The sequence below is a fragment of the Niastella soli genome, assembly GCF_017742245.1.
Taxonomy (GTDB): domain Bacteria; phylum Bacteroidota; class Bacteroidia; order Chitinophagales; family Chitinophagaceae; genus Niastella; species Niastella soli.
In genome coordinates this window covers 173,015-230,685 of record NZ_JAGHKO010000001.1, presented here as the reverse complement: position 1 = coordinate 230,685, position 57,671 = coordinate 173,015, and the positions used below count along the sequence as shown (strand labels likewise).

Below are 57,671 nucleotides of genomic sequence, written 5' to 3'. Positions count from 1 at the left end.
TATTTCTACCAGCTTTCATGTGTTCCCGCAAGGCGGACATAACATTGCCCTGCGTAACAATCCGGGTTCCACACAACAATGGACAGCTTTATGTGAAGCATGGTTAGAAGAGATGGGATTCGTGAAGTATAATGAAAAATGAGAAAGGGGAGAATCTCAGAACATAGAACTCAGAACAAAGAACTAATAGGTATAGAATGAAAAAATTAGGTGTTTTACTGATGTTGCTTGTAACCGTAACAGCCGTATTCTCGCAACAACAAACATATCCGAAGTATTTAACAGTAGCGCAGGATGGTAGTGGCAATTATAAAACCATTCAGGAGGCGGTAAATGCCATGCGCGATTTTTCTCAGGAGCGTGTAACCATTTTTATTAAGAAAGGAGTGTATCATGAAAAACTGGTCATTCCTTCCTGGAAAACAAACATTGCATTACTAGGGGAAAGTCGCGATAGCACTATTATCACCAACGACGATTTTAGTGGTAAACCGCTGCCGCATGGCAAGGATACCGCAACCGGACGCGATAAATACAGCACGTTCAATTCTTATACAGTAATAGTAAAAGGGAATGACTTCAGGGCTGAGAACCTCACTATTCAAAATACGGCAGGTCGGGTAGGGCAGGCGGTGGCCTTGCATGCTGAAAGTGATCGTTGCGAAATTTTGAATTGCCGGTTACTGGGCAACCAGGATACGCTGTATGTGGGCATCGATAGCAGCCGTCAGTATTATAAAGATTGTTATATTGAAGGGACTACAGATTTTATATTTGGCCCGGCCACCGTGGTATTTCAAAATTGTACTATCAAAAGCCTGATGAATTCTTATATAACGGCCGCATCCACCACCATGCGCCAGGCCTATGGATTTGTATTTTTTGATTGTACGCTCATTGCAGATACGGCAGCGAAAAAAGTATTGTTGGGCCGTCCCTGGCGTCCACATGCCAGAACTGTTTACCTCCATACAAAAATGGGTGAGCATATTGCCGCTGCGGGTTGGGACAACTGGCGTAATCCGGAGAATGAAAAAACAGCCTACTATGCAGAATACAAAAGCGCTGGCCCGGGCGCCAATGCAACAGGCCGCGTTGGCTGGTCGCACCAATTAACTAAAAAGGAAGCTAAACAATATACACTGAAAAATATCTTTGGTAACTGGATGCCGGAGACTGAAGGTAAGAAGTAGGAGGTAGGAGGTAGGAAGTAAGAGGTAGGATGTAGGAAGTTGATCAGTTGACGAGGAAGAAATACAGGAGGCACAAAGAAGGAGGGTTGACGAGTTAGCCTTGGCGAGCGAACGAAGTGAGCATTAGCTGTCGATCCGCCAACTGTGAGAGAGAAAACGGATGTACCAATTGCCGCGTCGTGGGTTTTCTATTTCACGTTTCACGTTTGACGTTTCACGACTGGCTTCTGCCATTTGCCAGCCTGCCTTTTCACCATTGCCTACTGCCCATTGCCTTTTGCAACATTGAAGACTCAAGAAACACCATATAAATGAAGAAACTAATTACACTAGGACTATCCCTCCTAAGTTTGAACACCTTCGCTCAACAGCCCTATGTATCAAAAGTATGGGTGGCGGATAATAAGAATGGGACTTATAAGAACCCGGTTTTGTATGCCGATTATTCAGATCCCGATGCATGCCGCGTTGGCGACGATTATTATTTGATCGCCTCCAGTTTTGATGGTGTTCCAGGGTTACCTATTCTCCATTCAAAAGACCTGGTAAACTGGACCCTTATTGGTCATGCATTAAAACGCCAGCCACCTTTTGATCATTTTTCAAAGACCCAACATGGCAATGGAGTATGGGCACCAGCCATCCGCTATCACAATGGTGAATTTTACATTTATTACCCCGATCCTGATTTCGGCATCTATGTAGTGAAGTCAAAAAACATCAATGGTCCCTGGACAGAACCTATTATGGTAGAAGCGGGTAAAGGATTGATAGATCCCTGTCCGCTGTGGGATAATGACGGAAAAGTATACCTGGTACATGCCTTTGCAGGCAGCCGCGCCGGGATAAAAAGTATAGTGGTGGTAAAACGGCTCGACGCTACCGGTACTAAAGTGCTGGATGGCGGCGTAATGGTTTTTGATGGCCACGATCAGGACCCCACGCTTGAAGGTCCCAAGTTTTATAAACGCAATGGCTATTATTACATCTTTGCACCGGCCGGCGGTGTGGGAACCGGATGGCAATTGGCACTGCGATCAAAAAACGTATATGGCCCTTATGAAAGAAAAGTGGTGATGGACCAGGGCAGTACAACTATCAATGGCCCGCACCAGGGTGCCTGGGTAACAACCCAAACCGGTGAAGACTGGTTCCTGCACTTCCAGGACCTGGAAGCATATGGACGTGTCGTTCACCTGCAACCGATGAAATGGGTAAATGACTGGCCGGTGATGGGGGTTGACAAAGATGGCGATGGAAAAGGAGAACCGGTGACCACCTATAAAAAACCAAATGTTGGTAAAACCTACCCGGTGCAAACACCGGTGGAGTCTGACGAATTTAATAGCACTACAATAGGATTGCAATGGCAATGGCAGGCCAACCCCAAACCCTTTTGGGCTTTTCCCGGTAATGGCTACATGCGGTTGTTCTCCGGCATGGTCCCCGATTCAGCCAAAAACATGTGGTTTGTGCCCAATGTGCTGATGCAGAAATTTCCAGCCCCGGAATTTACGGCAACAGTTAAGCTGGATTTTAAACCCCGGCTCGCCGGAGAAAAGACCGGTTTGATAGTGATGGGATCTGATTATGCATTTGTTGGGCTTACCAAAAAGGAAGATGGCATTTATCTTTCCTATGTGGTATGTAACAAAGCTGAAGGTGGCAAGCCTGAACAGGAAAAGGTGATTGGAAAAATTTCCGGCTCCACTACCTATTTACGCGTACAAATAAGCAAAGGCGCCAAATGCAGTTTCTCGTATAGTGAAGATGGAAAGCAGTATATGGCTGCTGGTGAGGTGTTTTCCGCTGTGCCTGGCAGATGGATCGGTGCCAAGGTGGGACTGTTCTGCACCCGAACCACCGTTACTAATGATGCTGGTTTTGCAGATATAGATTGGTTTAGAGTCGAATAATATAATATGTAAACGTAAGGTGGGTCGCCCTTAAAGGGCGGCTCACCTTTGCATCAAAATAAAAGGTGAGCCACTCTGAAAGAGTGACCCACCTGCTCTTTCATTATATGTAAAAAATGCCTACATTTAACCCCGATTGATTGCTTATTGAAAAAGTATGACCATTGTCCTGCCACATATTCAACAAGGTATACATGCCGGAAACGAACAATGCCTGGCAGAGTTATACAAATTATTCAGTAAACGGTTGCATCACTTTGCCCGGGTGATCACCCGCTCGCCTGAGCTGGCTGAAGAAATTGTGGAGGATGTGTTTGTGAAATTATGGAGCAATCGTCATCGGATAAACGAAGTAGAAAATCTCACAGTATATTTATATGTAGCGGTAAAGAACAGGGCATTGAATGCCATTTCTCAAAAAGCGTCCGAACTCATCAGGGCGCCCTTCGATGACCTGGATATTGAAACCGGTCAAATAGCCACCGATCCTTATAATTTGCTGATCACTGCTGAAATGATGAAACGCATGCATCAGGCAGTAGAAAATTTACCTCCCCGTTGTAAAATGATCTTCAAACTGGTGCGCGAAGACGGCCTCAAACACCGCGAAGTAGCCGAGATCCTCAATATTTCACTCAATACAGTTGACGTACAAATGGCCATTGCGATTAAGAAAATATGTACAGAATTGCAGGTCAATAGGGCTACGAAAGAGTTCAATATACCAAAACAGGCTGAGCGTTAGGTTGTGAATGGTATTTCTAATTTAGATCTCCCTGAATGGATTCGGAATGGGAGTGAGGAAGTTATGGTATAAGCTGATTAGCAACGGATTAGGATAGCCGATTTTCTTCTGGTGACTATAATTAATTGAAGAGCAGTTGTTTAATAGCACTCTAACTCATTTTTTTTCGGGATTTCTTCGGATCTCTCTAGGGGAAACACCCGGTTTTCTTTAGGAAAAGCAAAACAAAAGCCGAACAAGATCCTTGTCAGATTTAGTGCAGATCCCAGGAAAATAGGGTATTTATATATTAAATAACCCACCGAAATGCTACCAGAATGCCATCCGAATCCCATAGCCTATGGCATTCGGATGGGATTCGGATGGCATTCCTATGGGATTCTGACCGGGGAAATGGCTTGTTGTAGTATATCTGGCGAGGATCTGACCAGGATAATCGAGCGTCTCAACCTAAGAACTCAATAACCTACAAACTCAAGAACTTGCATTCTCTGTCAACGCGGTAACCCTATCCCCTTGCTCCCCTCAAAAAAAAGTTCAAAATCCCTTAATGGTGTTTCCAAAAATGCCTGTCCTTCTATATAACAATGGCGCAAATGGAAACACCCGAAAGAATTTGGTTTTTATTGTCTCGCAATTTGAGCGGAGATGCCACAGAACAGGATAAGGAAGAACTGAACGACCTGATACAACAGTACCCTGAACTGATGCAGCAGTACGACATGCTGCACCAGCTATGGTCTGTAAATGCGCCTGCAAGCGAAGAACCCGTCACCAGCGACAAACTCAATCGCATATTACTACTGGCCGAAGCGGAGACCGCAGTGGGAGAAACTACAACCCCGGTAATCCGGATTAAAAAACAACGCCGGTTGTATTGGGCCGTGGCTGCCATCCTGGTACTGGCCGCAAGCGCCTGGTTGCTTGTTACCTGGAATAATAAACGACAGGCCCTCGCGGCTAATGAAGTGGTAGCGCCCAAAGGCAGTAAAACCCGCACCATTTTACCCGATGGTTCTACCGTGTGGTTAAACGCTGGCTCCCGGATTGTATATGCCAATTTTAATGGGCCCGAACGGGAAATAACCCTCGAAGGGGAAGCTTATTTTGATGTGGTATCGGTGATCTCACCTGCCACCCATCAGAAAAAACCATTCATTGTGCATGCCGGTACTATTGACATCAGGGTGTTGGGTACGGCTTTTAACGTTAAATCGTATCCGGAAGAAAGAACCATTGAGACCACCCTTATCAGAGGCCTGGTGAAAATAACCCGCAAGGGCGATACAAAGGGAGAACCAGTGTTCCTGCATCCCAATGAAAAAATTGTTTTACCCACCAGCAGTACCGATGGGGGAAATACCAATGAACCAGCCATTGCTACTAATCAGTCTGCTATCAAACAAATAATTCATATCGACAGTACCATAAAAGAAAGTGAACATATAGAGACCGCCTGGGTTTACAACCGGCTCGAATTTCGTGGCGATAATTTCGAGCAACTGGCCCAGAAGCTGGAAAGATGGTACAATATCAAAGTATATTTTGAAGACCCCGCCGCCCGTCAGTTGGTGTTCAATGGGTCCCTTCAAAATGAAACAGTTGAGCAGGCTTTTACCGCATTAAAAGAGGCGGTCCCCTTCAACGTTAGGATAGTTAACAATGAGGTATTTATAAAATCGACGAAATAAAATATGGATTCAACGTAACCAAAAAAACGGAGAATGTTGGCAGCATTCTCCGCGCATTACAGGTTAGTTCTGATGTGTTTTCTCCACAACCCGCTGGCAGGCGGGAGGGGAAGTGATTTTTTAACCCATAATAATACTAATGTATGAAAAGTTTTAGAACGGGCATAAAAAGCCCGTTGCTTTCCAATGCGCTGCTTGTTATGAAAATAACTACTTTCTTATTACTTGTTGGTGTGCTGCAGGTGTCGGCCCGGGGATTTGGTCAGGATAAACTGAACCTCCGGTATAAAAATGCTGAAATAGCCGGTATCCTCGTAAATATCGAGAAGCAATCCAACTATCGGTTCCTGTACAATAATCAATTGTCGGCCATCAGACAAAAAGTGACCATCAACCTGGAGAATGTCGATATTCGTCAGGCGCTCGACAATTTGTTTTCCCAAACCATACTTACTTACCGGTTCATGGCCAATGGCCTCATTGTGATCAATGAGAATGCCACGAGTCAGACCGCTGAGAAAAAGATAACGGGAAAGATCACTGACCCAAACGGCGCGCCGCTCTCAGGCGTAACCGTAACTATAAAAGGATCAACAAAAGCCACCACCACCAATGAGCAGGGGGTGTTCACCCTTACTGCCGATGACAATGATGTACTGGTATTTTCCTATGTAGGTTATGAATCACAGGAAATGAAAGTAGGCGACAAAACGCAGATCAGCCTGTCGCTGGTTTCTGCCGCTTCAAGCCTGGAGAACATCGTGGTGATCGGTTATGGTACGGTAAAGAAAAGAGACCTTACCGGTGCGGTAGTATCGCTTAAAGGCGATGAAGTAAAAAAAGTACCCGCAGGTAACGTAATGGAAAGTGTGCAGGGTAAAGTGGCGGGGGTAGATATTACCCGCACCAGCGGCGGTGCCGGTTCAAACGTGAATGTAACTGTACGGGGTAACCGGTCGATCCTCGCGCAAAATACACCCCTGTTTATTGTAGATGGGATCCAATATGCGAACTTTCAGGATATTAACCCCAACGATATTCAGTCGATGGAAGTATTGAAAGATGCTTCTTCCACAGCTATCTATGGTTCACGCGGCGCCAATGGTGTGATCATAATTACCACCAAAAGAGGCGCCAGTGGAAAAGTAAGAGTGGGCGCCAATGCTTATTATGGAGTGAATAAAGAAACAGGTTATCCTGTTCCCATGAACGGTCCGCAGTTTGCCGAATTAAAACGTCAGGGTGCCCGCACAGCCGGTACCTGGAAATCTTCGGCAGATGATGCCGGCCTGTTTAAGGCAGATCTGACAGCTGCAACAGACGGAACTTCAACCTACTGGCCAGGCCTTTTATTAAAAGATGGCTCCCAGCAGGATTATGGAGTGAACGTAGCTGCCGGCAGTGATAAAACAAAAGTGTTCTTCTCATTCGATTATTTTAAAGAAAAAGGATTACTGAACAATGATTTCTCAGGTCGTTATACCTTACGCCTCAACGTCGATCAAACGGTTATTGGAACGTTTAAAGTAGGATTGCAAAGCCAGTTAACTTATTATGATGAGAACAGACGTACCGATAACGTATTGACCGTAGCCAACAAGGTAATACCTTACTATGTTCCATATGCGGCAGATGGTTCATTGATCAGACTGCCGGGTAACGCCAACCAGGTAAATCCGTTGCTGGAAGAACAACCAGGAGCGTATATCAATGAATTCAACACTACGCGGCTTTTGTCTTCTGCTTATGCAGAATGGAAACCATTCAGCAACCTTACCTTGCGTTCAAACCTGGGCATCACCACCGGTAGTTCCCGCAATGGTTTGTTCATGGGCGAAAATACCATTACCCGTTTTAATTCAACCGGGTCGTTTGCAAAAGTTACCAATGCCACGCAGGCCGATCTTATTTGGGAAAATATTATTTCCTGGAATAAGAAATTCGGTGATCATACCCTGGATGTCACAGCTGTTACAAGTTATATTTCAAGCAAAGTGGATAGCTCTTATGCGCAGGGAACAGGGCAGCTTATCCCGGGCCAGGGCTGGCATGCTTTGTTGAATAACCCATTGAACCTGGGTATTTGGAGTAATTACATTGGTAACAACCTCGTATCAGGCGCCTTCAGGGTGAACTATGGTTTCAAAGGAAAATACCTGTTAACGTTAACGGGCCGTGCCGATGGTTCCTCTGTGTTATTGAAAGAGAACCGTTGGTCGTTCTTCCCTTCTGCGGCAGTGGCCTGGCGCATAATCGATGAAAATTTTATGCAGGAGCAGGGTTTGTTCAGCGATCTGAAGTTGCGCGCCAGTTATGGCATAGCAGGTAATGCAGCTGTTAAACCCTATTCAACCACCACAGGTTTAATACTCATACCCTATTCATTCAATGATATCAGTATGCTGGCCTATGGGTTTGACCCGCAAAATGGTAACCGTAACTTGAAATGGGAACTGACCGGTACACAGAACATCGGATTAGATTTCGGGTTGTTCAAGAACCGGATCACCGCCAGTGTAGATTATTACGATTCAAAAACCCGAGACCTGTTGTTGCTGCGCCCACTGCCAAGTACATCGGGCCATACCAGGGTAGTAGAGAATGTGGGTAAAACCCGTAACAATGGGGTAGAAGTTTCACTGCGCACCGTGAATGTGCAAAACAAAGACCTTACCTGGTCAAGCGCTATTACTTATACCCGTAATAAAGAACGCATTACTGACCTGCTGAATGGCAAGAATGATGTGGCTGGCGGTCTGTTCATCGGTTCCCCGGTAAGATCGTTCTATGACTATAAAAAAGAAGGCATCTGGCAAACAGAAGATTCTGCACTGGCCAGAAGTTTTGGTTATAAACCCGGCGACATTCGTGTAGCTGACCTGAGTGGTGATAAAGGTTCGCCCGATGGTAAACTCGATGCCACCTATGATAGAACCGTAGTAGGTTCAGCCGTTCCTAACTATACGCTCGGTTTTAGCAATGATGTCAGTTACAAAAACTTTGACCTGAATGTATATGTATTCGCCCGGATAGGTCAAACCTTTGTATCGGATTATGCCAACAAGTTTGAGCCTAACGCCATTGAAAATGGCGCCAATGTTAATTACTGGACACCCGAAAACCCATCGAACGATTATCCTCGTCCGAACGCAAATATCTCAAGAGCTTCCCTGCCGTTTGCTACAACTCTTGGCTACAAGGATGGCTCTTTTGTAAAGATCAGGAACATAACCCTGGGGTACACGCTTCCAAAAACAGTAAGTCAGAAATTCCATGTCAACAATTTACGCTGGTATGTAAGCGCCAAAAACTACTTCACGTTTGCCAAACAAAAGGATTACGATCCGGAAGGCGAAGGTTCGTTTGAACGGCCATTGACCAAGCTGTTGGTTACCGGCTTAAATATTGAATTCTAAACTTTATTCATTCTAGATATAATTAAAATGAAAAACAGTATAAATAAAGTCATGGGTTTTGTGCTGACGGGATCGCTGATTTTTACGGCATGCGATAAAAAGCTATCAGAATATAACCCCACCGGCTTAACACCCGATGCTACTTATACAACTGCCAAAGGTTTTGAGACCCTGGTAAATGCAGCTTATACCTATACCCGTTTCTGGTATGGAAAAGAAGAAGGATATAGTTTATCAGAAATGGGTACCGACATCTGGACGAATGGTACAGGCGATGTGTTCCCTCAATTATCCCGGTACGATAACCTGCAGGGCAGTAACACCGCGGCATTGACCCTGGAATGGGACAACTTTTATGCAGCCATCTATTTATGTAATACCGGTATTTCCAAAATTGGCGAGATCCCGGATTATACCGCTAAACAAAAATTACAACGCGAAGCAGAGTTGCGCTTTATGCGTGCTTTCTACTACTGGCATATTGTAGAGACCTGGGGTGGTGTACACTTTACTACCGAGGCTACGGCGCCCGGGGTAATTGAATCAACCGCCAACAAAACACCGGTTGAGACATTCTACACCCAGATATTTGAAGACCTGAATTATGCCGTAAAGAATTTACCGGCTACCACCACTGACTATGGCCGGCCTACGGTTACTATTCCCGTGGCCAAAGCATTTTTAGCCCGGATGTACTTAACCCGTGGCATGAATACAGAGGCGGCTGCCATGGCGAATGAATTGATTAAGAATCCTGATTATATGTTGTTGCCCAAATTCGCCGATCTGTGGAGCATGAGCAATTTGAAGAACAAGGAAGTGATCTGGTCCATTGACTATTCAACCAACCTGGCCAATAACGACCTCTCCTCATCAGCCTATCCAAGTGGCCATAGCCGTGGAAGCAACAACGGCCATATGTTATTCACCCAGGTGTACGACCAGGTAAATACCAGCCTGTTGGTGCGTGATATTCCCAATGGCCGTCCCTTTAACCGGTATATGCCCACCAAAACCTTGTTGGACCTGTTCAATGAAACGGACGATTCCCGGTACCTGGCTTCTTTTCAGGTTGCATGGTTATGTAATAAGGAAGCCCGTACGGCCGGAAACTCTTTCAACACAAAAGATACTTTCGATTTCAAGCTGGGCGATACCGTTTGCTACACTTCAAAGAGCACGCTTACGGCCGCTTCAATGAATGGCAAACACTATACTACTTATGATATTTCCCGGGTGTATAATGCTGCTGGCGTTCCAACAAACAGAAAGTTTTATATCTCGCTGAAGAAGTTCCTGGACCCAACCCGTGGTTCATTCAACGAGGCCCAAAGCGCCCGTGATGTCTTTGTGATCAGGCTGGCCGAAATGTACCTGATTGCCGCAGAGGCCAATTTCAACCTTGGCAAGCCCGATGTGGCTGCCGGTTTGCTGAACACCCTGCGTACCCGGGCAGCCATTCCAGGCCATGAAGCCGCCATGCAGATCACGCCGGCCCAGGTTACCCTCGATTTCATCCTCGATGAGCGGGCCCGGGAGCTGTGCGGCGAACAACTGCGCTGGTTCGACCTGAAACGGACAAATAAATTAATCGACCGGGTTACCAGACTAAACCCCGATGCCGCCCAATACATAAAGGGCTATCATACGGTGCGGCCTATTCCGCAATCACAGATAGATGCGGTTACTAATAAGAGCGAATTTGCCCAAAATCAGGGCTATCAATAACAGTACAGGAGTTAAAGATTCGGTTTTACTACAGGAGGTTTCTTTCATAATTTTGCTGGCAGTCGCGTAAAGGGGTATGGTTCTGGGTAATTTACGTTGATTGCCAGCATTTTATTTCTGGCTGGTATGTTATCGTTGCCGGTAACGTTTGCGTAAATAAAATTCTCTATTCGTTTCGGTGGGTTTAAATATCTGTGTACACTTGCCCTTGAAAAACAGGTATTAACGGGTTACAGGTTGTCGCGCCTGAGCGCGGTGACCTGTACCTTATTATCTCGAACGATTGTCTTGCAAAGCGCTGAAAGCATATTTTACCTTTTCCAGATACAAAAACTACTGCAAGCGAACGCGCAAATCGTTAAATCATCGGGTTGGTTCCTCGGGGCTCAATACCTTTGCATTTTAAAATTTATTGAAGTAAACATCGTGTAATGAACAATTGGTTTAAAGCAGCAGCAGTACTTGGTTTAATGGTTTGTTCATCCGGTTTATCGGCCCAACAATTACCGGTCATCCAGCAAACCAGTTTCAAAAAAGATTCTTCTTATATTACCAAATTTGGAGCCATTGCCGATGGTCAAACGTTAAATACGCAGGCCATTAATGCTGCTATTGATGCCTGTAATAAAAAAGGCGGTGGCGTTGTCGTTATCCCAGCCGGTCTTTGGCTTACCGGTCCCGTCGTATTAAAAAGCAATGTAAACCTGCACCTGAAAAAAGGAGCGCTGTTACAATTCACAAAAGATTTTAACCAGTACCAACTGGTAGAAGGCAACTGGGAAGGCATCCCTCAAATGCGTAACCAGAGCCCCGTATCGGCTACCAATGCCACCAATATTGCCATTACCGGTTTCGGTGTTATCGACGGCGGCGGCGAAGCCTGGCGCCAGGTAAGAAAAGAAAAGCTCACCGAAAGCCAATGGAAAAAATGGATCTCAGCAGGTGGTGTGGTAAGTGCAGATGGCAACTCCTGGTACCCCTCTGAACAGTGGTTACAAGCTACTAAAATGAAGAACGCCGGTGAAATAACCCCAGACAAATCACCAGAATTCTATAAAAGCATAAAAGATTATCTGCGTCCCAACCTGATAGTGATCACCAAATGTAAAAAGGTATTACTGGAAGGCGTAACTTTTCAAAACTCCGCCGCCTGGTGTTTGCACCCGCTCATGAGTGAAGACCTCACCGTAAAAAATGTTACCGTAAAGAACCCCTGGTTTGCACAAAATGGCGATGGCATTGATGTAGAAAGCTGTAACCGGGTATTGATCGAAAACAGTTCATTTGATGTAGGCGACGATGGCCTTTGTATGAAGAGTGGTCGTGATGAAGCCGGCAGAAAAAGAGGCATGCCCACCGAGAATGTAATTATCCGCGATTGCAAAGTATATCATGCACACGGCGGTTTTGTAATTGGCAGCGAAATGAGCGGCGGTGCCCGTAATATCTGGGTCAATAACTGTACGTTCATTGGTACTGATATCGGCCTGCGTTTTAAAACAACCCGCGGCCGGGGTGGTATTGTTGAAAATATCTACATCAACGATATCACTATGATCGATATTCCTGGCGAGGCCATCCTGTTCGATATGTACTATATGTCGGTTGATCCCGTAGCCCTGGCAGGTGAAAAACGCGAACTGCCCAAAGTAGAAACATTGCCGGTAACAGACGCAACTCCCCAGTTCAAGAACTTTGTAGTAAAGAATGTGGTTTGCAATGGCGCGGCCAAAGGCATCTTTATCCGTGGCATTCCTGAAATGCATGTGAAAAATGTTCACCTCGAAAACATGAAACTGCAGGCTGATAAAGGCATAGATTGCCAGGAAGCTTCGGGTATTACCTTTAAGAATATCTCGATCCTGAGCAAGGAAACCAATCCGGTGGTAGACATCATTAACAGCGACCACCTCACTTTTGATAAACTGACCTATTCCAAAAATTCTGAATTGTTGTTCCGCGTAGCGGGCGACAGAACCAGGAATATCAACATTCAGAACACCGATGCCTCAAAGGCCAGGGAGAAAATTCAATTTGAATTCGGAGCATCTGAGCAAAATGTAAGTACAAAATAAATACCCTTACAGGTTACCTGTTATCCCGATCAGCGGGATTTCACAAAGGGCTTGCAACCTGTAACCTAAAACTTGCAACTTGGAACTTGGAACAAAAAAAACAACCATGAAGATTTCTCACGCATTGATTGTCATAGGTACGGCATGCTCTTTAACAGCTTCCGCCCAGCAGGGGACAGCTGTTACCGGAGTAACTACTTCAGGAAAACAGAACTGGTCACAGGGAATGGCAGCTTCGGTAATGGGGTGGTGGAATGATTCCCTGGCGCAAAAACCCGCCCATTGGAGCTATGATATGGGTGTTGTATTAAAAGGTATGGAAGCACTGTGGAAAGCGACCGGCGACGCTACCTATTTTAAATACATCCAAAAAAGCATGGATGTCTGGGTGAATGAAGATGGTACTGTCAGAGGCTACGATCCCACTGAATTTAATATCGATAACGTAAATGATGGCAAACTGCTGCTGACCTTATACCGGGCAACTGAAAAGGTGAAATATAAAAAAGCTGCCGATCTATTACGCAGCCAGTTACAAAACCACCCCCGTACAAAAGAAGGCAGCTTCTGGCATAAAAAAGTTTACCCCTGGCAGGTATGGCTCGATGGTTTGTATATGGGCCAGCCCTTTTATGCTGAATATGCCATGTTGTTTGGAGAAGACACCGCATTTAATGATATCACCCGCCAGTTTGCAGCCATAGAGCGGCATACCCGCGACTCCAGGACCGGTCTGTTGTACCATGGCTGGGACGAGTCGAAAGAACAAAAATGGGCCAACAAACAAACCGGTAACTCCCCTCATTTCTGGGGCCGTGCACTGGGCTGGTATGGAATGGCCCTGGTTGATGCACTGGATTATTTCCCGGCCAATCACCCCGGCCGCGATACCCTCATTGGTATTTTGAACCGCTTTACAAAAGCCGTTACCAAAGTACAGGATGCCAAAACCGGTCTTTGGTACGATGTGGTGGATATGCCCACTACCCCCAAAAACTACCTGGAAGCTTCTGCCTCCAGCATGCTGGTGTACACCATAGCAAAAGGTATTCGTAAAGGGTACCTGCCTGCAAACTATTGGTCAAACGCCAAAAGAGGTTATGAGGGCATTTTAAAAGCCTTTGTTGATAAAAACGCCAAGGGCGAGGTGCAGTTAAAAGGCACGGTAAAAGTATCGGGTTTGGGTGGCAACCCTTATCGCGATGGCAGCTTTGAATACTATATGAGCGAACCCGTTATCGTGAACGACTGGAAAGGAATAGGCGCCTATTTACTGGCTGGTGCCGAAATGGAAAACCTGCCTGCCGACATGCCGGGTAAAGGAAAAACGGTAACAGTAGACTATTACTTCAACCACGAAGACAAAAAAGAACTGAATGGGTTTAAATACCCCACCCATTATACCTGGAACGAGATGAGCAACAACGGTTTCAGCTTGCTGGGCGATATCTTCAGCAGCTACGGCGCCAAACTCAGTACGCTGGAAGCTGCGCCTACAGCCGCCAACCTGGCCAAAACCGATGTATACATCATTTGCGATCCGGATGGGTTGAAAGACAATAAGAACCCCAATTATGTGAATGAAGAGCATGTGAAGGCGCTCACCGCCTGGGTACAAAAAGGGGGCGTGCTGGTCTTAATGGCCAATGACAGCGCCAATTGCGACCTGGCCCATTTCAACAAACTCGCCAACGCATTCGGCATAAACTTCAGCACCCGGGGCCGCAACTTTGTACAGGGCAACCAGTACGAAACAGGGGCAGTGCCCATTCCCGCTGGTAACGAAGTGTTCAAACAAACCAAAAAGGTGTACCTGAAGGAAATAAGCATCCTGGAAACAAAGGCCCCCGCCAAACCATTGGTTAAAGTTGATAATGATATAGTGATGGCCACTGCCAAATTAGGCAAGGGAACTGTATTCGCCGTAGGCGATCCCTGGCTGTACAATGAGTATACTGATGGCCGAAAAATACCCGCAGAATACGAAAATGCCAAGGCTGCTTATGAATTGGCCAAATGGCTGTTACTGCAGGGAGTAAAGAAATAATACATTACCGGCTGGTTGTCATCATACTGAAAGGGACAAAATGGGCCGGTACAAGGAAAGTGCAGGATAGAATTTAGAAGAAATCTGTGCATTTTTATGGATGGTCGAATTACCGCCGCGCCCAAACAGTGGGGCGGTCCATTAAACAACAAATAAAGAATTACAAAATTTAAAGCGTAGAGTATGATCCTTTCGAGGTACAACCTGAAAAATATCAGTGCGCAGGATATAGAAGCACCTGCAGATTCAGTTTTTGATCTTCCTGAAAAAGTATTGCAGTTTGGAACTGGCGTATTATTGCGCGGGTTGCCTGATTATTTCATTGACAAAGCCAACCGCCAGGGCGTTTTCAACGGCCGGGTAGTAGTGGTGAAATCAACTGACAGCGATTCTTCTGCATTTGATAAACAGGATGGATTATATACTCTATGCGTGCGCGGTTTGGAAGGTGGTAAAAAAGTTGAAGAGAACATCATCAATTCTTCCATCAGCCGGGTGCTGAGTGCAAAGGACGAGTGGAGCGAGATCCTGCAATGCGCTCACAACCCCAACATGCAGATCATTATTTCCAATACTACCGAGGTAGGTATTCAACTGGTACAGGACGATATCCATCGCCTGCCGCCCGTTAGCTTCCCCGGTAAACTGCTGGCGTTTTTGTTAGAGCGCTACAAAGCATTCGACGGCAGCCGCCAGAGCGGAATGGTGATCGTTCCAACAGAACTGATCCCCGATAATGGTAAAAAGCTGGAGTCCATTGTACTGGAACTGGCCCATTTGAATGGTCTTGATGATACCTTCATCCAATGGCTCGAGAACTGCAATTATTTCTGCAGTTCCCTGGTTGACCGCATTGTACCCGGTAAACCTGATAACGCCACCCGCGAGAACCTGGAAAAACAGTTTGGTTATAAAGACGAACTGCTCACCATGAGCGAAGTATACCGCCTGTGGGCTATCGAAGGCGGAGAACATATAAAATCAGTATTGACCTTTGCATCTGTTGATGAAGGCGTGGTAATTGCCCCCGATATCAACCTTTTCAGAGAACTGAAATTACGTATGTTGAATGGTACGCATACATTATCGTGCGGACTGGCCTACCTGGCTGGTTTTGGAACCGTGAAACAGGCGATGGACGATGCAGCGATGCAAACATTTATCAGCCGTTTGATGTTAAATGAAATAGCTACCGGCATTCCTTATGATGTAGAACAGGGCGTTTCCCAAACGTTTGGAAGTAAAGTACTCGATCGCTTCGCCAATCCGAATATTGAACACCACTGGATCAACATTACCATGCAATACACTTCAAAAATGAAGATGCGTAATGTGCCCGTGATCCTGAAATATGCAGAACGGGTAAAAGCAGTGCCTGAGAATATTGCTCTGGGATTTGCCGCTTATCTGTTATTTTTGAAGCCCGTAAATAAGAAACAGGACAAATATTACGGCGAATGGCAGGGTAAAGAATATCATATTCAGGATGATTTTGCCCCTTATTTCTTCGAAAAATGGAGCAAATTGAAACCTGCCCAACTGGCCGATGAAGTACTGGCCGACACCTCACTGTGGGGATCCGACCTGAGCGCCATCCCTGGCTTTGCCCAGGCTGTAAAAGACAACATGGCCGCATTACTGGAAAACGGCGTAGCTAAAACAATTCAACATCAGACCCAAAAAGTATTGGCATAAATATGAAGAAAAAGGTCTTAAAAGTACATGCAGATGATAACGTGGTAGTAGCACTTACCAATTTATCGAAAGGTGAAACCGTATCGTTAGATGGAAAGGAATATACCATAACAGATGACATCGCTGCGAAACACAAGTTCGTAGCTGCCGATCTGCAGGCAGGCGACTCCATCATCATGTATGGCGTATTGGTGGGAAAAGCCCAGTCGCCCATTAAAAAAGGCGGGCTTATTTCTACTGCCAATGTAAAACACGCAGCAAACGACTTTGAAATAAGCGCCCAGCGCAATACAGACTGGAAAAAACCAGATGTATCGAAATTTGCCGGCCGCACCTTTATGGGCTATCATCGCCCCAATGGTGAAGTGGGTACCGCAAACTTCTGGCTGGTTATTCCCATGGTATTTTGCGAGAACCGTAACCTCGACGTATTACAGGAATCGCTGGTACGCGACCTGGGTTATGGCCGTAACAAAAAATACAAATACCAGGCGCAACAACTCATTGACCTGTATAAAACCGGAAAAAGCGTTGAAGACATTCTGAACGCCGATATCCGCACCAGCGCCAGCGAAGACAACGCCCAGCGTTTATTCCCTAACGTAGATGGGATCAAATTCCTGAACCACGAAGGTGGTTGTGGTGGTACCCGGCAGGATGCACAGGCTTTGTGCGGTTTGCTGGCTGGTTACATCACGCATCCCAACTGTGCAGGTGCTACCGTACTGAGCCTGGGTTGCCAGAATGCGCAGGTATCTATCCTGGAAGAAGAGATCAAAAAACGGGATGCTAATTTCAGCAAACCCTTATATATACTGGAGCAACAAAAGATCGGGTTAGAATCTGATCTGCTGGCTGCTGCCATCAAACATACTTTCGCAGGGCTTATCGTTGCTAACCAAACCAAACGCGAACCCGCTCCATTAAGCAAATTGTGTATTGGGCTCGAGTGTGGCGGTAGCGATGGATTCTCTGGTATCTCTGCCAACCCCGCCATCGGTTATACTTCTGACCTGCTGGTAGGACTGGGTGGTTCAGTAATTTTATCTGAATTCCCTGAGCTGTGCGGTGTAGAGCAAGGCCTGAGCGATCGTTGCGTACAGGTTGACATCGCCACAAGGTTCTCAAGCCTGATGAAAACCTATAATGCAAGAGCTGTTGCAGTAGGCAGTGGCTTTGATATGAACCCTTCACCCGGTAACATCAAAGACGGTTTGATCACCGATGCAATTAAATCAGCCGGTGCTGCTAAAAAGGGTGGTACTTCCCCCGTAACCGATGTACTGGATTACCCCGAAAAAGTAAGCAAGCCAGGTTTGAACCTGCTGTGTACACCCGGTAATGATGTGGAATCAACCACCGCCGAAGTGGCCAGTGGCGCCAATATCGTATTGTTCACTACCGGTTTGGGAACTCCTACCGGTAACCCAATAGCCCCCGTGGTTAAATTATCGAGCAATACCGTGTTGTATAATAAAATGCGGGACATCATCGATATCAATACGGGTACTATCATTGAGGGTGAAGAAACCATTGAACAGGCTGGTGAGCGTATTCTGGATTATGTGATAAAAGTGGCCAGCGGTGAACTGGAGATCAGCGCGGTTCGGCATGGTCAGGATGACTTCATCCCCTGGAAGAGAGGAGTATCATTATAATATTATTATAAACAAGGCTCTCGACATGTCGGGAGCCTTTCATTTACCAGACACCAATGAAAAAGTTTGTTGACGAGCACTTTTTATTGCAAACACCCACTGCGCAAAAGCTATATCACGAGTTTGCCAAGCAAATGCCCATTATAGATTATCATTGCCATTTACCTCCCGATCAAATTGCCAATGATACCCAATTCCAGAATTTAACCCAGGTATGGCTGTATGGCGACCACTACAAATGGCGCGCTATGCGTACTGCCGGTGTTAATGAAGACTATGTTACTGGTGGTAAAAGCGACTTCGAGAAGTTTGAAAAATGGGCCGCTACCGTTCCTTATACTTTACGCAACCCATTATACCACTGGACGCACCTGGAACTGCAACGCTACTTTGGCGTTGCCGATATCCTGGATGCAAAAAGCGCTAAAAAGATCTACGACGAGTGTACCGCCAAACTGCAAACAAAAGAATATTCCGTTCGTGGTTTGCTGAAAAAGATGAATGTGAAAGTGGTATGTACTACCGACGATCCCATCGATAACCTCGAGTATCATAAAAAGATCAAGGCCGATAATTTTGAAGTAAAAGTGTTACCCGCATTCCGTCCCGATAAGGCCATGAATGTGGATGATGCCGCTACTTTTAACGCATACGTAGGTAAGGTAGAAGCTGCTGCAAATACATCAGTTGGCAGCTATGCCGATTATCTGAAAGCATTAAAGAAACAACACGACTTCTTCGCTACCATGGGTTGCTCAGTAAGCGACCATGGCCTGGAGCAGATCTATGCGGAAGATTATACTGAAACTGAGATCAAAAATGCCTTCGATAAAATAAGAAGCGGTAAGGAACTCTCTTTAGAAGAGAACCTGAAATTCAAATCAGCTATGCTGGTTGAGTTTGCCCGTTGGGATTGGGAAAAAGGCTGGGTGCAACAATACCACCTGGGTGCACTGCGTAACAACAACAGCCGCATGTTAAGACAACTCGGTCCCGATACAGGTTGGGATTCGATCGGCGACTTTTCACAAGCGCGTCAGTTGTCTAAATTCCTGAACAGACTCGATACCGATAACCAACTGGCAAAAACCATTCTTTACAACCTGAACCCTGCCGACAATGAACTGATGGCTACCATGATCGGTAACTTCCAGGATGGCAGTGTTGCCGGAAAGATCCAGTTTGGTTCTGGCTGGTGGTTCCTCGATCAAAAAGATGGCATGACCAAACAGATCAATGCCCTCTCCAATATGGGACTGCTGAGCAAGTTTGTAGGAATGTTAACCGATTCAAGAAGCTTCCTGTCATTCCCCCGCCACGAATACTTCCGCCGTTTGTTGTGTAACATGTTCGGTGACGATGTGGAGAATGGCGAATTACCTGCCGATATCGACTGGATAGGCCAGGTGATCCAAGACATTTGTTTTAACAACGCTAAAAACTATTTCAACTGGTAATGGGCAACGTGTTAAGCTTTGGCGAATTACTGTTGAGGTTGTCGCCTGATACTGAAGGTCAATGGTTGGCAAATGCATCAATGCCCATACACGTAGGTGGGGCTGAATTGAATGTAGCCCGTGCCCTGGCCCTTTGGAAAATACCGGTGAAATACATGACCGGTTTACCCGATAATTATTTATCACATCAGATAGTAAAGTCCCTGCAGCAAAGTAATATCGATACTTCGGCCATTCAATATGGCGGACATCGTATTGGTACCTACTACCTGCCACAGGGATTGGATGTAAAGAATGCCGGTGTTATTTACGACCGTGCCGATTCTTCCTTTGCGCGTTTGCAAAAAGGCACTATCAACTGGGACGCAATACTCGAAGGGGTGAGCTGGTTCCATGTAAGTGCTATTTGTCCGGCATTAAATGCCGATGCAGCCGATGTATGTGAAGAAGTGATGCAGGTATGTAATAAAAAAGGCATTATAGTTTCTATCGATCTGAATTACCGCGCCAAATTATGGCAATACGGTGTACCGGTGCATGAAGTAATGATGCGGCTGGCCCCTTACTGCGACCTGATCATGGGTAACGTATGGGCTGCTGAAAAAATGCTGCAGATCCCGGTCCACCCCGACCTGGTTACAACCGATACAAAAGAAATGTATCTGGAACAGGCGCTGGTAACTTCACAACAGATCATAAAGCAATACCCACGCTGTAAAGCTGTGGCCAATACCTTCCGCTTCGATCATAATGGTATTTTATATTATACTACTTTATACACCGGTTCGCAATTGCACGTTTCATCGGTTTATACCACCGAAACAGTGGTTGATAAAGTAGGTAGCGGTGATTGTTACATGGCTGGCTTGATCTATGGCTTTTACAAAGAACATAAAGCCCAGGATATTGTGGAGTTTGCAACAGCCGCCGCATTCCAGAAATTGTTCATTAAAGGCGACGCTACCAATAAATCGGTAGAGGACATAAACGCATCTATTAAAAAAGCATGATGAAACGTAAGTTCCATCTGGCCCCGAAAAATAATAAGAACAGATGAATCAACAGGACATAATAAGTCAGATCACGCAACAGAAAATGTTGCCGCTGTACTTTAATAAGAATAAGGAAGTTAGCATTGAGGTGTTAAAAGCATTGTATGCAGCCGGAATCAAAGCCGTTGAGTATACCAATCGTGGTGCAGAAGCTATTGCCAACTTTAAAGAGATGCGCAAGGTGGTGAATGATACCATGCCTGGCATGCTGTTGGGCATTGGTACGGTAAAAACAACCGCCGATGCAGAATTATTCATAAGTGCCGGCGCCGATTTTATTATCAGTCCTGTAGTATATCCGCCGGTAGCCAAAGTGGTGCAGGATGCCGGTTTATTATGGATCCCCGGTTGTTTAACCCCTACAGAGATCTTCACAGCTGAAATGAACGGTGCTAAAATGGTGAAGATATTTCCGGGCAGTGTGGTAGGACCCTCTTATATTTCAGCTATTAAGGAATTATTCCCCGGCATTTTATTCATGCCTACCGGTGGTGTTGATACCACTGAAAAAAGCATAAAGGAATGGTTCGACAATGGCGTATGTGCAGTAGGGATGGGCAGCAAGCTGATCAGCAAAAGTGTTCTGGAAAACAAAGAATACGATAAACTGACAAAGCAGACGAAAGAAGTACTGGAGATACTAAACAACATCAAATAATAATTGAATGGCCGTGCCACGTTCCTGGAATGTGGTACGTCTTTCTATCCTAAAAGGACCTGACATGCAAGCTATAGCGAAAGAAACAAAGGAAACCGGACCCGGCATCCAACAATCCATTGGAAAATACCGGTGGACCATTTGTGGTTTGGTGTTCTTTGCCACCACCATTAACTACCTCGACCGGTCTGTAATCAGTTTTTTGAAAGAAACCTTTACCAAAGAACTGCATTGGAACGATGCCGACTATGCCAATGTGGAGATCGCGTTTAAAGTAGCCTACGCAATTGGTTTGTTAATTGCAGGCCGCGTGGTCGATAAACTGGGTACCAAAATTGGTTATGCCGTAGCTACTACTTTATGGAGTGCAGCGGCAATAGCACACGCAGCAGTGAATACGGTGTTTGGCTTTGGCGTTGCCCGTTCATTTTTGGGCGTGTTTGAAGCTGGTAACTTTCCTGCGGCTATTAAAACAGTGGCCGAATGGTTCCCGAAAAAGGAGCGTGCATTGGCCACAGGGATCTTTAACTCGGGAGCAAATATCGGTGCCATTCTTGCACCAGCTTCGGTGCCATGGATAGCTGCAAACTGGGGTTGGGAAGCCGCTTTTATTATTACCGGGGGCTTAGGCTTAATTTGGCTGGTACTTTGGTTGATATTTTATGAAGTGCCAAAAAAACAAAAGAAATGCTCTCAGGCCGAATACGATTATATCCATAGCGATAAAGACGAAACCCCTGCATTAGAGCAGGTAAAACCAAGCGTGTCCTGGTTCAAGTTGCTCACTTTCAAACAAACCTGGGCTTTTGCAATTGGTAAATTATTGACCGATCCCATCTGGTGGTTTTATCTCTTCTGGTTACCCGATTTCCTGACCAGCCAATATGGATTGTCAGGCACACAACTTTCTTTACCTGTTGCGCTTGTTTATACCATCTCTACCTTTGGTAGTGTTGGTGGAGGCTGGTTACCAATGAAATTAATTGGTAATGGCTGGGCCGCATTTAAAGCAAGAAAAACATCGATGTTGATCTATGCATTCTTTGTGATCCCGATCTTCTTTGCTCAGTTGGCCGGTAATGTGAACATGTGGCTGGCAGTGGTGGTTATCGGTATTGCAGCTTCTGCCCACCAGGCATGGAGCGCTAATATCTTCACTACCGTGAGTGATATGTTCCCTAAGCACGCTACGGCTTCTGTAACAGGAATAGGTGGTATGTTTGGTGCTTTAGGCGGTATTTTGTTCTCAGCTGCCGTACAAAAGAATTTATTTGTACACTACCGCGAGATCGGAAAGATTGAAATAGCTTATTATATCATGTTTGCCGTGTGTAGTACTGTTTACCTGCTGGCCTGGGTCATCATGCACTTCCTGGTGCCAAAGATGAAACGTGTAGAATTATAAGATTTCATTTTAAGATAAAAAGAACGGGGAAGAAACCAGTAACAATGGTTCTTCCCCGTTTTGCTTTTAAATGTTTTTCGTCTTTAGATCATATTAAAACTTTTTCCAGCGAATTTTGAGCAGACAATAAAAATATGCGTATAAATGCCGCAATCGGGGCAATTTTTGACTCACTCGATTATAATATTCTAAAAAACTGGAAACAATTGCATTTTACTGTTCATCCTTCGCCAGAATTTTGTAAATTAGAAATAATCATTCATCCAATAAATCGACTGTTATGGAAAGAGCCTACAAATGCTGTCAATCCTGCGGTACGCCTATGAAACGGGATGCTGGTGGCACTCATGCAGACGGAACCAGAAGCACGATGTATTGCAGCCACTGCCTTCAGGACGGGAAATTTACGGTGAGCAACATTACAGTTGATGATATGAGGGAACGGGTAAAAGGTAAATTAAAAGAAGTTGGTTTTCCTGGTTTCCTGACCGGCTTTTATACCCGTAACATACACAAACTGGAGCGCTGGAAATCACATCCCCTTGCTGTTGAATAATTTACCTGCAGCAGGTCGTCTTTATGAACTTTGATCTTAGCAATTCTTTACCCAATTACATTATCGTGTGCTGTTCCTGAGTGAACAGCCTGTTACCAACATGTGCAGTTTCTGACATCAGAACTGTTAGCCTGTTACGTGTGTAGTTCAATGGCAAAAGCTATTGGCTATTAAGTAAATGCTGTGTGTTTACCTATTAAAACAGACTTAAATAGGCTTACAACCCGCACTAAACCCGCACTGGACCCGCACTGAACTAGTGGTGATCAGTGCGAACCCACTCGCATATCGGCTAGTTGATTTGCCTATATAGGTTATACCCATACACCGGTCACAATGGGGATGGACCTGGTAAGCAGATCAGCTATCCTTTTGCTTTTCTTTATATCCTTTGAATTGAATAAGATCGTCGAATTCAAGTGAGAGCCCTTTTTTCAGCACGATAGCAGTTCTAAGGTAGAACCAGCGGCGTAACAAAGGCATGTGATGCCAGTTGCGGACCTGTTTTTTAAAGTTGTGTTGTAGCTCGGCCACCAGTAACTTTTTATCGAGCTCGCCATTTTCCTGAACTGGCTTTAGCAGCTTCAGCGACAATAAACCAACGGCGGCGCCACTCATAAATAACAGGTTCCATTGACCACGGCCGAATAAATGAATTACAAAATGGCTGGTAAAAAAGTCGGCCAGTAAACCACCCGCCAGGGGAGCAGTGGCAGAAAAAACGGCGGTAACAATATTTTTAGTAACCAGGTATACAATACCCTCATCGGCAGGCGCCAGCTTTAAACCAATGTTTTGAAGGGCCAGTGTAATACCGGCATTGGAAGCGCCCATCAACATGTGCATGATAGCCAGTAACGGCAGTAGTACTACCGTGTTCATGGCCCCAACCACCGACCAAAGCATAATACAGCCAATGTAAACCGGTGCACAAATGCGAATGATGGTCTTGTTGCTAAAGCGGTCTGAACACCTTCCCCATAATTTTATAGAAGTGATGCTACTTACCTGGCTCACAACGTTCATACTTATAACATATACCAGTGGTAAGCCCAGGGTCTTCATCATGTATACCGAGAGGAAAGGGGTAACCAGGTTAAAGGCAAAGATCCAACAGCTGTTAAAGACCAGCAGCTTTCTGAAGTTGTGTACAGTAAGCGGTTTGCTGAACAGCTTTACAATATTATCATGAATAGGTTTTGATTTAGGTTCGGGCGTACGCGCCAGGGCATACACCCCCCACATTCCGGCAATGCCGCTGATAATGAACATACCAGCATAAGCGGTGATCTCATGCGTAGGATGGTCCGCCTTGATATAGTCAACGCCCAGGGCAATGAGCAGACTTAAGGTAACATTCAGCATCTGCATCAGGCGGCTGCGATGGGAAAAATAGCTGCCCAGTATCTGTTGTGGAATAAGATCGCGCATCCAGGAGTTCCAACTGCCGCCGGCAATGGAAGCAAACAGACATTGGAATGATAATAAGAAGATAAGCGCTGATACGCTGGCAATGTTCGAAAATAATAAAGGTATAATACCAATTACCAGTAATGGAACGCGTGCACAAATGGCGGCGGTAACTGTAATGGCGCGCCGGTTATTGAAACGCTGTACCAGCCAAACGGAGATCAGTTGAAAAATATTGGTAAAAGTGGGCAAAGCGGCCAGCACCCCAATCTGTACATTCGAAGCGCCCATGTATAATGCAATGGCAACCAGAAATGTACCTGCTGTTAATGTATTCATGGTCTCTGTAGCAAGACCATCCTTTAATATCAAATGCAACCCGGACTTTACCTGGTTGTTGGTTAATTGATCAGATGGTAAAAGTTTCATCACACGGCCTCTTATTGATACAATATTAACGCACTACAAAGAAACGCATTATATCTGTGGATATTATTACTGGAAGGCATTTAGTATGACGTAAATCTATTATTTATAATTTCTTTATGAATGTGGGGAATATCAAAAAAGGCATCCCGAAAATATCGGAATGCCTTCGTATAATTGCCGACGACTGATTTGTTAATGTTTAACTGTCAAATTTTTCGGTGCTTGCTTTCACATTGGCATCCTCTTCAGCAATTTTTGTAAGTAAGCTATCACATACCTTTTCTTCAGCCAGTGTTTGATCAAGTAACTCGGCTACGTCATCATGTCCCATAGTACGGGCTAACGTAACCAAACCACCGTAAGTAGCTATTTCATAGTGTTCCGCTTTCTGTGCTGCAAAAATTAAACCCACGTCACGTTGTGCACTGCCGTCATCAGTTTCATCAATTATATCGGCACCTTCATCAACAATACCCGCCATAGCCGGGCACTTTAATGCTTTGGGTTCTTCACCTAACAGGCGAAAAATATTTTCGAGGCGTGTTACGTGGTTAATAGTTTGTTCAAGGTGATCGTTAAAAGCTTGTTTTAACCGCATTGAAGTAGCGGCATCAGATAGCTTGGGCAAGGTTTTTACCAGCTTCTTCTCTGCCCAGTATACATCCTGTAATTGTTGAATAAAAAACTGATGGAGTTTGGAGTCGGGCATAACCGAAGAGCGATTTGTTCCTGTGTTAGTTTGAATTGCCATAGAAAGTATTTTAGGTATAACAATGTAAAAAGGTTGGGTAAAATTTTTCTTTTTAACAGTGCTTGCCCTTATAAATCTGCAATTCTTATACCTCTTGATCAGGGATAATGAAGGCGGAACTTCGAATCGGGTCCCTGCTGATCACTGACAATATACCTTTCCTTTTTCTATCAGCAATTCGCCTTTGTCGTGCAAATTACGCATAGCCCTGATCACAGTTTCAACGCGAAGGCCAGTCATATCGGCGATCTGTTGCCGGGTAAGTTTTATTTGTTTACAGTCCGGACAGGTATGCTTGTTATTCTTTTTAAAATAGTTAAGGAGGGTGCTGATGCGGTGTTCGGGATTGTAATAGGCCAGTTCGCGAATGGTCATAAATTTGAATCGCATGCGTTCAGCCAGTAATCTGGTGAAGGAAAAATGTATCTCAACATTGTCTTTTAGCAGATGCAGGAAATTTGATTTATGCAGTCGGATGATCACGCTGTCTTCATCGGCAATGGCCGTAGCTGCATAAGGGCCATCATCAAATAAGGGCAGTTCTCCAAAGCATTCGCCTTTGTCAACCATCAGTTGTATAAACTCCCGGCTTTCTTCATTGATACTTACCCAGCGCACCCGGCCTTTTACCACCTGATAATAGAAGTTGCCACAACCACCTTCATGAAATATGATTTCATCGCGTTGCACTTGTTTATAGGTGGCGCCCCAGGTGAGCAGCAGGTCAATATCGATCATCATAAGTTGATTATTAACTGAATCAAAACTATACCTGTTAGTCAGTTAAGTACATGATCTTATACAGCAGCCTGTATGATTTATGTCAGCTGGAAACTTTGCCCGGTTTTGTCATACCAAGCACTTCATGGCGTGAAATTCAATGCCATGCCTGCTTTTGTGAGTATTTTCAAATACTAAGTTATATGACCTGGGTCAATTTGCCGGACGGTTTACGGTTAAATAAAGTTTTGTCGTTGTTATATATGACTGCAATCATAGTTCTCCCCTTTGATGCTGCGTAATCTTGTGTCGTAATACAATTTAAAATAATCGGTATGAAAAAAATGTTCTTGATATTGGGTATGGCGACAGGTTTATTCGCCTGCTCGGGCAATAGCTCCAAACAAGCAGAATCTACTGCAGAAACCACCACACCAGCTGCAACGGAAGAAAAAGCCCCGGCTTATGATCCGGAAAGGGGCTCCGGCAAATTCACCAATGTTACCGTTAGTCCCACCCTTGACAAGGCGCTGGCTGATGCCGGAAACAAAGTATACGATGTGAAATGCGCCTCCTGTCACAAGCTGAGCGATGAGAAACTGGTTGGTCCTGGCTGGAAGGGTGTTACCACCAGACACAAACCCGAGTGGATCCTGAACTTCGTTACCAATACTGACGAAATGATCGATAAAGATGCGAAAGCCCAGGCCATGCTTGAGTTGTGTATGGTACGTATGCCTAATCAAAATCTTACCGATGAGGAGGCCCATAGTGTGTATGAGTTCATGCGGAAGAACGATGGCGTGAAGTAGTTCATTGATTACTAAAGAACGACCCTATAATAGATCAACCTCAAACATTACAGTATATGAAACTTAAAAATCAAATATTCCTTTTACTCCCCCTTGTCGCTGCCTCCTGGTTACAGGGCTGCAAACCTAAAACCGCGGCTAATGCAGTAAGTGGTGATGCGGCGATTAAAGCCTATGTACCCCCTGGCAAGTACGATGAGTTTTACAATTTTGTTTCAGGCGGCTTTAGTGGCCAGATGTCTGTTTACGGATTGCCTTCTGGCCGTCTGTTACGGGTTATTCCGGTTTTCTCCGTTGACCCTGAAAAGGGTTATGGCTATAGCGAGAATACCAAAGCTATGTTGAATACCTCAAATGGCTTTATACCCTGGGACGATCTGCACCATACCGAACTGTCGCAAACCAATGGCGAAATAGACGGTCGCTGGATCTTTGCCAATGCCAATAATACACCCCGGGTAGCCCGTGTTGATCTCAAGAATTTCCGTACTGCCGAGATCCTTGAATTACCCAACAGCGCTGGTAACCACTCTTCTCCTTTTATTACAGAAAATACGGAGTATGTAATTGCAGGTACCCGTTTTAGTGTACCTATAGGAGATAATCAGGATGTGCCGATTTCCTCATATAAGCAAAACTTCAAGGGTTCATTGAGTTTTATCAGTGTAGACCCAACCTCCGGCAAAATGAGCATTGCGTTCCAGCTAAGAACTCCCGGGGTAAACTTCGACCTGAGCCATGCCGGTAAAGGGCCCAGCCATGGCTGGTTCTTCTTTAGTTGTTATAATTCAGAACAGGCCAATACCTTACTGGAAGTAAACGCCTCACAACGCGATAAAGACTTCATTCTGGCCGTTAACTGGAAAAAAGCGGAAGAGTACCTGAAAGCAGGCAAGGGTGAAAAGAAAGTGTCAAAGTATACCCGCAACTGGTACGATGAAAAAACGCATAATTCCAACTCGGAAACGTTGAACGAAGTTACTGTGCTCGATCCGGCTGTACTGAAAGATATCTGTTACTTTATCCCCTGTCCCAAATCACCCCATGGTTGTGATGTTGACCCAAGCGGTGAATACATTGTAGGCAGTGGTAAACTGGCCGCGTTATTACCCGTATTTTCCTATACCAAAATACAAAAGGCAATTTCGGACAAAGCTTACGATGGTGAATTTGAAGGCATCCCGGTTATTAAATATGAAGCTGCCCTGTATGGTGAAGTGCAGAAACCAGGCTTGGGCCCTTTGCATACCGAGTTTGACGGAAAAGGAAATGCTTATACTTCCTTCTTTGTGTCATCAGAAATTGTAAAGTGGAATATCAAAGACCTGAAAGTGCTTGACCGGGTTCCTACCTATTATTCTATTGGTCACCTGTGTATCCCCGGAGGCGACACCCGTAAACCCAATGCCAAATATGTAATTGCCTATAACAAGATCACCAAAGACCGTTACCTGCCTACCGGTCCTGAGCTTGCGCAAAGCGCCCAGTTGTATGATATCTCCGGCGATAAAATGCAGCTGATCCTTGACTTCCCAACTATTGGCGAGCCGCACTATGCGCAGGCTTTATCTGCCGATCTCATCTCGAAGAATTCTACCAAGTTCTTCCCTATAAATGAAAATGCCAACCCTTATGTATCCAAAGGCGAGAAAGAAGCGAAAGTAGTACGCGAGGGTAATAAAGTACATGTGTATGCTACCTCCATCCGCAGCCACTTTGCGCCGGATAATATTGAAGGGGTGAAGCTGGGTGACGAAGTATACTTCCATATTACCAACCTGGAGCAGGATTGGGATTTACCACACGGCTTTGCAGTTAAAGGCGCCAACAATGCTGAACTGCTGATCATGCCGGGTGAAACACAAACTCTTAAATGGGTTCCTGAAAAAGCAGGGGTTTATCCTTTCTATTGTACCGATTTCTGCAGCGCGCTGCACCAGGAGATGAGCGGCTACATCCGTGTATCTGCACCTGGCAATAATGTACCCATCAGTTTTAGTTTGGGTAAAACCAATGAGGCTAAAGAGGTTAAATAAATTTTTATGAACAACAGGTTATCTACTGCATCACGGATCATTACATGGATATGTGCGTTATCGCTGATCGGGGTATTGTTCCTGCCCATCTGGCGAATTGAATTGTCGGCCCCGCAATATCCCGAAGGTTTACAATTGGAGATCTATGCTAACAGACTGGGCGGTAATATAGATGTGGTAAATGGATTGAACCATTACATAGGCATGCGCACGCTGCATGAAAAGGACTTTTTTGAATTTACCTTGTTGCCTTATATAATCGGCGCCTTTGTAGTGTTTGGTATTGCGGCAGCAATCGTTAATCGCAAATGGTTCTTTTTGATCTGGGTGGGGTGTTACCTGTTGTTTGCCCTTGTGGCCATGATAGATTTTTATCACTGGGAATATAACTATGGACATAACCTTGATCCCTCTGCGCCCATTCAGGTACCGGGTATGACTTATCAGCCGCCATTGATTGGGTATAAACAGTTACTCAATTTTGGCGCCTGGTCTGTGCCCGGAGCCGGTGGGTGGATCTTTATCGGTACAGGTGTGCTGATGGCTTTGTTTGGTTTCCTTGAATTACGCAGAAAAGCCAACAAGTCGTTTACCAATGTAAGAACCGGTTTAACTACCGCTGCAGTGATCATTGTGATCTGTTGCACCAGTTGCAGCACCGGTCCCCAACCCATTAAGTTTGGAAAAGATGCCTGCGACTTTTGCAAAATGACCATACTCGATCAGCGGTTTGGCGGTGAGGTCATCACCCCAAAAGGGAAAGTGTACAAATTTGATGACATACACTGCATATCCTCGTTTTTAAAATCCGACCCTTCACTAAAAACCAATGTAGCAGGCATTTACCTGCTTGATTATTCTACTCAAAACAAATTTGTACCCGCTAACGAAAGCTTTCTGTTGCAAAGCAACGACCTGCACAGCCCCATGGGTGGTAATACCGCTGCATTTAATAATGAAGCAAACAGGGAACAGGCTAAACAACAGGTAAGCGGAACAAACGTACAATGGAATGACATTATTCAATAATTATATGAAAAACCTGAGCCTGGTTGCCTGTCTGATCGTATGTACGATCACAGCAAATGCCAAAACCTGGGTCGTTCGCCCGGCCGGACCATTAAAATGGCTACAGGAGGCCATTGACAATGCAAGGCCTGGCGATACGATCTTAGTTGAAAAAGGCGTTTACCGGCAGCCTACCATCGTTGTAAATAAACCGCTTTACATTAAGGGTATTGACTGCCCGGTGCTGGATGGTCAAAAGAAATATGAGATCATGGACATCAAGAGTGATGGGGTAGTGGTGGAAGGTTTTGTCATAGTGCATTCAGGTTATTCAAGTTATAATGATATTGCCGCTATTCGTATTATCAATAGCCGGCTGGTAATTATCCGCAACAATAAGTTTGACGATACCTTCTTTGGCATCTACAGCCAGCATGCCGTTAACTGTACTATCGCAGGCAATACCTTGCATTCGAATGCGGTAAATGAGATCACTTCTGCCAATGGCATTCACTGCTGGAAGAGTGATAGCATGCAGATCATAAACAATACCATCAGTGGTCACCGCGATGGCATTTACTTTGAATTTGTGACCAATTCTCAGATCAAAAAGAACATAAGCACCGGCAATGTTCGGTATGGATTGCATTTTATGTTCTCCAACGACGATCTATATGAGGGCAATCTTTTTAAGAACAATGGCGCGGGAGTGGCCGTCATGTTCTCAAAAGGCGTCACCATGTTGCGAAACACCTTTTCCGAAAACTGGGGTGGGGCCGCATATGGCATTTTGTTAAAAGAAATTTCCGACAGCCATATACAACACAACCGGTTTATTCGCAATACCACCGGTATTTTTATGGAAGGTACCAACCGCATAAAGGTGGAACAGAATGTTTTTGATAACAACGGCTGGGCCTTGAAGATCCAGGCCAGTTGCAATGATAATACTGTTACCGGTAACAACTTCATCGGTAACAGCTTTGATGTGGCTACCAATGGAACGCTGGTGTTGAATTCCTTCACCAATAATTACTGGGATAAATACGAGGGCTACGATCTGAATAGAGATGGAATAGGGGATGTGCCTTACCGGCCGGTAAGCGTATATGCTATGATTGCCGAACGAAACCCGGTCACCATGATGCTGTTCCGCAGTTTTATTACCGGCCTGCTGGATAAGGCAGAAAAAACGATCCCCGGATTTATACCCGAAAATCTGAAAGACGATCGCCCCAAAATGAAAGCATTTAAATAATACCGTTACAGGTTTCAGGTTGCAGGGAAAACCCTGCTGCGAACCCTGTAACCTGCAACTTGTAACCTGCAACTTCTTCCCATGATCATCGCTACAAACGTTACAAAAAAGTTTTCAAAATTGACCGCGCTCGATAACGTGAGTGTTAGCTGCAATAAAGGACAGGCCATTTCCCTCATAGGGCCAAATGGGTCTGGCAAAACCACGCTCATCAAATGTCTGTTGGGGATGGTGGTGCCCGATAGTGGCTTTATCACCTTTAATAAAAAGAACATTGCCCATAACTGGCAATACCGGTCTGCTATTGGTTACATGCCACAGATTGGGCGGTATCCTGAAAATATGACCATTGCCCAGGTGCTCGACATGATGAAAGACATTCGCAAACAAAAGGCCGTACAGTTGGATGAAGAGCTTATTTATTTGTTCAAACTCGATGGCATGATGAATAAAAGGATGGGTACACTTTCAGGTGGCACCCGGCAAAAAGTGAGCGCCTCACTTGCTTTTCTATTTGATCCTGAGGTCTTGATCCTGGATGAACCCACAGCTGGCCTCGATCCTTTATCGACCGAGATCCTGAAGGAAAAGATCAGAAAGGAAAAACAACAGGGTAAACTGATAATGATCACTTCCCATATTCTAAGCGACCTCGACGACATTATTACCGAAGTGATCTACATGGAAGAGGGGCGATTGAAATTTCATAAATCGCTCAGTCAGTTACAGCTGGATACCGGTGAAAAAACTTTATCACGCGCCATCGCGCATGTAATGCAAGCGGGTCTATAAAACTACCAACATGAAAAAGATCATTAAATACGTATTGCTCGATCTGTTGCGCAACCGCATCATTATTGCCTATACGATATTCCTGGCAGTGATATCATTGAGCGTATTCAACCTGGAAGACAATCCCTCCAAAGGCATCCTGAGTTTGTTGAACCTCGTGTTGATCATTGTGCCTCTTGTTAGCGTTGTATTTTCAACTATATATGTTTATAATGCGGCCGAGTTTATTGAGCTGCTGGTATCGCAACCTTTACGACGGGTCAATATCTGGTTAAGTATCTTTACCGGACTGGCTTCATCAGTGTGCATGGCTTTCCTGGTGGGGTGTGGCATTCCGGTCCTCATTTATGCACCAGGTGATACCGGGCTTATGATGACAGCCATGGGGCTTTTGCTGACTATAGTATTTGTGGCCATTGCCTTGCTGGCATCCGTATTGACCCGAGATAAAGCAAAAGGAATTGGCGTGGCTATCTTATTATGGTTCTATTTTACACTTATTTTTGACGGAATTGTATTATTCCTGTTATTCCAGTTCATGGATTATCCAATGGAAAAACCAATGATCGTGTTCAGTTGTTTAAATCCTGTAGACCTGGCGCGCATTCTGATATTGCTGAAAATGGATATTTCAGCTTTGATGGGCGCGACCAGTGCTATATTCAGAGATTTCTTTGGTAATCAATGGGGTATAGCAGCAACAATAAGTATCATGCTGGCCTGGGCTATAATGCCGCTTTGGTGGTCAGTAAGAAAATTTAATCGTAAGGACTTATGAAACCTGATATAAGAAACAGAGCAGACATACAGCAATTAATAGATACTTTTTATACAAAGGTGCGGGCCGATGACATCATTGGATACCTTTTTAATGATGTGGCTAAAGTGAATTGGGAGACGCATTTACCCCGCATGTATGATTTTTGGGAGAATATTCTTTTTCAAACTGGTGGATTCAAGGGCAATCCCATGGTTGCCCATGTGCAGTTACACCAGAAGTCGCCATTAACGGCCGAACATTTTCAACACTGGGTCAAGCTATTTTTATCTACAGTAGATGAACAGTTTGAAGGCGAAAATGCCGAGCTGATCAAACAGCGGGCCCGCTCCATTGCTACTATGATGCAGATAAAGGTGCATCCATCCAACGATCCCAGATCTATTATGTAGGGTACTATATAAAATAAAAAAACCTCCCGACAGGTCGGGAGGCAATCTCTTTTGGCAGCTTCCAAAAGGTTGGTTTTCATTTGATCTTTCATTGGATTGGAGCGGGGTCTTCCTTTGAGATCATAGGGTGCCAGAGTCAAAACGGGCTCGGGTCGGTTAATCTATAGGTACGATCAATTACAGTTTTCAAAGAGATTTGGATTAAGATTTAGGGGTTTCAAATCGGCAGTTTGTTTTGGTTACGGATGTAAAATTAAGGTGTAGCCCGGAGCTTGTCACATTTCGGCTACCCTGTTTCGACAGAATGTTCGTATTGTTTAAATGGTACTAGGGAATAGTACCTATACATGAAATATATTTTGCCCGCACTTGTATTTTTTAAATTTTGAAGTTTTAAGGAATGTTTAATAAAAAAAGTCTCCCGGCATGCCGGGAGACTTTTTCATGTAAGAATGTGATCGTATTATTTAGGTTCCAGTCCGTTCTGGATCAGGAACAACAAGTTGGCGCGGTGTGCTTTGGTTTCGTCGTTGGTAGAAACGGCAGTGGCCAGTTGTGTTTTGATCTTTTTCAGCGTATACAAGGCTGCTCCTTTCGATACATCATCAAATTGCTGGTTCTTGGGATCAACCATGGATACCAGTTGGCGCACGTAATAGGTTTGCAGGTTCTGGCGGTATACGTTTACGTTGGTGGAAATATCTGCATTAAAGATACCTTTCTGCAGATCGCCCATCAGGCTGGCAACACTGTATTGATTGCCATATAAACGGCTGTTGGTAATACGTTGCAGGGTGGCGCCATGCAGCAGGTGCGAAAGGGTGCTGCCAGTTTGTACTGCCAGTATATTTTCAGTAGCCTTGAAGTCGTCGCCTACAACATTTTGGGTGAACCCACGACGCTGGGGTTGCATATAGGGGAACACCTGAGCATCTGCATCGAACGCATCGGGTGCAAAGATATATTTGCTCAGAACATCAATGGCGCGTTTTTGCGTAGCCAGTGGTACTGGGGTATATGGCTTGTTGGCAGATTTCTGTTCCGGAAAACTTCTGTCGATATAAATGCCACCCACATAGCGGCTTACCGCCGATGCCATGCTAAAGCGCTGGCCCAGTAATGTGCCATAGCGGGTGCGCAATTCAGCGTACGACTGGCCTTCTTTGGTATACTTCTGTACCAGTTTGCCCATTACCTGGTTAACGATCTTGAAGCGGTCTTCTGCATATCCAATGGCATCGCTGGTAAGTTCATTGATATTCACTCTTGGGTCCATGGCCTTTCCGGGCGCACGCATATCGTCGCCATCGTTTCCAAATGCCAGTTTAGGATCGGTGCTGCGGGCAATGATATTTTTTAAACCTGCCACTTCTTCTCCTTCGTTAAATGGCGTGTATCCATATTCAATGGCCCACAGGTCATAAGGCCCTGCTTTGGTGGTATAATAATCACCTTGTTTGCTTCTGTCCAATGCGATATTAATGGCAGGGTAATCCATCACAGAGCCTATCAACCCAATTTTATGAGTGAGTTCTGTATTATTCACTTCTGCAGGCGACAGCATCTGGCTGGATTTCATATTATGGTTCAACCCCAGGGTGTGTCCCATTTCATGCATGATCAGGTAGGTGAGGAACTGTTTGTGCATTTCAACCAGATCGGCGGTTGAAGCATTGGAGGCATCCAGCACCGTAGAGCCTGTTAAAAACTGGCTTTTCAGTTCATTGGCCAGTGAGCAATAAGCTTCATGCTGGGCGTCAAGACCTGGTAATTGCAAATTGCCGGTAGCAGCTGCGGATTTGAATAACTCATCCAGAATAGGGGTGGCGCTGCCTGAATACCATTCAATGGTGATGTCGGCGCCAATGATCTGTCCGGTTTTAGGATTTACAAAACTGGGTCCAATAGCGCCATAGGTGGGTGAGGCAGAAGACACCCAGCGAATCACATTATAGCGAATGTCGGCAGGGTCCCAATCGGCATCATCGGGCATTATTTTCATTTGAACGGCATTTTTAAATCCTGCTTTTTCAAATGCTTCATTCCATTTTAAGCCTGCATCTATAATTGTTTGGCGATATTCAACCGGAGTGGTATTTTCTATCCAGTAAACGATTGGTTCAACTGGTTCGCTCAGCGCGGCGTTCGGGTCTTTTTTCTTCAGGTCCCAACGATGGATAATGTCTTTGAAAGGGACCGGGCTGATGCTGGTTTGGTCGTTTACCATTTGTGAAAAGTAACCAACCCGGGGGTCATCGCGCCGGGCGCGGAAATCATTCTTTGGCATTTCTATCAGGCTGTGCTGCATACGAACACGCACGTAACGGGCATCTGTAATATCTGTAGTGCCTGAGTTGAATGGCATGGGATTGTCGTATGCCAGGTCCACCACGATGTCTGAATTATTGGGGAAAGAACGAAGGGTGGTGTAACGTGACTTGGCGGGGTTCAGGCTGCCCAGGTTAAAGATGGCAGTGGGCGGAATCCCGGGCGGCAGTAACGGTTTCACGGGGTCCAGTTTTTCACTGATGAATAGTCCATCGGCGCTGATCAGGTACCCATCAGCATCTTCGCTAACGGTTTTTTCTACCAGGAATACCGCTTCTGGTTTATCAACCATGGCTGTTTTGCTTACCGGATTGTGAGGGTCGTACCAGAACCGGGTATTAACGCGTGAGAACTCCAGTTTATCGAATGCTTTCTCGATCTTAAAGATCATAGTAGCACGGTGCATGCTCTGGTTCAGGTATAACTGGTTGGGGCCATTAATAGAAAAGCTTTGATAAATATATTCCTTACCCAGCTGGCTTTTTTTAACGTATAATTGAACCGTTCCGTTGGCCGTGTCCTGGTACAGGGTGAACAGACCATCGTATTTCCGGCAACTTTTTACTTTATCAGTAATACTGGCAGGTTTCTTTTTGGCAGTATCGGTTATGGCTGGTGCTACAGTGGTCCCTTTTTTATCCTGCGCATGGGCTGCAGCTATCAGCAAACCCGGCGAGAGGAGAAGGACCATCAGGGAATTTTTCATACATGTGTTTTTAGGTATATCAATTTACTGAGGGTTTTAGGTAAGCCCGCCGTTTTTAGGATGGATGTAAGAATTTAAGGATGGAGCAACCGCCAGGCTGTCTGACGGTTATGCTAAGGTGAAAGGCAGTTGGCAATGGGCAATGGGCAATGGGCAATGGGCAATGGGCAATGGGCAATGGGCAATGGGCAATGGGCAATGGGCAATGGGCAATGGGCAATGGGCAATGGGCAATGGGCAATGGATTTCGGGCGGCGCAAGATCGGTTATTCTGCTCAAAACTAGTGAATCGTTTACGATTACGCGAGGCTCGAATTTCGCGAGGCCAAAATTGCCGATTGCCGATTGCCGTCTGCCGTCTGCCGTTTTCACGGTATTACGTAACTTTGTAATACCGTTAAAAACCAGTATATTAATTATGGGAGTTTGGAGACAATTGCAGGAGTATTTTTACTTGAAGAAACGCGACCCAAAAGCACCGCACACCCCCTGGATGCGCTATATGCATGGCATAAACAGGATCTCCCTGTTCATGTTCCTGCTTGCGATCATCGTGATCATTATAAAACTGGTGATGATGAAGAAGTAAATACAGTTACAGGTTGCAGCGCTTGCTCCGCCTTGCCCCGCATTGCGGGGGAAAGCAAGAACTGGCATTTGACCTCCTGAAGCCTGGAACCGTTCCTTTTAAACCAGGAGATTTATTTTTTCTGCAAATAATCAACTATAAGCGCCGCCGCTCTGGCAGAAGCATGCCCTCCCTGACCAAGCAGGTGTTGTAAAGCGGCATAGTCTACCCGCAGTTGCTGCTGCGTAGCTTCATTGGTGAGCAGGGCATCCAGCTCTTTACGCAAATTGCCGGGCGTAAGGTCGTTTTGGATAAGTTCTTTTACCACCAGCTTATCCATGATCAGATTTACCAGGGAAATATATTTCACTTTGATAAGCCGTTTGGCGATCTGGTAGGAGATATTGCTGCCTTTATAGCAAACCACTTCGGGAACACCGAACAAGGCTGTTTCCAGGGTGGCAGTGCCTGAAGTAACCAGTGCAGCCCTGGATTGTAAAAGCAGGTTATAAGTGGCATCACGTACCGACGATACATTGGGGTATGTAGCCAGTACGGATTCATAAAAGTTGTCTTCCTGTCCCGGAGCCTTGGCCACTATGAACTGATAAGCCGGGAACATGCGGCTAACCTCCAGCATAATGGGCAGCTTTTTAAGTATTTCCTGTTTGCGGCTGCCAGGCAGTAAAGCTATAATTGGCTTGTCTGAAAGCGGCAGACTGCCAGGCGTCAATTGCGCCTCTTCCACCACTTCTATCAATGGGTGGCCTACATATTCAACATCCCAGTTCCACTTGTTTTTATAATAGTCTTTTTCGAAGGGCAGGATCACCAGCATTTTATCAATGCATTGTTTCATTTTGTGAACGCGGTTCTCCTTCCAGGCCCATACTTGTGGGGAGATATAATAAATGATCTTATAGCCCTGTTGTTTAGCCCATTCGGCTATGCGTAAATTAAACCCGGGGTAGTCTATAAGAATAAGCGCATCGGGTTTGTATTTGGTAATGTCGTCTTTGCAAAACTGCAGGTTACGCAAAATGGTACCCAGGTTTTTGGCTACTTCCCAAAAACCCATAAAAGCCAGGCTGCGATAGTGTTTCACCAGTTCGCCACCAGCTTGTTGCATACGATCGCCCCCCCAGCAACGGATCGTTGCGGCGGGATCTGATTTTTTAAGTTCTTTGATAAGATTACTACCATGCAGATCACCTGATGCTTCACCAGCTATAATGTAATAACGCATGGGGTAAAGATAAGCTTATATAATAAACTTTATCACCAACGACACTATCGCATATATAAGCGTGATGGCAAATACGCCTTTGGCCGTTTTGTCGCGGCGGGTATTGATGTAAAAAGTGAACAGGGCAATATTAAGCACCAGACAGGGGACCGAAATAGCCGTGATCTGGTTTTTGTTGGAGCCTATAAATTCCAGGAAGTCAAGAAAAGAATACGCACGAAACTTGATGAAATAATAGATAACAAGGCTTAACAGGGGGGCAATAAAGCCCAGCAACATGCCAAAACGGAGGTTGTCTTTTTTGAACATTACAGTTTCCAGGTTTTTTCGAGCTTTTCTTTCAGTTGATAATTGGTAAGGTCAAACTGCACTGGTACAACGCTCACATAATTATTTTTAAGGGCCCACACGTCGGTATCCTTTCCTTTGTCGAAGTTCACAAACTCACCGGTTAACCAGTAATACTTGCGGCCATTGGGGTCGTTACGTTCCACAAAATCTTCTTCATATTTCGCATAGGCCTGGCGGCAAATGCGGATACCTTTTATGAGATCAGGTGATACAGGAGGAAAGTTCACATTCAAAACGGTGTGTTTCTCGGGTGTCTTCTTCAACATCTGTTCTACAATTATCCGGGCATATTTGCGGGCAGCAGTAAAATCGGCATCAATGCTGTAATCGAGCAGTGAAAAACCAATGGAGGGAATGCTTTCAATAGCTGCCTCTACTGCGGCCGACATGGTACCTGAATAAATAACGTTAATGGAGTGATTGGCGCCGTGGTTGATACCGCTCAAACACAGATCTGGTTTGCGATGCAGTATCTTGTCTACTGCCAGCTTAACGCAATCTACCGGGGTTCCGGAGCATTGGTAAGCTTCCACGCCATCAAAAAAAGTTGATACAGCACTCAGTCGCAATGGTTGGCCTATAGTTATGGCATGGCCCATGCCTGATTGCGGTTTATCGGGGGCAACAACAACAATTTTACCCAAGTCCTTTACTGCTTCTACCAGGTTATGTATACCTGGCGCTGTAATACCATCGTCATTCGTTACAAGAATAACCGGTTTAGCTGCGTTCTTCTTTTTTGCCATATCTTAAACAAAAATGCTGAAAATTTCTATCAAAACCGTTAAATACACGAAATAAGTGGCTGGTTATTGGTACCGTTTGCCGCGGTTTTTCTTACCCCAACCAGGTAACTTAAAACGCATTTATGGCCAAAACATTATATATATGTTCACAACTCACGAAACTCACATCTGACACGGAATTTTACACAGAATGTGGAATTTTGGCCGCTTTCCGCTACCTTTGCAGCCGATTAAAACTACAGGTCTGTTTATTGTCTATATATCATTGATTATTAATTTGTTATAGAGCTAAATAACCCGGTAGTAATCAACTAATCAACTTTGCAACATGGCAGGTCAGTTAAAAGAAGTTCGTAATAAGATCAAGGCAACCCAGAATATGCAGCAGATTACCAAAGCAATGAAAATGGTAAGTGCTGCCAAATTGAGAAAAGCCCAGGATGCTATCGTCCAGATGCGTCCCTATGCCCGTAAACTGCAGGAAGTGCTGAGCAACATTGTGAGCAGCGCAGAAGGTGATGGCGGTATGGCGCTGGCAGTTGAACGTCCTGTAGAAAAGGTGTTGTTGATTGTTATTACCAGCGACCGTGGATTGTGCGGCGCTTATAATACCAACGTAATAAAACTGGCCCGCAATACCATCAATGAAAAATATGCAACCCAAAATGCCAAAGGCAATTTGACCGTTTGGGGCATTGGTAAAAAAGGCACCGAATTCTTCCAGAAAAATAAATACAAGGTAAACGATACTTTCAGAGACCTGTTCCTGAAATTGAGCTTCGAGAACGTACAGGCTGCCGCTCAGGCTGCTGTAAAAGCGTTTGAAGCCAAAGAATTTGATGTAATAGAGCTGGTGTACAGCGAGTTTCGCAATGCCGCCATGCAACGTTACGCAGTAGAACGCTTCCTGCCTATTCCAAAAGTAGAGAAGAAAGAAGGCGCTAAAAAAAGTGACTTCATTTTTGAGCCCGCCAAAGAAGAGCTGATAGCCGAGCTGATGCCAAAGATCCTGAACACGCAATTGTACAAAGCTGTACTCGATGCCAATGCTTCTGAGCATGGGGCCCGAATGACCGCTATGGATAAAGCCAGCGAAAACGCCAACGAATTATTAAAGCACTATAAGATATCATATAACCGGGCACGCCAGGCAGCCATCACTACCGAGCTTACCGAAATTGTGAGCGGTGCCGCTGCATTACAAGGTTAAGACAGTTTATGATTTATAGCAGGAATAGGTTATAAGTCATAGTAATAAACTTTAATGATGGAAATTTCCAACCTGATACCCCATATAGAGGCGTTGATCTTTGCCAGTGAAAAGCCTTTAACAACATTGGAGATCACTGATCTCATCAACCAGGCCTTTGGCTTTATGGAAGATAAGATCATGCTCGATCAGATTGAAGCAGCCATGGAAGGTATTCTCGAAAAATACAAGGCTGAATTCTATCCATTCGAGGTGCGCGAAAGCGGTGGTGGTTGGCAGTTCCTCACTAAAAGAGATTTTCATAAAACTGTTGCCCAGTTAAACGGTGATAAATTCCTGAAACGTCTGTCTACAGCAGCGTTGGAAACCTTAAGTATCGTTGCTTATAAACAACCGGTAACAAAATCTGAGATTGAAGCTATCCGGGGTGTGAGCAGCGACTACGCTATTCAAAAATTACTCGAAAAAGACCTCATAGTCATAACAGGCCGTAATGAGAACATGCCCGGTCAACCGCTGGTGTATGCAACGTCCAAAAACTTTATGGACTATTTCGGCCTGAACACAACGGATGATCTACCCAAGCTGAAAGAAATATTGGACGACAGTATTGTGGCGCCTACCATAGTTGGCCTTGAAACCGGCACAACCCAGACCGAAGGCGATGAGTCAGGTATCCTTCCATCAGAGAATGATGTTCATGTAAATGGTACTGAATTATCATTAAGCGAAGAAGAAGGTGCTGAAGAAGAAGCGCAGCCAGGCCTGGACCAGGATGCTTCATATGATCAGGAGGCCGACGAAGAAGCAATAGCCGAAGAAGCAGAAGCCCTGGATGAAGAAGCAGGTGAAGTGCTGGATGAAATTGCTGAGGAAGGTTTTGATGAGGGTGACCTGGATGCATTTGCTGAAGAAGAACCCTACATTACCCCCGAAGAAGAGGAAGAAGGCGAAGATGATTCCACCTCCTTTGCTGTTGATGACAATGGCGAACTGATTGAAGAACATGGCGAGGCGGAAGAGGACGAAGAAGAGAATGAGGGTGACGAGGAAATAGCCGATGAGGAAGAAGAGGAACAAACCGAAGAAGAGGAGGATGAGAATGAAGAGGAAGAGGAAAGCGAAGAAGAGGAAGAAACTGAAGAAGAGGGAGGCGATGACGAGGAGACTGAAGAGGACGGCGAAGACAATGATGAGGAAAAAGACGGGGACGACGAAGAGGACGAACAAAAGAAATAAATAAAATCTAAAATAACGGGCGCATTCATTATAAGATGGATGCGCTTTTTTGTTTAACACGGTCAACCCTGTCAGCTTATTAACTTGTCAACTTATTCTTATATTCGCATACTATGTCACAGCAATTATCCCGAGAGTTATTAATCCAGTTGGCGAATGAATACGGTACACCACTGTATGTGTACCATGCCGAAAAGATCAAAGAGCAATATGAAAAGCTGCAAACAGCCTTTCAAAAGATAAACGCCCGGTTTTACTATGCCTGTAAGGCACTTACCAATATTAATGTTTTAAAGTATGTGAACAGCCTCGGCGCCGGGGTTGATTGCGTAAGTATCCATGAAGTAAAGCTGGCCCTCAAGGCAGGCTTTGACCCAAAGAACATTTTGTATACACCCAATTGTGTGGACTTTCAGGAAGTTGTAGCCGCTAAAGAACTGGGTGTTAACCTCAATATTGACAACATCTCTATTTTAGAGCAGTTTGGCAACAAGTTTGGCGGCAGCTATCCTGTTTGCATCCGGCTCAACCCCCATATCATGGCGGGTGGTAATTTCAAAATATCTACCGGTCACGTAGACAGCAAGTTTGGGATCTCTATTCACCAGATCAGACACATTGAGCGCGTTGTAAAATCCGCTAAAATGAAAGTAACGGGCGTGCATATGCACACCGGTAGTGAGATCAAGGACATTGGCGTGTTTATGGAAGGGCTGGATGTGATGTTCGAGATCACCTCGCATTTCCCCGACCTGGAGTTTATTGACCTGGGCAGTGGTTTCAAAGTACCTTACCAGCCCGGTGATCCGGAAACAGATGTAAATACCCTGGGTCAGAAAATGGCTGTTGCCTTCAAGAACTTTGAAAAAGAGACCGGTAGAAAACTGCAGGTATGGTTTGAACCAGGCAAATACCTGGTAAGCCAATGCGGTTATTTTATAGTAAAGACCAATGTGGTAAAACAAACCCCGGCCACCGTATTTGCCGGTGTGAACAGTGGGTTCAACCATCTGATCCGCCCTATGTTCTATGAGGCGTATCATCATATTGAAAATATCAGTAACCCCAATGGCCCCGAGCGAATATATACTGTGGTAGGGAACATTTGTGAAACCGATACATTTGCCTGGGACCGCAAATTGCACGAAGTTCGGGAAGGTGATTACCTGGTATTCTATAATGCCGGAGCTTATGGTTTTGAAATGTCGAGCAACTTTAACTCGCGATTGAAACCTGCCGAGGTGCTTATTAAAGATGGGAAAGCGCATCTTATTCGCCGGCGCGATGAATTTGAAGACCTGTTAAAAAATCAAATAGAAGTATTATAAAATAAAACCCCGACAACTGTCGGGGTTTTATTTTACATTCAACGTCTGAAAAGAGTTTATCCAACACTATGAATTCCAATTTCCTTTTTAAAATTTCACCCTTATCCTCTGAAAAAAGAAGTGATCCAACAGCCAGGAAGAATCCCTACCTTTTTAAAGGAGAAAGGTTTGGTATTTCGGAGGGGCGGCTGCATTTGTTGCGAAATGAATTTAATTACGAGACCATTCCAATGGATTCAATAAGTGCCATAGAGGTGCGTGATGGGAAGGACCTTAAAAACTGGTGGTGGGTATTGATTGTCGGCCTTGCTTTGATCGGCTATGCTTTGCGGGACCTGTATTATATTTTCTTTCTTTTTGGATTGTGGAGGATTGATGTGGAGAGGGTGCTGATAATAGTACTTCCAATGGCATTAGGGGTATATTCAATTTTCATTGCACTGCGCAATACCCGGGTTATGATTGTTAAAAGCACTTCAAAAAGCTATTATCTGTCGTTGCGTGAGCTGGTTAAAAGGCAACAATTCATTGAGTTTGTTGAATATATGGAAAAGAGCCATCGCGCTTTTTCAAATAAGGCGAGATAATTTGAACATGTAACCTTTCCTTCATGCCAAATAAATTCATACAATCGTTAAAGAGCCCTGTATTATTCAGGCTGTATTTGTTTTCCAAACTCCCCGCCGCATTCTTTTCAGGAGTGCGTGTAAGGGAAATTGATGAACAGCATTGTGTGGTCACGGTGCCGTACAAATGGTTCTCCCAAAATCCTTTTCGCTCTACTTATTTTGCCTGTTTGGCCATGGCGGCTGAAATGAGTTCCGGTTCGCTGGCAATGGCGCATGTATATAATCGAAAACCGCCTTTGAGCATGCTGGTGACGAGGTTTGAGGCCGGTTATTTCAAGAAAGCAACGGGGCGGACCCGCTTCGAGTGTAAAGATGGCGCCCTGCTGTTGAATGCCATTGAAAAGGCTGTTGAAACCGGTGAAGCGCAAACCTGCGTAACCACATCAATAGGCATAAATGAACAAGGCGAGAAGGTGGCGGAATGCTTAATAACATGGTCGTTCAAGGTGAAACAGGTAAAGTATAAAGTGTAAAAATTAAATAATAAACAGATGAAAATCGCTTTTCATGGTGCTGCCCGTACAGTAACTGGGTCAAAGCACTTGCTCACGTTAAGCAATGGCCGGAAGTATTTACTCGATTGTGGAATGTTCCAGGGACTTGGACAGGCAACCAATGCCCTAAACCGCAACTGGGGGTTTGAACCATCGGAAATAGATTTTCTTATTTTATCGCATGCCCATATAGATCATAGTGGACTTATTCCCAAGCTTACCCGCGATGGCTTTACCGGCAAGATCTTTTGCACGCCCGCTACCAAAGAGCTTACGGAAATACTGTTGCTCGACTCAGCCGAAATACAGGAAGACGATGTGAAATACCTGAATAAGAAAAGAGCCGCTGAAAAGCAGCCTTATCTGCAACCCCTCTATACAACGCAGGATGCAGAAAACTCCTTTAAACACCTGCAGGCGGTGGAGTATGGCATGTGGTATAAGATCGATGATTTTGTAGAGTTGATGTATACCGATGCCGGCCACATCATTGGCAGTGCGGCCGTCAATCTGAAAATAAATGAGAATGGCAAGGTTACCCATTTAACATTTAGCGGTGATGTGGGCCGGTACCGCGATGTGATCCTGCGCTCACCAGCTGAATTCCCACAGGCCGATTATATTATCCTGGAATCAACCTATGGTAACAGCCTGCATGAACTGAATGTTACCACCCCCGATCAACTGTTATACTGGATCGAAAAGACCTGTTTGCAAAAGAAGGGGAAGCTGATCATTCCCGCTTTCAGTGTGGGCCGTACCCAGGAATTGTTATATCATTTAAACCAGCTGGAACTGGAACGGCGGCTGCCTGATCTGGATTATTTTGTGGATAGCCCGTTAAGCATAAAAACAACGGAACTGGTTAAGCGTTATCCCAGCTATTTTAATAAGACCATTCAGCATGTGCTGGAAACAGACTCAGATCCCTTTGGCTTTAAAGGATTGAAGTTTGTAAGAACAGTACAGGAATCGAAGCTGTTAAACTTCCGGAATGAGCCCTGCGTCATTATTTCGGCCAGCGGTATGGCGGAAGCCGGCCGGGTAAAACACCATATCAGTAATAATGTCGAAAACAGCCGTAACTCCATACTCATGACCGGTTACTGCGAACCCGAATCGTTGGGGGCCCGGTTATTATCGGGTAGAAAAGAGGTACACATTTTTGGCGTAATGCATGAAGTGCACGCTGAAATTGGGGCCATCCACAGTATGAGCGCCCATGGTGATTATGAAGACCTGAGCCAATTCCTGGCCAACCAGGACCCTAAGCAGGTAAAACGCCTCTTCCTGGTTCATGGCGAGTATAATGTACAACAACAGTTCAGACAGCGCTTATTGAAAAAGGGATTCCTGGATGTGGAGATCCCTGAACAGCACTATGAAATAGGGCTCACTTAGGTTGACGAGTTGGCGTTCGCGGCCAAAGAATAATACAGAATATAAAATTCAGAACTAATAGACTTCCACCCTTTAGGGGGAAAACGAAAAACCGCCTCACGGGGCGGTTTTCTAATTCAATAATCTTTGGGTAGTCTCTAAGTAATATTTAATTCATCTATAGGCTCAGATTTTCTATGGTTCTCCTTTTAGATAATGGATTCTAAATGCTTGGTCTTTTCATCGGATCAAGGATGTTTAGGGTTTTTTCTCGAGGAGATTTGTTGTTGGTTTTCATGGATCGTCGGATAAAACGGGTACTTGGTTTTTCTCGAGGTTCAGGCTCCGTGACGCCTTCTATTGGATTTGCCCTTTTCGGGTCTTACGGTTTTTTATAGGAATTACGATCTTGAAACAAAGATGGTTATTCTAAATGCCTGGTTCAACTTTATTCGACTAATACATAAAAACCTTCGATTTTAGGTGGAAAACTAGCGGGAAATGGTGCAAAACTATAATATATCCCCCGGTTACATTTGCTGGGGGTGGCCTGGAGGCTTATAGGAACGTTATCCTGATATTAAAAAAGAAACCCCGACATTTTCAGTCGGGGCAGCTTTTTTTAATGAAATCCGTATCATGAGCAGGCTGGAGATTTAGATCACACACTATTTGTAGTGTTTAGGATTCCACTTTTCTTCCGTTTTTAGGGATAGGGCTTATTATTGATAACCGTCACAATAAATGCTTTCTACAGATATATTTAGGGTTCCGTGTTTCGATTCGTGTTGTAACAAAGATGGTTACGAACACCCGCAAAGAGAAAATTATTAGCTCTTTGGGGTAATAATGCCGGTAAACAGGAAGAAAGTTTCGATGAAATTAAATGATGTTTAAACGCTTTAATACGTCGGGTTTGTGGGCTTTGCTAACGGGGATCTCGTTCCCCTTGATAAACAGATCGTTCTCCCTAATATCGTCTATCTTATTAATATTTATAATGTATGAGCGGTGCACCTTGATGAAGGTTTGACGATTCACTTTTTCTTCCAGGTTCTTGATGGTATTGTGAGTGATGTACTTTTTGCTATCGGCGGTAACAAATTTCACATAGTCGCCCATGCTTTCAATAAACAGGATATCATCGTTGTTTAACCGAACCAGTTTGCCATCACATTTAATAAAGATGTGATCGGTGGCCGTGCTTGTAATATTGTTGTCACCGGCCGGGGTGGTCAGTTTATTCAGGGCTTCCTGAAAACGTTGGTAAGTGAATGGTTTTTTCAGAAAGTCGGTCACATTATATTCAAAAGCGTTGTAGGCGTATTCTGATTTGGAAGTGGTAAGTATTACTTTGGGATAATAAGCCAGTTGATCAAGCAGGTCGAAGCCGGTAGCACCAGGCATTTCAACATCCAGGAACAGTATGTCAACAGAATTTTTATTCAGATAGTCCAGTGCCTGCTCTACATTGGTAAAATGTCCTTTCACTTGTAACAGCGCACTTTTTTCGCAGCACTTAACCAGATAATCGGCGGCTACCTGCAAATCCTCAACTATGACACAGGTCCATTTCATAAAAAATTGGAATTGAATTCTTTCAACTTGTTGTACTCCGATGCGATCAGCTCCTTACTCTCTGCTAATGTAACTACAATTTGCTGATATTCTGACGTTAATTCATTTGAAGAAGTTGCATTTTGACAAATATCTTCAAATTCTTTACAAATATTTTGAACTAACGGCAAACCTACAAAACCAAACGTTGGTTTCATTTTATGTATTGCCCTTTTTAAGTCAGATATATTATTTGTTTCAAAGGCATCTTTAATAGAATTAAAATCTTCATTAAAATTTGCCAGTGTTGTCAGGAATATTTCTTCTATATACTGGTAATCATCTTCATACAGGCTATAAAGATAGTTGGCGTCTAGTTTTTCGTTGAAAATGAATTTTTTAGAGAAATTTGATCCACTCATTGGAAAATAGTTTGTCCATTTTTTCGTTAAAATAGGTGTCCGTGGCAAGAACCTTTTAGTTCTAATCCAATAACTCTATGAAGGAGAAAATATTATATCTGGTCTACTCTATTTACAGCGATATAGTGCATACCGGCCTCCATGAGGGTGTTTCCAAGGATATGCGCAAAAGGATCATCCGCTTCAATCAGTTCATACTGCTCGCCCTCCTGTTGAACTTTATTTCCGTTTTTTCCTACTTCTACCATAAACTATATATAAGCGCGTTAGTAAACATTACCTCCGCTTATTTCTTTTTGCTTGCATTTTATTTTGGCTCAAAACGGAAGCTGGAAACCGGCCGTATCATTGCCGTTATAAATATAAACCTTTACCTCATCGTAATATGTTACCTGGAGGGGCTAAGGGCAGGGGAGTACCTGCTGTATTTCCCTTACTTCGTAGTATTAACATTTGTGGTGAGCATCAGGCGAAATTTTAAAGAACTGTTATCGGTATACTCCATTACCGTTATAGCTTCGCTGGCCTGTGTAAAACTTTGTCCATATGTAAACAACATACAAACTATAAACGAGGCGCTGTATACGCAGTTGTACAGCGGTAACCTGGTTATTTCTCTGGCCATGACCATCATATTCTCCTATTCTATTCTGCAGGTGAATAAAGACAATGAGGTGGCCATCCTGCAGGAAAAAACATTTGGCGATACCATCTTTAATACCTCGCTCGATGGCGTGTTTATTATTTTCAGTCAGACAAATATTATAAACAGTTGCAATAAGCGTGCGCTTGAAATGTTCGATGTAAAGGAGAAGCACGAAATAGAAGGAACCAACATCGAGAACTGGTTCGAAGAGCATCATATAAAGCAATTCAATTCAATAAAAGAATCGCTGTCGGGCGAATCCCGTCCCTGGCAGGGCGAACTGACCCTCACTGCCAAAACCGGCCGTACTTTTTATGGCTTTGTGAGCGTGGTGCCTTTTACTTATAAAGATACCGGGTACACCAAGATCAGTATCCTGGATGTATCATATGTGAAGATGGCCGAGTTTGAGTTGATGAAAGCGAAGGAAAAAGCCGAATCGGCGGCCCGCACAAAATCACGCTTCCTCAGTAATATGAGCCATGAATTGCGTACCCCGCTTAATGGCATCATTGGTGCTTCTAACCTGTTGCTGCAGGAAGAGCACCTCTCCAGTCAGGTACAACACCTCGATATCCTCAAGTTCTCATCAGAACACATGATGATGCTTATTAATGATATTTTGGATTATAACAAAATGGAAGCCGGGAAAGTGGAGCTGGCGGATGTGCCGGTGAATATAAAAGAGTTCATGCAAAAACTGGCTTCGCAGTTCTCGCCACAAATAAAATCAAAAGGGCTGGAGTTTAAGGTCGATATCGATGACCGGCTCGACCTGGAGTTCTATACCGATGAAACCAGGTTGAACCAGGTGTTGAGTAACCTGCTGGCCAATGCGCTTAAGTTCACCCACGAGGGCACCATCACCATGGCGGTGCGAAAACTGTTCTCTTCAAGCGCCAAGTCAACCTTACAGTTTATTGTGATGGATACCGGCATTGGTATTCCCAAGAACAAGCATAAAGAGATCTTCGACAGTTTTACCCAGGCCGATGTAAACACCACCCGCAAGTATGGTGGCACGGGGTTAGGACTGGCCATCACCAAGCGTATTGTGAATATGTTCAACAGCGATCTGTTGTTGGAAAGTGAAGAAAATAAAGGCAGTGCCTTTCACTTTACAGTAGAGTTGAAGATCTGTGAAAACCGGAAGCGCTACATGGAAGACAATATCAAAAACCTGGATTCACTGGAAGGCATCCGGTTACTGATAGCGGAAGATAATCCGGTAAACCTGTCAATAGCCAAAAGGTTCCTCACCAAGTGGGGCATAAAAGTAAGCGAAGCCACCAATGGCCGCGAGGCGCTGGCCCAGTTTAAAAAGGGAACGTTCGACCTGTTGTTGATTGACCTGGAGATGCCCGAAATGGATGGCGCTACTGCATTAAAGGAAATACGTAAAATAAACACTTCTATTCCTGCCGTGGCTTTTACAGCAGCTGTATATGATAATATGCAGGCCGATCTGTTACAAAAAGGCTTTACTGATTTTATACATAAACCGTTCAGACCCGAGGAACTTCATTCGAAGATCTCCTATTTGGTATCGGCGCTGCGCGCTTAGGTGAAGGAGGAAAGAAATAGGAGGTAGGAAGTGGGATGAGCCTGGCAGTGCGACCTTGCTTAAACTTCGGTTCAAGGTATTTGGGTATTATTAGTTAGTTGTAAAAGCGTGCCCGATTTTCACCTTCATATTTCCAACATCAGGAATGCAGACGCATGAGGCATACTTGATCAGATACTGCGGAAATGGTGCTGCTGTACACTTTAAATGGGCCAAATTTGTCAGGCAACCGATTGCAAGACAAGTCTACGTCAGTTTTCCAGGAAAATTGGTAAGGAATTTTTGAATGTAGGTGTATTCCTTCTCGTTTTATTCAACAACCTTTGTATCTTGCATCTCTGTTCAATTGTATAGCGTAGTCAGTATTAGCCGAAAAAACAAAGCCATGAGAAAGATTCCATCGAATGTTTCTTCACTCATTTGTGGCTTGCAGCCGCATCAGGCAATGGGGAAGACCAATCAAACTACAGGTTTTCAACATTTAACAAGCCAGTTTTTTTGCAATCCAATTCTAATTACTGCTGTAAATTCCAGTTCGATTACCGGTTTCCTTTTACGGTAACACCAACGGGGCTTCGGACAAGTCTGAACTCCTTAACCATTTATCCTAAGCAGTTTTATTCTGAACGATAAGTCAAATTATCATATATCATTTCCGGGTAAAACATAGCCGCAGCAATCTCCCGGAAAACAACACGGTTGCTGCATAATTTTCTCATGTGACTCGCAGCCCTTAGTCTTAGGGGCTGCCTTTTTTTTAGTACCCGCCCTATCCGCTATCACTTCCACAACATCAATTATAAAGTCAAGCCTACTTTTATAAATTATTACACAAAGGCATTCGCTTTTCAATGTAACTTATGGTTGTTCATTAAACACAAACATATTCGTGAATTGGTGAAAAAGAAAAGCGGATGTGTCAAAAGTAAACGGGGTCAGAGAATGCTATCAACCGAGCCTAATGGGGGGCTGGCAGGGAACTTACCCGGACCTCAAAGGGATAAAGTCCCTGTGAAGCCCCTGTTAGGTCCTTGTTAGGTCCCTGTTAGGTCCCTGTGAAGTCCCTGTTAGGTCATAAAAATTCCGGGTGCAATTGGGGGTAAATAAAAGTGCGAGGTCGCATAAAGAACTTTCACGATTGCCGACTTCGTCCGCCGAAGCCCTGGCGAAGGCGGATTCACGATATAAAATAAAAAGGCCCCGACATTATCGTCGGGGCCTCTTTATTATTATAAGCGTGTTATGCTTATTGATAGTTCAAATGCAGTTCAACACGTCTGTTTTTAGCACGGCCTTGTGGCGTTTTGTTAGGTGCAATTGGTTTTGAATCACCAAAACCTTGTGCAGTGATCCGGCTTTCAGTAATACCTTTTTTAATGAAGTAGTTCTTAACAGCCTGAGCACGTTTTGCAGAAAGCTTTAAGTTGTTTTCTGGTTTACCTAAATTATCAGTGTGGCCTTCAATGCTGATCTGCAGGGCAGGGTCAGCTTTCAGGACTTTAACAACGATGTCTAATTTAGGATAAGAAACTTTCTGAATAATGTCTTTACCCGACATGTAGTAAATAGCCTTAGCTGCAATAGCTACTTTCTTCACTACATCCTGTTTAATTTCAGGGCAACCACCGTTGGCTGGTTTACCAGGTGTGGAAGGACATTTATCTTCTTCGTCGTTTACACCATCGCCATCAGTATCGGGGACAGGACAGCCATTGTATTTGGCCAAACCGGCAACTGCAGGGCATTTATCTTCTTCGTCGTTGATACCATCTTTATCAGTATCAGGAATAGGACAGCCATTGTATTTGGCAGTACCGGCAACATCAGGACATTTGTCGTTTTTGTCGGCAACGCCATCTTTGTCTTTATCAGGGCAACCAGACAATGCTACTTCACCAGCAACATCAGGGCACTCGTCTTTTTCATCAACAATACCGTCATTGTCTTTATCGTGTGTAACTTCTTTAACTACTTCAACCTTCTTAACAACAGTATCTACACGGGTTTCAACAATTTTTTCTACTTTGATCTCTTTGGTCTCTTTGATCTCTTTGATCTCTTTAGTCTCTTTAGTCTCTTTAGTCTCTCTAACTACTTCTTTAGTCTCTTCTATTTTAGTTTCCTCTTTCGGCGCGCTTCTATGTCTGTGTGTTTTTACACGTTGATAGATAGGCAGGGTCATACCCAAATAAACATCGGCAGAAGAAACATTTTGTTTTCCTAACATGTTGCTCAGGATGGTGCCTGAACCCAGATACAGGAATCCGAGACGCATACCTGCACCCCAGGTAGCTTTCTTATTGAGGGTATTGTAATATAAAGGAGAATAAAGGCTGAACCATTTTTTCTCTAACCGTGGAGTTACCGTGTACGTGGTAGCATATTGTGCACTGGTCTGGTTCTTATCGCGGTTAATGAGGTTTACAATGGTAGCAGCATTGATGAACAGGCGTTTGTAAAGATGATAGTCAATGTCGAAACGGAAGGTAGTAGGTAGTTTCACCTTCATCTTATCGGCATGCGCAAGGGTTTTAAGGATGTTCTCTTTTTCGAGACGGGTAAAATATTCATCCAGGTTTTCGCCATCTTTTTTGTCCAGGTCATCGGTTGTTTTACCGGTAACATTAGCAGCATAGCTGTTGCCATGTGGAGAGTTGTTATAGTTGATGGAGCCGAGGTCGTTTAATGAAGCGTTCACCCGTAATTTATAAGGTGTTTGGTCGGTGGTGATCCAGGCGCTGCTTTCAGGTCTCCACTCATAAGAGAATCCCACGTCAAAACCCCATCCATGGTTATCGGTCATTTTTTTCAACACGTCATCCATATTGCCATCCAGACTATCCAGGTTGTTGGAGTAACGTACGTTCACATCCCCCTGGAGCTGGTTAATGATGTCGGACTTGGAGATATTTACTGCCAGTTTGTTGGAATAAAAGGAACCGGCGCCCAGGCCCACTACATACTTACCGGTAACACCCATTTTCAACAGGTGGTGAGGCGCGCTCCAGATGATACGGCCATATGTTAAACCGGCTTCAGCAAAAGCATGTGCTTTAAACTGCAAATTACTTTCCTGAAAAGTTTGATCATAAAAGGCATCATTGCCTTTACCGAAAAAACGGAAGGTATTATCACTGAGGTTAAACTCATTGATCAGGGTACGTGCGCGGGTATACAACCCAACGCCGCTTTTTTTGCCTGATGTAAACATGAAGGAAGGACCGAGGATGTCGGTATTGAACCACATGTTCTTTTTGTCGGTATTACCCGATTTAAAGTAATCCTGGTTTTCAGTGAGGTCCGAGAATTTGAATTTTTTGAACTTGTCGTTCTTTAATTCATACGCATTGTTACCGGCTGTAGTACTAAAGGCGAAAAAGTTGATGTTCACTTTGTACTTGCTGGCGGCAACATTGGCCGGGTTTTGCAGCATACCCTGAAGACCAGAGTAATTGTCATACTGATAACCGATAAATGATTGAGATAAGCCAAACAAGGGTACGCAACTTATGAGGCCTAGCGCAAGGCTTTTTTTCATGACTTGGGAGTTTGGAGTTAGTTAAGGCGTTAATTATCCTTTTACAGGCTAATTAAAAGCGCCGCAAGGAAATTTAAATTGTGTGAAAATTAAAGGATTATATATGCTATAAATCAAATTAGCTATTGGTTTATAAGGGTTTATGTTAGTGGCAGTTGTGCGATCGTGGCGGTATACCCCATTTCGGGCATTGTCAAACGGAAAAAGGGGCCATCTATTGTATTGATCCTGTCTTGATTTACCAGCGATAAGACATTATATATTACGATTTGTCGTATGTTGAAATGTGTGTGTTTTGCATACATACTATGTGTATCCGAAAATTGGAATAATTGCATAAATGGTTCTTTCTTCTTACTTTCGACCCTCCTTAGATCAATAACCTCCCTGAGCAACACTGAGTTTCCCTAAAACAATACCCATAATCGTATGAAAGCCTTAACTCAACCGGTTTCCCGGCAATACCTGAAGCTATTCCTGAAAATTATAGTGATCTCTTTATGGGCGCTGTGTATTTTATCAGCAGCTATAAAATGAAATTAAAAGCCCTGACAGCATCGTCCCGGTTCTTTGTTGGAAGAAGCAGCGGGCAGCTATCACTTGCCCTGTAATATAAATTCTTTCAAATATTATATTCCCGCCATTATTATCCCTCTAAGGATGAGCCTGCTTCATATTCATATGTCGACACGATATATACATGGAATGGATATGCGAAGTATTGAAAACGTACTACTTTTAGCGTTGCATCATTGACCCAAACCCTGGATTGAAGAAAGCCCTTTGCCGCTAATAACGTTTACTACCGGTAATATATATTGGTAGTAGTTGTCCCCATTTAACTATTATATTCTTCTTACTTCCAGCCACCATTCATCAATAACCTGCTTGATCAAAAAATCAAATACCGAACCCTTTTAAAACAATTCCGTTTCGTATGAAAAACTTTACACATCCGGCCTTACGGTCCTGGCTAAAGTTATTCCTAAAAGTTATTGTCTGTACACTATGGTTGTTGTGCATTGTTTCAGCAGCCATCTCGCGCGATTTGCGGCTGCCGCATTTGGGGCAGAATCCGGGCGACCAAACGGTTTGCGCCGGTTCAAGCCCTGTGTTTAGCATAGGCACTGTTACCGGCACCAGCGGTACCACTACCATTCAATGGGAAGTGAGTGTTAATGGTGGTGGTAGTTATAGCACCGTCTCCAATGGCGTCAGTTATAGTGGCGCCACCACAGCCAGTTTAACTGTGCTGAATGTTTCCACCGCATTGAACGGAAACAGGTACCGGTGTGTAGTAACCGATGCTACAGGCTCAACAGTTTCCAATGCGGCCCTGCTTAGCGTAAATGCCACCCCGGCTGTTTCATCAGCTACGAGAACCACAACGGTGTGCGAAGGTGCTACCGGGGCAGGTTTGCAGGTGACCAATGATCCTGCACTCAGCTATCAATGGCAGGTAAGTTCCAATAACGGTGGTTCCTGGAATAATGTAAATGCGGGTGATGGCTATACCGGGGGTACTACGAATGACCTTACCTACCCCGCAGCTTCCTTGTCAATGAATGGTTATTTATTTCGTTATACCGCATCCAATAGCGTTACAACCTGTAACGCTACAAGTATTGCCCTGGATACCCTACGGGTATTGTCGAAACCGGTATTTACCGGCGGGACAGTTTCCCCGCTTTCAGCTACCATATGTCCTAATGGGAATACCGTTTTTACTGCAAACCCAACGGGGGCAGCCGCCATGGCCTATCAATGGCAGGTAAGACAAGTGTTGCCAACCAGTGGGGTATTTGCTAATGTAAGCGATGACGCCGTTTACAGCGGCGCACAAACCAAAACCCTGAATATAACTGCTTTTACCGGAGCTGCCGGAAGTTCCTGGCAGGTTCAATTGGTGGCCAGTTATCCGAGTACACTGGGTTGTGCGTCTTCCAGTTTGGGTGCCATCATTATACGTACACTGCCTTCCGTAGCTGTTCAACCAAAAGATACTACGGTTTGTGCCAACAGTCCTGCGGGTTTTAAGGTAACTGGCAGTGGTAGCGCCACATTAACTTACCAATGGCAAACCGACAATGGCACTGCAGGTGTTAGCTGGTCGAATACAGCCAGTATTGGTACCGTACCCACTATACTTGAATTAGGTCCGGTTACAACGGCTATGAATGGCTTCCGGTACCGGGTAACAGTCAGCAACAGTTGTACACCACCAGCTACCTCTGCAGAGCGGGTACTCACTGTTCGAAGATCAGGTACCTGGCTGGGTTACAAAGACACCAAATGGGAAGAACCAATGAACTGGTGCGGCGGTATCCCAGATAGGACCATCGATGTACTGGTGCCCAACTGGCCCTCGAATATGCCGAATATAAGCGATGGTACAGGGACTGCTTTATTTAAAAGCCTTGAAATTGAAAATGCGGCCCGGCTTACCATCAGCGGAGGTGCGGTTGAGAACATGACAGGCCCGTTTAATTTGCAGGGAACGGTGATCTATTCAGCCCTTCGGGAACAAACTGTTTTTCCCGCTGACCACGGCTCTCTGGAAATAAATGGTACTGGCAATAAGAGCTTAAGCAGCCCTGTAGCTATAAGCCATAACCTGGTTTTGGGCGGTTCGGCCAAACTGGTTACACGCACCAATATCCTTACTATGAAAACAGGGAGTAATCCTGTTGTGACCAGCGCATTTAATGATCCGGCTACCAGTTGGATCGTTACGGGGAACGGGAATGCCGGTGCCGCCAATACGGGTATCGGTGGTTTGCGTATTGAACAGGTTGATGCAGCTGATGGCGCGGTATTGTTCCCCGTTGGGCCTACCCCCACGGCTTATAATCCGCTTCAATTAACCAATGGTGGTACCGTAGATCATTTTACCGTTGCGGTCAACGATCAAACAATACCAGGTGGCATTTACGCTGCCGGTGTGAACCGGACCTGGCTTGTGTCTGAAGCCGTGGTGGGTGGTAGTAATGTAATGCTTTCGTTGAAATGGCAGGGCAATGAAGAACAATCCCTTTTTGACAGAATACAAACCCAGATCATCAGATCGAACGGGAGCCAGATCGTTGAATCAAGTGCAAAAGCACCGGCCAGTGGCGGCGATCCATATGCCCGTGCCGATGGGGCCTTTGCTACCCTTACTCAATTTAGTGTGGCCAGTAGTGCAGTAGTTCTGGCTGTGCAATTAAGTTCATTTACCGTACAAAGATCAGGGAACGGGGCTGTTGGTCTGGCCTGGAATACAACCGGGATCTCATTGCCTGAATATTTTGATGTGCAAAGATCTGCCGATGGGGTGCACTTTGTTACTATTGGCAGAGTGGAGGGCGAAAGGGATAAGACAGCTTATAACTTTACCGACAATGTACCAGGTACCGGCATAGTATACTACCGGCTGCTGATGATGGACCTGCAAAATGAAATGGTGGCAAGCAGCATCCGGTCAGTTGTATTGAACAGTAACAACCTGGCGCAGCTAAGGCCTTCAGCTACTGCCGGCACCATAACAAAAGTGTATATACAATCATCAAAGCAAACGGTAGCCAGCCTCTATGTAACCGATATTGCCGGTCGAATTCATCTCCGTCAATCGGTATCAGTGAATAAAGGCGAGAACCTGTTGCCCCTTTGGATCGGAGATCTGGGCAAAGGAGTATATTATGTACATGTGAAGAGTGGAGATGGGAACTCGCAGGTATTGACACTAATGAAGCAGTAAGCAACTTAATTGTAGAAATATAAAAAAGGCCCCGACGGTTTCGTCGGGGCTTTTTTGTGGTGTCAAGCCGAAAGCGAGAATGAGAGTTGTGAGTGGTGAATGGTGAGTTGGCTCACTAATTTTATGAATTCTGAGTAATCGCGAGCCACTTTCACGTTTCACGTTTCATCTACCAACTGGCGGAAGTCTCGAATTTCGCGAACCCATTGACGACCGCAAGCATCGGCACTCGCGAAAAATGTAGACGGCTGAATAATCGGCAACCCACTCACCACTCACAACTGATCACTGCCCTTATTTCACAA

Annotated in this window: 44 protein-coding genes (2 of these 44 running past the window's edge); 33 read left to right on the top strand and 11 right to left on the bottom strand. The window is 44.7% G+C overall.

The genetic code is table 11. The features are described from left to right. From J7I42_RS00855 to J7I42_RS00780, 16 genes are all read left to right on the top strand, one after another. On the top strand, window positions 1–142 hold the end of the coding sequence (locus tag J7I42_RS00855) for an alpha/beta hydrolase (RefSeq protein ID WP_209136876.1). Its footprint begins 785 nt before the window's first position; the window shows 142 of its 927 coding nt (coding positions 786–927); its start codon lies off the left edge, out of view; its stop codon occupies window positions 140–142. Window positions 143–197: 55 nt separating this feature from the next. Further along, window positions 198–1,193, top strand: coding sequence for a pectinesterase family protein (locus J7I42_RS00850; RefSeq protein ID WP_236065372.1), 996 nt, complete (start codon window positions 198–200; stop codon window positions 1,191–1,193). A gap of 311 nt (window positions 1,194–1,504) precedes the next feature. Continuing rightward, window positions 1,505–3,109 (top strand): glycoside hydrolase family 43 protein, encoded by a 1,605-nt coding sequence (locus J7I42_RS00845; protein WP_209136875.1) that lies wholly within the window; start codon window positions 1,505–1,507, stop codon window positions 3,107–3,109. A gap of 157 nt (window positions 3,110–3,266) precedes the next feature. After that, window positions 3,267–3,854 (top strand): RNA polymerase sigma-70 factor, encoded by a 588-nt coding sequence (locus J7I42_RS00840; protein ID WP_209136874.1) that lies wholly within the window; start codon window positions 3,267–3,269, stop codon window positions 3,852–3,854. 596 nt (window positions 3,855–4,450) lie between these two features. Further along, on the top strand, window positions 4,451–5,545 hold the full coding sequence (locus J7I42_RS00835; RefSeq protein ID WP_209136873.1) for a FecR family protein: 1,095 nt from the start codon (window positions 4,451–4,453) through the stop codon (window positions 5,543–5,545). A 143-nt stretch (window positions 5,546–5,688) separates the two neighbouring features. Beyond that, window positions 5,689–8,961, top strand: a complete 3,273-nt coding sequence (locus tag J7I42_RS00830) for a TonB-dependent receptor (RefSeq protein WP_209136872.1) — start codon at window positions 5,689–5,691, stop codon at window positions 8,959–8,961. Between the two features lie 27 nt (window positions 8,962–8,988). Then, the gene (locus J7I42_RS00825) at window positions 8,989–10,689 is read left to right on the top strand and encodes a RagB/SusD family nutrient uptake outer membrane protein (protein ID WP_209136871.1); all 1,701 of its coding nucleotides are present in this window, start codon (window positions 8,989–8,991) and stop codon (window positions 10,687–10,689) included. 431 nt (window positions 10,690–11,120) lie between these two features. Then, the gene (locus J7I42_RS00820) at window positions 11,121–12,764 is read left to right on the top strand and encodes a glycoside hydrolase family 28 protein (protein ID WP_209136870.1); all 1,644 of its coding nucleotides are present in this window, start codon (window positions 11,121–11,123) and stop codon (window positions 12,762–12,764) included. A gap of 106 nt (window positions 12,765–12,870) precedes the next feature. Then, window positions 12,871–14,811, top strand: coding sequence for a glycoside hydrolase family 88 protein (locus J7I42_RS00815; RefSeq protein WP_236065371.1), 1,941 nt, complete (start codon window positions 12,871–12,873; stop codon window positions 14,809–14,811). A 183-nt stretch (window positions 14,812–14,994) separates the two neighbouring features. Beyond that, complete coding sequence (locus tag J7I42_RS00810; RefSeq protein WP_209136869.1) at window positions 14,995–16,506, top strand: tagaturonate reductase; 1,512 nt, start codon at window positions 14,995–14,997, stop codon at window positions 16,504–16,506. 2 nt (window positions 16,507–16,508) lie between these two features. After that, window positions 16,509–18,164 carry a UxaA family hydrolase gene (locus J7I42_RS00805; RefSeq protein WP_209136868.1) on the top strand — a complete coding sequence of 552 codons (1,656 nt, stop codon included), beginning with the start codon at window positions 16,509–16,511 and terminating at the stop codon, window positions 18,162–18,164. 56 nt (window positions 18,165–18,220) lie between these two features. Further along, window positions 18,221–19,621: a glucuronate isomerase gene (gene uxaC, locus J7I42_RS00800; RefSeq protein WP_209136867.1), complete on the top strand. Its 1,401-nt coding sequence runs from the start codon at window positions 18,221–18,223 to the stop codon at window positions 19,619–19,621. Then, complete coding sequence (locus J7I42_RS00795) at window positions 19,621–20,631, top strand: sugar kinase (RefSeq protein ID WP_209136866.1); 1,011 nt, start codon at window positions 19,621–19,623, stop codon at window positions 20,629–20,631. The genes uxaC and J7I42_RS00795 overlap by 1 nt, the downstream gene beginning before the upstream one ends. 43 nt (window positions 20,632–20,674) lie before the next feature. Continuing rightward, the gene (locus J7I42_RS00790; RefSeq protein WP_209136865.1) at window positions 20,675–21,331 is read left to right on the top strand and encodes a bifunctional 4-hydroxy-2-oxoglutarate aldolase/2-dehydro-3-deoxy-phosphogluconate aldolase; all 657 of its coding nucleotides are present in this window, start codon (window positions 20,675–20,677) and stop codon (window positions 21,329–21,331) included. Window positions 21,332–21,395: 64 nt separating this feature from the next. Next, on the top strand, window positions 21,396–22,736 hold the full coding sequence (locus J7I42_RS00785; protein WP_209136864.1) for an MFS transporter: 1,341 nt from the start codon (window positions 21,396–21,398) through the stop codon (window positions 22,734–22,736). A 280-nt stretch (window positions 22,737–23,016) separates the two neighbouring features. Beyond that, complete coding sequence (locus J7I42_RS00780) at window positions 23,017–23,292, top strand: zinc ribbon domain-containing protein (RefSeq protein WP_209136863.1); 276 nt, start codon at window positions 23,017–23,019, stop codon at window positions 23,290–23,292. Between the two features lie 360 nt (window positions 23,293–23,652). Here the strand turns inward: J7I42_RS00780 and J7I42_RS00775 are convergent, their stop codons facing one another. The 3 genes from J7I42_RS00775 to J7I42_RS00765 all read right to left on the bottom strand — a co-directional run bounded on the left by J7I42_RS00775 (window position 23,653) and on the right by J7I42_RS00765 (window position 26,623). Further along, entirely contained in the window at window positions 23,653–25,131 is a 1,479-nt protein-coding gene (locus tag J7I42_RS00775; RefSeq protein ID WP_236065419.1) for an MFS transporter, read from the bottom strand. Window positions 25,132–25,330: 199 nt separating this feature from the next. Then, on the bottom strand, window positions 25,331–25,882 hold the full coding sequence (locus tag J7I42_RS00770) for a YciE/YciF ferroxidase family protein (RefSeq protein WP_209136861.1): 552 nt from the start codon (window positions 25,880–25,882) through the stop codon (window positions 25,331–25,333). A 141-nt stretch (window positions 25,883–26,023) separates the two neighbouring features. Beyond that, window positions 26,024–26,623, bottom strand: coding sequence for a Crp/Fnr family transcriptional regulator (locus tag J7I42_RS00765; protein ID WP_209136860.1), 600 nt, complete (start codon window positions 26,621–26,623; stop codon window positions 26,024–26,026). A gap of 314 nt (window positions 26,624–26,937) precedes the next feature. Between J7I42_RS00765 and J7I42_RS00760 the strand changes: the two genes are divergently transcribed. The 7 genes from J7I42_RS00760 (at window position 26,938) to J7I42_RS00730 (ending at window position 33,678) form a co-directional block, all read left to right on the top strand. Next, on the top strand, window positions 26,938–27,414 hold the full coding sequence (locus J7I42_RS00760; protein WP_209136859.1) for a c-type cytochrome: 477 nt from the start codon (window positions 26,938–26,940) through the stop codon (window positions 27,412–27,414). Between the two features lie 56 nt (window positions 27,415–27,470). Further along, the gene (gene nosZ / locus J7I42_RS00755; RefSeq protein WP_209136858.1) at window positions 27,471–29,450 is read left to right on the top strand and encodes a Sec-dependent nitrous-oxide reductase; all 1,980 of its coding nucleotides are present in this window, start codon (window positions 27,471–27,473) and stop codon (window positions 29,448–29,450) included. Window positions 29,451–29,456: 6 nt separating this feature from the next. Then, a complete protein-coding gene (locus tag J7I42_RS00750) occupies window positions 29,457–30,479 on the top strand; it encodes a nitrous oxide reductase accessory protein NosL (protein ID WP_209136857.1) in 1,023 nt (340 codons plus the stop codon). Then, on the top strand, window positions 30,463–31,716 hold the full coding sequence (locus J7I42_RS00745) for a nitrous oxide reductase family maturation protein NosD (RefSeq protein WP_209136856.1): 1,254 nt from the start codon (window positions 30,463–30,465) through the stop codon (window positions 31,714–31,716). The genes J7I42_RS00750 and J7I42_RS00745 overlap by 17 nt, the downstream gene beginning before the upstream one ends. A gap of 81 nt (window positions 31,717–31,797) precedes the next feature. Beyond that, complete coding sequence (locus J7I42_RS00740) at window positions 31,798–32,508, top strand: ABC transporter ATP-binding protein (RefSeq protein ID WP_209136855.1); 711 nt, start codon at window positions 31,798–31,800, stop codon at window positions 32,506–32,508. Window positions 32,509–32,518: 10 nt separating this feature from the next. Continuing rightward, on the top strand, window positions 32,519–33,286 hold the full coding sequence (locus J7I42_RS00735; RefSeq protein WP_209136854.1) for an ABC transporter permease: 768 nt from the start codon (window positions 32,519–32,521) through the stop codon (window positions 33,284–33,286). Then, window positions 33,283–33,678 carry a group III truncated hemoglobin gene (locus J7I42_RS00730; RefSeq protein WP_209136853.1) on the top strand — a complete coding sequence of 132 codons (396 nt, stop codon included), beginning with the start codon at window positions 33,283–33,285 and terminating at the stop codon, window positions 33,676–33,678. Before J7I42_RS00735 ends, J7I42_RS00730 begins: the two co-directional genes overlap by 4 nt. A gap of 463 nt (window positions 33,679–34,141) precedes the next feature. Here the strand turns inward: J7I42_RS00730 and J7I42_RS00725 are convergent, their stop codons facing one another. Further along, entirely contained in the window at window positions 34,142–36,712 is a 2,571-nt protein-coding gene (locus tag J7I42_RS00725) for a zinc-dependent metalloprotease (RefSeq protein WP_209136852.1), read from the bottom strand. A gap of 135 nt (window positions 36,713–36,847) precedes the next feature. Here J7I42_RS00725 and J7I42_RS00720 point away from each other — a divergent pair, with 135 nt between their 5' ends. Together J7I42_RS00720 and J7I42_RS00715 are read left to right on the top strand one after the other, a co-directional pair. After that, a complete protein-coding gene (locus J7I42_RS00720) occupies window positions 36,848–36,997 on the top strand; it encodes a hypothetical protein (protein ID WP_209136851.1) in 150 nt (49 codons plus the stop codon). A gap of 133 nt (window positions 36,998–37,130) precedes the next feature. Then, window positions 37,131–37,301 (top strand): DUF6728 family protein, encoded by a 171-nt coding sequence (locus J7I42_RS00715; RefSeq protein WP_209136850.1) that lies wholly within the window; start codon window positions 37,131–37,133, stop codon window positions 37,299–37,301. Between the two features lie 112 nt (window positions 37,302–37,413). On the opposite strand, the gene lpxB is transcribed toward J7I42_RS00715, so the two are convergent. From lpxB to surE, 3 genes are read right to left on the bottom strand one after another with little or no spacing between them, the layout of a single operon-like run. After that, complete coding sequence (gene lpxB / locus J7I42_RS00710; protein ID WP_209136849.1) at window positions 37,414–38,526, bottom strand: lipid-A-disaccharide synthase; 1,113 nt, start codon at window positions 38,524–38,526, stop codon at window positions 37,414–37,416. Between the two features lie 15 nt (window positions 38,527–38,541). Then, a complete protein-coding gene (locus J7I42_RS00705) occupies window positions 38,542–38,835 on the bottom strand; it encodes a hypothetical protein (RefSeq protein WP_209136847.1) in 294 nt (97 codons plus the stop codon). Next, window positions 38,835–39,623: a 5'/3'-nucleotidase SurE gene (gene surE, locus J7I42_RS00700; RefSeq protein WP_209136845.1), complete on the bottom strand. Its 789-nt coding sequence runs from the start codon at window positions 39,621–39,623 to the stop codon at window positions 38,835–38,837. The genes J7I42_RS00705 and surE overlap by 1 nt, the downstream gene beginning before the upstream one ends. A gap of 328 nt (window positions 39,624–39,951) precedes the next feature. Here surE and atpG point away from each other — a divergent pair, with 328 nt between their 5' ends. The 6 genes from atpG to J7I42_RS00670 all read left to right on the top strand — a co-directional run bounded on the left by atpG (window position 39,952) and on the right by J7I42_RS00670 (window position 45,924). Beyond that, window positions 39,952–40,833 (top strand): ATP synthase F1 subunit gamma, encoded by an 882-nt coding sequence (gene atpG, locus J7I42_RS00695; RefSeq protein ID WP_209136844.1) that lies wholly within the window; start codon window positions 39,952–39,954, stop codon window positions 40,831–40,833. A 54-nt stretch (window positions 40,834–40,887) separates the two neighbouring features. Next, window positions 40,888–42,072, top strand: coding sequence for an SMC-Scp complex subunit ScpB (gene scpB / locus J7I42_RS00690; RefSeq protein WP_209136843.1), 1,185 nt, complete (start codon window positions 40,888–40,890; stop codon window positions 42,070–42,072). Window positions 42,073–42,185: 113 nt separating this feature from the next. Further along, on the top strand, window positions 42,186–43,400 hold the full coding sequence (lysA, locus tag J7I42_RS00685; RefSeq protein WP_209136842.1) for a diaminopimelate decarboxylase: 1,215 nt from the start codon (window positions 42,186–42,188) through the stop codon (window positions 43,398–43,400). 68 nt (window positions 43,401–43,468) lie between these two features. Continuing rightward, window positions 43,469–43,987, top strand: coding sequence for a hypothetical protein (locus J7I42_RS00680; protein ID WP_209136841.1), 519 nt, complete (start codon window positions 43,469–43,471; stop codon window positions 43,985–43,987). A gap of 23 nt (window positions 43,988–44,010) precedes the next feature. Beyond that, entirely contained in the window at window positions 44,011–44,502 is a 492-nt protein-coding gene (locus J7I42_RS00675) for a DUF4442 domain-containing protein (protein ID WP_209136840.1), read from the top strand. 18 nt (window positions 44,503–44,520) lie between these two features. Next, window positions 44,521–45,924, top strand: coding sequence for an MBL fold metallo-hydrolase RNA specificity domain-containing protein (locus J7I42_RS00670; RefSeq protein ID WP_209136839.1), 1,404 nt, complete (start codon window positions 44,521–44,523; stop codon window positions 45,922–45,924). An 861-nt stretch (window positions 45,925–46,785) separates the two neighbouring features. On the opposite strand, the gene J7I42_RS00665 is transcribed toward J7I42_RS00670, so the two are convergent. After that, a complete protein-coding gene (locus tag J7I42_RS00665; RefSeq protein WP_209136838.1) occupies window positions 46,786–47,481 on the bottom strand; it encodes a LytR/AlgR family response regulator transcription factor in 696 nt (231 codons plus the stop codon). Continuing rightward, the gene (locus J7I42_RS00660) at window positions 47,478–47,882 is read right to left on the bottom strand and encodes an Hpt domain-containing protein (RefSeq protein ID WP_209136836.1); all 405 of its coding nucleotides are present in this window, start codon (window positions 47,880–47,882) and stop codon (window positions 47,478–47,480) included. Before J7I42_RS00660 ends, J7I42_RS00665 begins: the two co-directional genes overlap by 4 nt. A gap of 77 nt (window positions 47,883–47,959) precedes the next feature. On the opposite strand from J7I42_RS00660, the gene J7I42_RS00655 reads away from it, so the two are divergent. Beyond that, window positions 47,960–50,092, top strand: a complete 2,133-nt coding sequence (locus tag J7I42_RS00655) for a response regulator (RefSeq protein ID WP_209136835.1) — start codon at window positions 47,960–47,962, stop codon at window positions 50,090–50,092. Window positions 50,093–51,338: 1,246 nt separating this feature from the next. On the opposite strand, the gene J7I42_RS00650 is transcribed toward J7I42_RS00655, so the two are convergent. Next, window positions 51,339–53,630 carry a DUF5723 family protein gene (locus J7I42_RS00650; protein ID WP_209136834.1) on the bottom strand — a complete coding sequence of 764 codons (2,292 nt, stop codon included), beginning with the start codon at window positions 53,628–53,630 and terminating at the stop codon, window positions 51,339–51,341. 937 nt (window positions 53,631–54,567) lie between these two features. Between J7I42_RS00650 and J7I42_RS00645 the strand changes: the two genes are divergently transcribed. Further along, window positions 54,568–57,366, top strand: a complete 2,799-nt coding sequence (locus tag J7I42_RS00645; protein WP_209136833.1) for a T9SS type A sorting domain-containing protein — start codon at window positions 54,568–54,570, stop codon at window positions 57,364–57,366. A 294-nt stretch (window positions 57,367–57,660) separates the two neighbouring features. On the opposite strand, the gene J7I42_RS00640 is transcribed toward J7I42_RS00645, so the two are convergent. After that, window positions 57,661–57,671 carry the 3' end of a T9SS type A sorting domain-containing protein gene (locus J7I42_RS00640; RefSeq protein WP_209136831.1) on the bottom strand. 4,687 nt of this gene lie beyond the right edge of the window, so 11 of the gene's 4,698 nt are visible here — the last part of the coding sequence; its start codon lies beyond the right edge, outside the window; it ends in the stop codon at window positions 57,661–57,663.

Coding starts and splice junctions, on each gene's coding strand:
- J7I42_RS00835 (WP_209136873.1), top strand. CDS start 4,451: ATGGAAACACCCGAAAGAATTTGGTTTTTATTGTCTCGCAATTTGAGC.
- J7I42_RS00705 (WP_209136847.1), bottom strand. CDS start 38,835: ATGTTCAAAAAAGACAACCTCCGTTTTGGCATGTTGCTGGGCTTTATT.
- lpxB (WP_209136849.1), bottom strand. CDS start 38,526: ATGCGTTATTACATTATAGCTGGTGAAGCATCAGGTGATCTGCATGGT.
- nosZ (WP_209136858.1), top strand. CDS start 27,471: ATGAAACTTAAAAATCAAATATTCCTTTTACTCCCCCTTGTCGCTGCC.
- J7I42_RS00770 (WP_209136861.1), bottom strand. CDS start 25,882: ATGGCAATTCAAACTAACACAGGAACAAATCGCTCTTCGGTTATGCCC.
- J7I42_RS00775 (WP_236065419.1), bottom strand. CDS start 25,131: ATGAAACTTTTACCATCTGATCAATTAACCAACAACCAGGTAAAGTCC.
- J7I42_RS00830 (WP_209136872.1), top strand. CDS start 5,689: ATGAAAAGTTTTAGAACGGGCATAAAAAGCCCGTTGCTTTCCAATGCG.
- J7I42_RS00780 (WP_209136863.1), top strand. CDS start 23,017: ATGGAAAGAGCCTACAAATGCTGTCAATCCTGCGGTACGCCTATGAAA.
- J7I42_RS00660 (WP_209136836.1), bottom strand. CDS start 47,882: ATGAGTGGATCAAATTTCTCTAAAAAATTCATTTTCAACGAAAAACTA.
- J7I42_RS00795 (WP_209136866.1), top strand. CDS start 19,621: ATGGGCAACGTGTTAAGCTTTGGCGAATTACTGTTGAGGTTGTCGCCT.
- J7I42_RS00645 (WP_209136833.1), top strand. CDS start 54,568: ATGAAAAACTTTACACATCCGGCCTTACGGTCCTGGCTAAAGTTATTC.
- J7I42_RS00850 (WP_236065372.1), top strand. CDS start 198: ATGAAAAAATTAGGTGTTTTACTGATGTTGCTTGTAACCGTAACAGCC.
- J7I42_RS00790 (WP_209136865.1), top strand. CDS start 20,675: ATGAATCAACAGGACATAATAAGTCAGATCACGCAACAGAAAATGTTG.
- J7I42_RS00725 (WP_209136852.1), bottom strand. CDS start 36,712: ATGAAAAATTCCCTGATGGTCCTTCTCCTCTCGCCGGGTTTGCTGATA.
- J7I42_RS00670 (WP_209136839.1), top strand. CDS start 44,521: ATGAAAATCGCTTTTCATGGTGCTGCCCGTACAGTAACTGGGTCAAAG.
- J7I42_RS00745 (WP_209136856.1), top strand. CDS start 30,463: ATGACATTATTCAATAATTATATGAAAAACCTGAGCCTGGTTGCCTGT.
- J7I42_RS00650 (WP_209136834.1), bottom strand. CDS start 53,630: ATGAAAAAAAGCCTTGCGCTAGGCCTCATAAGTTGCGTACCCTTGTTT.
- J7I42_RS00740 (WP_209136855.1), top strand. CDS start 31,798: ATGATCATCGCTACAAACGTTACAAAAAAGTTTTCAAAATTGACCGCG.
- J7I42_RS00720 (WP_209136851.1), top strand. CDS start 36,848: ATGGGCAATGGGCAATGGGCAATGGGCAATGGGCAATGGGCAATGGGC.
- J7I42_RS00735 (WP_209136854.1), top strand. CDS start 32,519: ATGAAAAAGATCATTAAATACGTATTGCTCGATCTGTTGCGCAACCGC.
- surE (WP_209136845.1), bottom strand. CDS start 39,623: ATGGCAAAAAAGAAGAACGCAGCTAAACCGGTTATTCTTGTAACGAAT.
- J7I42_RS00680 (WP_209136841.1), top strand. CDS start 43,469: ATGAATTCCAATTTCCTTTTTAAAATTTCACCCTTATCCTCTGAAAAA.
- scpB (WP_209136843.1), top strand. CDS start 40,888: ATGATGGAAATTTCCAACCTGATACCCCATATAGAGGCGTTGATCTTT.
- J7I42_RS00840 (WP_209136874.1), top strand. CDS start 3,267: ATGACCATTGTCCTGCCACATATTCAACAAGGTATACATGCCGGAAAC.
- J7I42_RS00785 (WP_209136864.1), top strand. CDS start 21,396: ATGCAAGCTATAGCGAAAGAAACAAAGGAAACCGGACCCGGCATCCAA.
- J7I42_RS00730 (WP_209136853.1), top strand. CDS start 33,283: ATGAAACCTGATATAAGAAACAGAGCAGACATACAGCAATTAATAGAT.
- J7I42_RS00820 (WP_209136870.1), top strand. CDS start 11,121: ATGAACAATTGGTTTAAAGCAGCAGCAGTACTTGGTTTAATGGTTTGT.
- J7I42_RS00665 (WP_209136838.1), bottom strand. CDS start 47,481: ATGAAATGGACCTGTGTCATAGTTGAGGATTTGCAGGTAGCCGCCGAT.
- J7I42_RS00655 (WP_209136835.1), top strand. CDS start 47,960: ATGAAGGAGAAAATATTATATCTGGTCTACTCTATTTACAGCGATATA.
- uxaC (WP_209136867.1), top strand. CDS start 18,221: ATGAAAAAGTTTGTTGACGAGCACTTTTTATTGCAAACACCCACTGCG.
- J7I42_RS00765 (WP_209136860.1), bottom strand. CDS start 26,623: ATGATGATCGATATTGACCTGCTGCTCACCTGGGGCGCCACCTATAAA.
- J7I42_RS00845 (WP_209136875.1), top strand. CDS start 1,505: ATGAAGAAACTAATTACACTAGGACTATCCCTCCTAAGTTTGAACACC.
- J7I42_RS00760 (WP_209136859.1), top strand. CDS start 26,938: ATGAAAAAAATGTTCTTGATATTGGGTATGGCGACAGGTTTATTCGCC.
- atpG (WP_209136844.1), top strand. CDS start 39,952: ATGGCAGGTCAGTTAAAAGAAGTTCGTAATAAGATCAAGGCAACCCAG.
- J7I42_RS00810 (WP_209136869.1), top strand. CDS start 14,995: ATGATCCTTTCGAGGTACAACCTGAAAAATATCAGTGCGCAGGATATA.
- J7I42_RS00815 (WP_236065371.1), top strand. CDS start 12,871: ATGAAGATTTCTCACGCATTGATTGTCATAGGTACGGCATGCTCTTTA.
- J7I42_RS00750 (WP_209136857.1), top strand. CDS start 29,457: ATGAACAACAGGTTATCTACTGCATCACGGATCATTACATGGATATGT.
- J7I42_RS00825 (WP_209136871.1), top strand. CDS start 8,989: ATGAAAAACAGTATAAATAAAGTCATGGGTTTTGTGCTGACGGGATCG.
- J7I42_RS00715 (WP_209136850.1), top strand. CDS start 37,131: ATGGGAGTTTGGAGACAATTGCAGGAGTATTTTTACTTGAAGAAACGC.
- J7I42_RS00805 (WP_209136868.1), top strand. CDS start 16,509: ATGAAGAAAAAGGTCTTAAAAGTACATGCAGATGATAACGTGGTAGTA.
- J7I42_RS00675 (WP_209136840.1), top strand. CDS start 44,011: ATGCCAAATAAATTCATACAATCGTTAAAGAGCCCTGTATTATTCAGG.
- lysA (WP_209136842.1), top strand. CDS start 42,186: ATGTCACAGCAATTATCCCGAGAGTTATTAATCCAGTTGGCGAATGAA.